57 protein-coding genes (2 of these 57 cut by a window edge) are annotated in these 57,671 nt (G+C 28.6%); 30 read left to right on the forward strand and 27 right to left on the reverse strand.

Annotated elements, in window-relative coordinates:
- The 4 genes from hisC to IQC44_RS03940 form a co-directional block, all read left to right on the forward strand.
- A protein-coding gene (gene hisC, locus IQC44_RS03925; RefSeq protein WP_198304975.1) for a histidinol-phosphate transaminase crosses the window boundary here: on the forward strand, positions 1 to 555 show its 3' portion. It extends 549 nt beyond the left edge of the window; 555 of the gene's 1,104 nt are visible here — the last part of the coding sequence; its start codon lies off the left edge, out of view; it ends in the stop codon at positions 553 to 555.
- An 18-nt stretch (positions 556 to 573) separates the two neighbouring features.
- On the forward strand, positions 574 to 2,379 hold the full coding sequence (dxs, locus tag IQC44_RS03930) for a 1-deoxy-D-xylulose-5-phosphate synthase (RefSeq protein ID WP_198305120.1): 1,806 nt from the start codon (positions 574 to 576) through the stop codon (positions 2,377 to 2,379).
- 161 nt (positions 2,380 to 2,540) lie between these two features.
- Positions 2,541 to 3,563 (forward strand): cytochrome-c peroxidase, encoded by a 1,023-nt coding sequence (locus IQC44_RS03935; protein WP_198304977.1) that lies wholly within the window; start codon positions 2,541 to 2,543, stop codon positions 3,561 to 3,563.
- 94 nt (positions 3,564 to 3,657) lie between these two features.
- The gene (locus IQC44_RS03940) at positions 3,658 to 4,800 is read left to right on the forward strand and encodes an MFS transporter (protein ID WP_228286251.1); all 1,143 of its coding nucleotides are present in this window, start codon (positions 3,658 to 3,660) and stop codon (positions 4,798 to 4,800) included.
- Here IQC44_RS03940 and maf read toward each other — a convergent pair.
- Positions 4,787 to 5,338 carry a septum formation inhibitor Maf gene (gene maf, locus IQC44_RS03945; protein ID WP_198304979.1) on the reverse strand — a complete coding sequence of 184 codons (552 nt, stop codon included), beginning with the start codon at positions 5,336 to 5,338 and terminating at the stop codon, positions 4,787 to 4,789. The genes IQC44_RS03940 and maf overlap by 14 nt on opposite strands.
- Before the next feature lie 72 nt (positions 5,339 to 5,410).
- Here maf and IQC44_RS03950 point away from each other — a divergent pair, with 72 nt between their 5' ends.
- A complete protein-coding gene (locus IQC44_RS03950) occupies positions 5,411 to 6,697 on the forward strand; it encodes a tellurium resistance protein TerC (RefSeq protein ID WP_198304981.1) in 1,287 nt (428 codons plus the stop codon).
- Between the two features lie 18 nt (positions 6,698 to 6,715).
- Here IQC44_RS03950 and IQC44_RS03955 read toward each other — a convergent pair whose 3' ends face one another.
- Together IQC44_RS03955 and IQC44_RS03960 are read right to left on the reverse strand one after the other, a co-directional pair.
- Entirely contained in the window at positions 6,716 to 7,486 is a 771-nt protein-coding gene (locus tag IQC44_RS03955; protein WP_198304983.1) for a C40 family peptidase, read from the reverse strand.
- A 17-nt stretch (positions 7,487 to 7,503) separates the two neighbouring features.
- Positions 7,504 to 8,100, reverse strand: coding sequence for an NlpC/P60 family protein (locus IQC44_RS03960; RefSeq protein ID WP_198304985.1), 597 nt, complete (start codon positions 8,098 to 8,100; stop codon positions 7,504 to 7,506).
- 118 nt (positions 8,101 to 8,218) lie between these two features.
- On the opposite strand from IQC44_RS03960, the gene IQC44_RS03965 reads away from it, so the two are divergent.
- Together IQC44_RS03965 and IQC44_RS03970 are read left to right on the forward strand one after the other, a co-directional pair.
- Entirely contained in the window at positions 8,219 to 8,773 is a 555-nt protein-coding gene (locus IQC44_RS03965) for a hypothetical protein (RefSeq protein ID WP_198304986.1), read from the forward strand.
- Positions 8,774 to 8,782: 9 nt separating this feature from the next.
- Complete coding sequence (locus IQC44_RS03970; RefSeq protein WP_198304988.1) at positions 8,783 to 9,499, forward strand: SIMPL domain-containing protein; 717 nt, start codon at positions 8,783 to 8,785, stop codon at positions 9,497 to 9,499.
- A 34-nt stretch (positions 9,500 to 9,533) separates the two neighbouring features.
- Here the strand turns inward: IQC44_RS03970 and alaS are convergent, their stop codons facing one another.
- The gene (alaS, locus tag IQC44_RS03975; protein ID WP_198304991.1) at positions 9,534 to 12,089 is read right to left on the reverse strand and encodes an alanine--tRNA ligase; all 2,556 of its coding nucleotides are present in this window, start codon (positions 12,087 to 12,089) and stop codon (positions 9,534 to 9,536) included.
- A 189-nt stretch (positions 12,090 to 12,278) separates the two neighbouring features.
- Here alaS and trxA point away from each other — a divergent pair, with 189 nt between their 5' ends.
- From trxA to mnmL, 5 genes are all read left to right on the forward strand, one after another.
- Complete coding sequence (trxA, locus tag IQC44_RS03980; RefSeq protein WP_198304993.1) at positions 12,279 to 12,596, forward strand: thioredoxin; 318 nt, start codon at positions 12,279 to 12,281, stop codon at positions 12,594 to 12,596.
- A 198-nt stretch (positions 12,597 to 12,794) separates the two neighbouring features.
- Positions 12,795 to 13,724: a thioredoxin-disulfide reductase gene (gene trxB / locus IQC44_RS03985; protein ID WP_198304995.1), complete on the forward strand. Its 930-nt coding sequence runs from the start codon at positions 12,795 to 12,797 to the stop codon at positions 13,722 to 13,724.
- A gap of 5 nt (positions 13,725 to 13,729) precedes the next feature.
- The gene (dapB, locus tag IQC44_RS03990) at positions 13,730 to 14,503 is read left to right on the forward strand and encodes a 4-hydroxy-tetrahydrodipicolinate reductase (protein WP_198304997.1); all 774 of its coding nucleotides are present in this window, start codon (positions 13,730 to 13,732) and stop codon (positions 14,501 to 14,503) included.
- Between the two features lies 1 nt (position 14,504).
- The gene (gene purF / locus IQC44_RS03995; protein WP_198304999.1) at positions 14,505 to 15,851 is read left to right on the forward strand and encodes an amidophosphoribosyltransferase; all 1,347 of its coding nucleotides are present in this window, start codon (positions 14,505 to 14,507) and stop codon (positions 15,849 to 15,851) included.
- Positions 15,851 to 16,816, forward strand: coding sequence for a tRNA modification radical SAM protein MnmL/YtqA (mnmL, locus tag IQC44_RS04000; RefSeq protein ID WP_198305000.1), 966 nt, complete (start codon positions 15,851 to 15,853; stop codon positions 16,814 to 16,816). The genes purF and mnmL overlap by 1 nt, the downstream gene beginning before the upstream one ends.
- A 10-nt stretch (positions 16,817 to 16,826) precedes the next feature.
- On the opposite strand, the gene IQC44_RS04005 is transcribed toward mnmL, so the two are convergent.
- Positions 16,827 to 17,723, reverse strand: coding sequence for a LysR family transcriptional regulator (locus tag IQC44_RS04005; RefSeq protein WP_198305001.1), 897 nt, complete (start codon positions 17,721 to 17,723; stop codon positions 16,827 to 16,829).
- A 115-nt stretch (positions 17,724 to 17,838) separates the two neighbouring features.
- Between IQC44_RS04005 and IQC44_RS04010 the strand changes: the two genes are divergently transcribed.
- From IQC44_RS04010 to prfB, 14 genes are all read left to right on the forward strand, one after another.
- Entirely contained in the window at positions 17,839 to 19,893 is a 2,055-nt protein-coding gene (locus tag IQC44_RS04010; RefSeq protein WP_198305002.1) for an ATP-dependent helicase, read from the forward strand.
- 9 nt (positions 19,894 to 19,902) lie between these two features.
- Entirely contained in the window at positions 19,903 to 20,766 is an 864-nt protein-coding gene (gene truB, locus IQC44_RS04015) for a tRNA pseudouridine(55) synthase TruB (protein ID WP_198305003.1), read from the forward strand.
- Entirely contained in the window at positions 20,763 to 21,530 is a 768-nt protein-coding gene (locus IQC44_RS04020) for a 4-(cytidine 5'-diphospho)-2-C-methyl-D-erythritol kinase (protein WP_198305004.1), read from the forward strand. Before truB ends, IQC44_RS04020 begins: the two co-directional genes overlap by 4 nt.
- Positions 21,517 to 21,990, forward strand: a complete 474-nt coding sequence (gene smpB, locus IQC44_RS04025; RefSeq protein WP_198305009.1) for an SsrA-binding protein SmpB — start codon at positions 21,517 to 21,519, stop codon at positions 21,988 to 21,990. The genes IQC44_RS04020 and smpB overlap by 14 nt, the downstream gene beginning before the upstream one ends.
- Positions 21,991 to 22,155: 165 nt before the next feature.
- On the forward strand, positions 22,156 to 23,622 hold the full coding sequence (ccoN, locus tag IQC44_RS04030; RefSeq protein WP_198305011.1) for a cytochrome-c oxidase, cbb3-type subunit I: 1,467 nt from the start codon (positions 22,156 to 22,158) through the stop codon (positions 23,620 to 23,622).
- Between the two features lie 13 nt (positions 23,623 to 23,635).
- Positions 23,636 to 24,301, forward strand: coding sequence for a cytochrome-c oxidase, cbb3-type subunit II (ccoO, locus tag IQC44_RS04035; protein WP_198305013.1), 666 nt, complete (start codon positions 23,636 to 23,638; stop codon positions 24,299 to 24,301).
- 9 nt (positions 24,302 to 24,310) lie between these two features.
- A complete protein-coding gene (locus IQC44_RS04040) occupies positions 24,311 to 24,535 on the forward strand; it encodes a cbb3-type cytochrome oxidase subunit 3 (protein ID WP_198305015.1) in 225 nt (74 codons plus the stop codon).
- A 1-nt stretch (position 24,536) separates the two neighbouring features.
- Positions 24,537 to 25,430, forward strand: a complete 894-nt coding sequence (locus IQC44_RS04045; RefSeq protein WP_198305016.1) for a c-type cytochrome — start codon at positions 24,537 to 24,539, stop codon at positions 25,428 to 25,430.
- Positions 25,430 to 25,672 (forward strand): DUF4006 family protein, encoded by a 243-nt coding sequence (locus IQC44_RS04050; RefSeq protein ID WP_198305017.1) that lies wholly within the window; start codon positions 25,430 to 25,432, stop codon positions 25,670 to 25,672. The genes IQC44_RS04045 and IQC44_RS04050 overlap by 1 nt, the downstream gene beginning before the upstream one ends.
- 103 nt (positions 25,673 to 25,775) lie before the next feature.
- Positions 25,776 to 26,405, forward strand: a complete 630-nt coding sequence (locus IQC44_RS04055; protein ID WP_198305018.1) for a hypothetical protein — start codon at positions 25,776 to 25,778, stop codon at positions 26,403 to 26,405.
- A gap of 1 nt (position 26,406) precedes the next feature.
- On the forward strand, positions 26,407 to 26,967 hold the full coding sequence (locus IQC44_RS04060; protein ID WP_198305019.1) for a hypothetical protein: 561 nt from the start codon (positions 26,407 to 26,409) through the stop codon (positions 26,965 to 26,967).
- Positions 26,921 to 29,308 (forward strand): PD-(D/E)XK nuclease family protein, encoded by a 2,388-nt coding sequence (locus tag IQC44_RS04065; RefSeq protein WP_228286252.1) that lies wholly within the window; start codon positions 26,921 to 26,923, stop codon positions 29,306 to 29,308. Before IQC44_RS04060 ends, IQC44_RS04065 begins: the two co-directional genes overlap by 47 nt.
- A gap of 64 nt (positions 29,309 to 29,372) precedes the next feature.
- Positions 29,373 to 30,008, forward strand: a complete 636-nt coding sequence (locus IQC44_RS04070) for a c-type cytochrome (RefSeq protein WP_198305020.1) — start codon at positions 29,373 to 29,375, stop codon at positions 30,006 to 30,008.
- A gap of 80 nt (positions 30,009 to 30,088) precedes the next feature.
- Positions 30,089 to 31,186, forward strand: coding sequence for a peptide chain release factor 2 (gene prfB / locus IQC44_RS04075; protein WP_198305021.1), 1,098 nt, complete (start codon positions 30,089 to 30,091; stop codon positions 31,184 to 31,186).
- Positions 31,187 to 31,241: 55 nt separating this feature from the next.
- On the opposite strand, the gene efp is transcribed toward prfB, so the two are convergent.
- The 7 genes from efp to pheS form a co-directional block, all read right to left on the reverse strand.
- The gene (efp, locus tag IQC44_RS04080) at positions 31,242 to 31,802 is read right to left on the reverse strand and encodes an elongation factor P (RefSeq protein ID WP_198305023.1); all 561 of its coding nucleotides are present in this window, start codon (positions 31,800 to 31,802) and stop codon (positions 31,242 to 31,244) included.
- A gap of 26 nt (positions 31,803 to 31,828) precedes the next feature.
- Positions 31,829 to 33,415: a phosphoglycerate dehydrogenase gene (gene serA, locus IQC44_RS04085; protein WP_198305025.1), complete on the reverse strand. Its 1,587-nt coding sequence runs from the start codon at positions 33,413 to 33,415 to the stop codon at positions 31,829 to 31,831.
- A 15-nt stretch (positions 33,416 to 33,430) separates the two neighbouring features.
- Positions 33,431 to 35,083 (reverse strand): 30S ribosomal protein S1, encoded by a 1,653-nt coding sequence (locus IQC44_RS04090; protein WP_198305027.1) that lies wholly within the window; start codon positions 35,081 to 35,083, stop codon positions 33,431 to 33,433.
- 67 nt (positions 35,084 to 35,150) lie between these two features.
- Positions 35,151 to 35,987: a 4-hydroxy-3-methylbut-2-enyl diphosphate reductase gene (locus IQC44_RS04095; RefSeq protein WP_198305029.1), complete on the reverse strand. Its 837-nt coding sequence runs from the start codon at positions 35,985 to 35,987 to the stop codon at positions 35,151 to 35,153.
- Between the two features lie 2 nt (positions 35,988 to 35,989).
- Positions 35,990 to 37,273, reverse strand: a complete 1,284-nt coding sequence (gene aroA, locus IQC44_RS04100; RefSeq protein WP_198305032.1) for a 3-phosphoshikimate 1-carboxyvinyltransferase — start codon at positions 37,271 to 37,273, stop codon at positions 35,990 to 35,992.
- Between the two features lie 9 nt (positions 37,274 to 37,282).
- Positions 37,283 to 39,589, reverse strand: coding sequence for a YtpR family tRNA-binding protein (gene ytpR / locus IQC44_RS04105; protein ID WP_198305035.1), 2,307 nt, complete (start codon positions 39,587 to 39,589; stop codon positions 37,283 to 37,285).
- A complete protein-coding gene (pheS, locus tag IQC44_RS04110) occupies positions 39,586 to 40,578 on the reverse strand; it encodes a phenylalanine--tRNA ligase subunit alpha (protein WP_198305037.1) in 993 nt (330 codons plus the stop codon). The genes ytpR and pheS overlap by 4 nt, the downstream gene beginning before the upstream one ends.
- A gap of 120 nt (positions 40,579 to 40,698) precedes the next feature.
- Here pheS and IQC44_RS04115 point away from each other — a divergent pair, with 120 nt between their 5' ends.
- Positions 40,699 to 41,043 (forward strand): HIT domain-containing protein, encoded by a 345-nt coding sequence (locus tag IQC44_RS04115; RefSeq protein ID WP_198305039.1) that lies wholly within the window; start codon positions 40,699 to 40,701, stop codon positions 41,041 to 41,043.
- 32 nt (positions 41,044 to 41,075) lie between these two features.
- Here IQC44_RS04115 and accA read toward each other — a convergent pair whose 3' ends face one another.
- The 7 genes from accA to queC all read right to left on the reverse strand — a co-directional run bounded on the left by accA (position 41,076) and on the right by queC (position 46,520).
- Positions 41,076 to 42,011: an acetyl-CoA carboxylase carboxyl transferase subunit alpha gene (accA, locus tag IQC44_RS04120; protein ID WP_198305040.1), complete on the reverse strand. Its 936-nt coding sequence runs from the start codon at positions 42,009 to 42,011 to the stop codon at positions 41,076 to 41,078.
- Between the two features lie 47 nt (positions 42,012 to 42,058).
- On the reverse strand, positions 42,059 to 43,318 hold the full coding sequence (locus IQC44_RS04125; RefSeq protein ID WP_198305042.1) for a beta-ketoacyl-ACP synthase II: 1,260 nt from the start codon (positions 43,316 to 43,318) through the stop codon (positions 42,059 to 42,061).
- Positions 43,319 to 43,438: 120 nt separating this feature from the next.
- The gene (gene acpP / locus IQC44_RS04130; protein ID WP_024775682.1) at positions 43,439 to 43,669 is read right to left on the reverse strand and encodes an acyl carrier protein; all 231 of its coding nucleotides are present in this window, start codon (positions 43,667 to 43,669) and stop codon (positions 43,439 to 43,441) included.
- Between the two features lie 92 nt (positions 43,670 to 43,761).
- Positions 43,762 to 44,505 (reverse strand): 3-oxoacyl-ACP reductase FabG, encoded by a 744-nt coding sequence (gene fabG, locus IQC44_RS04135; RefSeq protein ID WP_198305044.1) that lies wholly within the window; start codon positions 44,503 to 44,505, stop codon positions 43,762 to 43,764.
- Between the two features lie 47 nt (positions 44,506 to 44,552).
- A complete protein-coding gene (locus IQC44_RS04140) occupies positions 44,553 to 45,317 on the reverse strand; it encodes a 7-carboxy-7-deazaguanine synthase QueE (protein WP_198305046.1) in 765 nt (254 codons plus the stop codon).
- The gene (locus IQC44_RS04145) at positions 45,304 to 45,831 is read right to left on the reverse strand and encodes a 6-carboxytetrahydropterin synthase (RefSeq protein ID WP_198305048.1); all 528 of its coding nucleotides are present in this window, start codon (positions 45,829 to 45,831) and stop codon (positions 45,304 to 45,306) included. The genes IQC44_RS04140 and IQC44_RS04145 overlap by 14 nt, the downstream gene beginning before the upstream one ends.
- Positions 45,831 to 46,520 (reverse strand): 7-cyano-7-deazaguanine synthase QueC, encoded by a 690-nt coding sequence (gene queC, locus IQC44_RS04150; RefSeq protein ID WP_198305051.1) that lies wholly within the window; start codon positions 46,518 to 46,520, stop codon positions 45,831 to 45,833. The genes IQC44_RS04145 and queC overlap by 1 nt, the downstream gene beginning before the upstream one ends.
- Before the next feature lie 98 nt (positions 46,521 to 46,618).
- On the opposite strand from queC, the gene IQC44_RS04155 reads away from it, so the two are divergent.
- Complete coding sequence (locus IQC44_RS04155; RefSeq protein ID WP_198305053.1) at positions 46,619 to 47,023, forward strand: hypothetical protein; 405 nt, start codon at positions 46,619 to 46,621, stop codon at positions 47,021 to 47,023.
- Positions 47,024 to 47,035: 12 nt separating this feature from the next.
- Positions 47,036 to 47,707, forward strand: a complete 672-nt coding sequence (locus IQC44_RS04160; RefSeq protein ID WP_198305054.1) for a 16S rRNA (uracil(1498)-N(3))-methyltransferase — start codon at positions 47,036 to 47,038, stop codon at positions 47,705 to 47,707.
- Between the two features lie 86 nt (positions 47,708 to 47,793).
- On the opposite strand, the gene IQC44_RS04165 is transcribed toward IQC44_RS04160, so the two are convergent.
- The 5 genes from IQC44_RS04165 to argB all read right to left on the reverse strand — a co-directional run bounded on the left by IQC44_RS04165 (position 47,794) and on the right by argB (position 53,133).
- A complete protein-coding gene (locus tag IQC44_RS04165; protein WP_198305055.1) occupies positions 47,794 to 48,822 on the reverse strand; it encodes a c-type cytochrome in 1,029 nt (342 codons plus the stop codon).
- A gap of 3 nt (positions 48,823 to 48,825) precedes the next feature.
- Positions 48,826 to 50,070: a cytochrome b gene (locus IQC44_RS04170; RefSeq protein ID WP_198305056.1), complete on the reverse strand. Its 1,245-nt coding sequence runs from the start codon at positions 50,068 to 50,070 to the stop codon at positions 48,826 to 48,828.
- Positions 50,071 to 50,080: 10 nt separating this feature from the next.
- The gene (locus tag IQC44_RS04175) at positions 50,081 to 50,581 is read right to left on the reverse strand and encodes a Rieske 2Fe-2S domain-containing protein (RefSeq protein ID WP_198305061.1); all 501 of its coding nucleotides are present in this window, start codon (positions 50,579 to 50,581) and stop codon (positions 50,081 to 50,083) included.
- Positions 50,582 to 50,740: 159 nt separating this feature from the next.
- A complete protein-coding gene (thrC, locus tag IQC44_RS04180) occupies positions 50,741 to 52,222 on the reverse strand; it encodes a threonine synthase (protein WP_198305063.1) in 1,482 nt (493 codons plus the stop codon).
- Positions 52,223 to 52,233: 11 nt separating this feature from the next.
- Complete coding sequence (gene argB, locus IQC44_RS04185; RefSeq protein ID WP_198305065.1) at positions 52,234 to 53,133, reverse strand: acetylglutamate kinase; 900 nt, start codon at positions 53,131 to 53,133, stop codon at positions 52,234 to 52,236.
- 77 nt (positions 53,134 to 53,210) lie between these two features.
- Here argB and IQC44_RS04190 point away from each other — a divergent pair, with 77 nt between their 5' ends.
- Positions 53,211 to 55,949: a RecB-like helicase gene (locus IQC44_RS04190; RefSeq protein WP_198305067.1), complete on the forward strand. Its 2,739-nt coding sequence runs from the start codon at positions 53,211 to 53,213 to the stop codon at positions 55,947 to 55,949.
- Here the strand turns inward: IQC44_RS04190 and IQC44_RS04195 are convergent.
- The 3 genes from IQC44_RS04195 to ilvA all read right to left on the reverse strand — a co-directional run.
- Entirely contained in the window at positions 55,946 to 56,509 is a 564-nt protein-coding gene (locus IQC44_RS04195; protein ID WP_198305069.1) for a thiamine phosphate synthase, read from the reverse strand. The two genes, IQC44_RS04190 and IQC44_RS04195, sit on opposite strands and share 4 nt — an antisense overlap.
- Positions 56,510 to 56,574: 65 nt before the next feature.
- Positions 56,575 to 57,261 carry a F0F1 ATP synthase subunit A gene (locus tag IQC44_RS04200; protein ID WP_198305070.1) on the reverse strand — a complete coding sequence of 229 codons (687 nt, stop codon included), beginning with the start codon at positions 57,259 to 57,261 and terminating at the stop codon, positions 56,575 to 56,577.
- 90 nt (positions 57,262 to 57,351) lie between these two features.
- Positions 57,352 to 57,671, reverse strand: the 3' end of a protein-coding gene (ilvA, locus tag IQC44_RS04205) for a threonine ammonia-lyase (RefSeq protein ID WP_198305125.1). It continues 886 nt past the right edge of the window; only the last 320 of its 1,206 coding nucleotides appear in the window; its start codon lies beyond the right edge, outside the window; its stop codon occupies positions 57,352 to 57,354.

The raw sequence follows: 57,671 nt of genomic DNA on the forward strand, positions 1-57,671 counted from the left end.
AATACTTTGGTAGTTGTTGATGGTGCTTACAATGAATTTGCAGGTTTTAAAGATGAAAAGAAAAAAATCTGCCCAAAAGATTTAATCACAAAATTCCCAAATAGTGTATATTTAGGAACTTTCTCAAAAGCTTATTCATTAGGTGGAATGAGAGTTGGTTACGGATTTGGTCAAATAGATATAATCTCAACTTTTTATAAAATAAGAGCTCCTTTTAATATTACAACTTTAAGTTTAGCAGCTGCTATTGAAGCACTAAAAGATGAAGAGTTTGTGAATGAGTGTATATCTAAAAACTTTATTGAGATGAAAAGATATGAAGAGTATGCACAAAATAAAGGCTTTGAATATATTCCATCTTATACAAATTTTATAGCTATTAAATTAGGAAAATATAGTTCAAAAGTTGTATCTCAAAAATTACTAGAGCGAGGTATGATTATACGAGATTTAACAGGATATGGTTTAAATGCTATTAGAATTACAATTGGAACAAATGAGCAAAATACAAAGTTATTTAAACTTTTAGATGAAGTTTTAGCAGAGTTAAACTAGGAGTTTATTATTTTGAATATTGAAGTAAAAGGCAAAAATAAAGAAGAGTTAGAAGATTTAGCATCAAAGATACGAGAGCGAATTATTGATGTAGTTTCAAGAAAAGGTGGACACTTTTCATCAACTTTAGGTGCTGTTGAATTAACTCTTGGAATGCACTATGTTTTTGATATAGAAAATGATCCTTTTATTTTTGATGTTTCTCATCAATGCTATCCACATAAGCTTCTTACTGGTCGTTGGGAAGAGTTTGAAACTATTAGACAATTTGGTGGAATGTGTGGTTTTACAAAACCAAAGGAGCATAAGGCTGATTATTTTGTTGCTGGGCATAGTTCTACTTCTATTTCCCTGGCAACTGGAGCTGCTAAAGCAATTAAGCTAAAAGAGCAAAATAGAGTTCCAGTTGTTATGATTGGAGATGGTTCTATGAGTGCTGGAATGGTTTATGAAGCACTAAATGAACTAGGAGATTTAAAACTTCCTGTTGTGATTATTTTAAATGACAATGAAATGAGTATTGCAAAGCCAATAGGTGCTATTTCGAAATATCTTTCAAAAATACTTGCTGGAAAATTTTATCAAAGTTTTAAAACAAGAGTTGATAAATTTATAAGAAATAATATGCCAGAAGGTACAACTTATCTAGCGAAAAGATTAGAGAGTTCTATTAAACTAATCACTCCTGGAATTTTATTTGAAGAGATGGGAATAGATTATATAGGTCCAATTGATGGGCATGATATAGATGAGATTATAGAGACTTTAACTATTGCAAAAGAGATGAATAAGCCTGTAATTGTACATGCAAGAACAGTAAAAGGCAAAGGCTATAAAATAGCTGAAGGGCAACACGAACATTGGCATGGAGTTGGTCCTTTTAATGTTGAAGATGGAGAATTTACAAAGAAAGCATCAAGTAAAAGTGCAACAGCTATCTATTCTGAAGCTCTTTTAGATTTAGCCTGTAGATATGAAAATGTTGTTGGAGTAACAGCAGCCATGCCAAGTGGAACGGGAATGGATAAATTAATAGATAAATTTCCAGATAGATTTTGGGATGTAGCAATTGCAGAACAACATGCAGTTACATCAATGGCAGCTATGGCAAAAGAGGGCTTTAAACCTTTTGTTACAATATATTCTACATTTCTACAAAGAGGCTTTGACCAAATTATCCACGATGTTTGTATTATGAATTTACCAGTTGTTTTTGCTATGGATAGAGCTGGAATTGTTGGAAATGATGGAGAGACTCATCAAGGAGTTTTTGATATAAGCTTTTTAAGATTTATTCCAAATATGATTTTATTTGCTCCAAGAGATAATGAAACATTAAAAAATGCTATTGATTTTTCATATGGTTTAGAAAGTCCTTGTGCTATTAGGTATCCAAGAGGTTCTTTTAAAGAGTTAGAGTTTAAAGCAACACCTTTTGAGCTTGGTAAAGCAGAGATTTTAAAGCAAGGTTCTAGTAAGAAACTATTTATAGGTTATGGAGCGGGTGTTTCTAGGGCAATTGAAGTTGAAAAACTTCATGAAGAAGATATTGCAATTTTGGATTTGAGATTTATAAAACCAATAGATAAAGAAGTTCTACAAAATTTAGCACAGAAATATGATACTTGGTATGTATTTAGTGATTCTCAAAAGCTAGGTGGTGTTGCTAGTACTATTTTAGAAGCTTTGAATGAATTAAATATAAATAGTGTAAAAATAAACTCTTTTGAATATGATGATATGTTTATTGAGCATGGCGATACAAGTGATGTTGAAAAGTCATTGGAACTACTTCCAAATCAAATACTTTCAAAAATAAAATAAGCCTATACAACTAATTTTCTTTAAAATGTCCTTTAAATAGGATATTTTTTGTCTTGTATTATAAGATAAAATTATAATAAATTTCAATAAAAACTATAAAATTAATTTTCATTTAATAATTATTATCCTATTATTAACTAATTTTAATTAGGAGGAATAATATGAAATTAGCATTATCGCTTTCAATTTTATTAGGTGCAAGTAGTTTATTTGCAAGTCAATCATTAATTACAAAGGCAAAAAATGCGGGATTAGAAGCAATCCCAACAGATAAATCAGCTTTGATGAAATTAATTGATGATCCAAAAGATCCAATAACAGATGCAAAAGTTGAATTAGGGAAAAAACTATATTTTGATCCAAGACTTTCAAGAAGTAACTTAATCTCATGTAATACATGTCATAACCTTGCTCTTGGTGGAGCAGATGGAGTTCCTGCAGCAATTGGTCATGGTTGGACAGCAAATCCATTTCACTTAAACTCTCCAACAGTTTATAACTCAGTATTCTTCAAGGCACAATTTTGGGATGGAAGAAGTCCGCACTTACAAGACCAAGCAGCAGGACCAATCCAAGCAGCTCCAGAAATGGCAGCACCACCAGCACTTATTGTTGAAAGAATTAACTCTATACCAGCTTATGTAGAAGAGTTTAAAACAGCTTATGGTAAAGATGTAAAAGTTGATTTCGATAAAATTACTTCTGCAATTGCAACTTTTGAAAGAGTTTTAGTTACTCCGTCAAAATTTGATAAATTCTTAGAAGGTGATGAAAATGCACTTAATAAAGCTGAAAAAGAAGGTTTAGATTTATTCTTAGGTAAAGGTTGTACAGCCTGTCATACAGGAATTGCTCTTGGTGGAACAATGCAACCATTCCAAATTGCTAACCAATATAAATTTATTAGTGTAGGTGATTTTAAAGGTGATGAGAATGGTATGGTTAAAACTCCATCTTTAAGAAATATTACTGAAACAGCTCCATATTTCCACAATGGTCAATTCTGGGCTTTAAGTGATGCAGTTAAAGAGATGGGTTCTGTTCAATTAGGAATTAATATTTCTGATGATGATGCAAGTAAGATTGTAACATTCTTAGGTGCTTTAAAAGGTGATAAACCAGCATTTACTTATCCACAACTTCCAGAGTCTACAAACAAAACTCCAAAACCATCGTTTGATTAAAACTAAGGCTTTTTGCCTTAGTTTACACTTTTTTAAAACACTTAACTATAAACAAATAACTTTAAGAGTAAAATCTTTTTTCTAAAGGAAGATTTTGAAAAGCAATTTATTAATTATCATATATGGACTTATTGTTACTATGTCGGTTATGTATGCTACACAACCACTTCAGCCACTTTTAGCTAAAGAGTTTGATATTACAATTATTGAAGCCTCACAATTTACAGCTATAATTTTATTCTTTTTAGCAATTGCTCCAATAATTTATGGATACATTTTAGAAAAAGTAGATGCAAAAAAGATGTTAATAAATGCTTCTATGGTTTTACTTATTACAAATATATTTTTAGGTCTATCAAAAACTTATGAATTTTTCTTATTTTTTAGATTTTGTGAAGCTTTGGTAATTCCTGCTATTTTAACCTCTTTGATGAGTATTTTGGCAAATATAGATAAAGAAAATGTAAAATTTAATATGTCTATTTATGTTGCAGGAACTGTATTTGGTGGGCTTGTTGGAAGAGTTTTTTCAGGCTTTATTGCTTCAATTTTCTCTTATGAGTTTGTTTTTTACTCTTTATCTTTTGCTATATTGTTATCTATTATTTTGATTAAAAAACTAAATTTTCAAGGTGAAGCAACAATAATAAAACCAAAATTCTCAGATATTATTTATATCTTAAAAGATAGAAGATTTTTGATAGTTTATTTTGTAATGTTTTGCTTGTTTTTCGTATTTTCTGGAGTTTTAAATGTTTTACCATTTAGAGCAAAAAGCTTATCAGAAGATTTTTCAGAGTTTCAAATTGCACTTTTGTATTTAGGTTATGGTATGGGAATTTTGGTATCTTTAAACTCTAAAAAAATTGTAAACTTCTTTAAAAATGAGATAAATACGATTTTTGCTTCTATAATCTTTTTTATTTTTACCATTTTATCTTTACTTGTGAGTGATATTTTATACCTTTTCTTACTTATATTTTTGGTTTGTATAGGAATGTTTACAACTCATACTGTTAGCACTCAACTTGCAAACTCTATGAAAGCTTCGCAAAAATCTCTAACATCTGGAATGTATCTTACTTTTTACTATCTTGGTGGTGCAAGTGGTTCTATTTTCCCTTCATATATTTATAAAGCTTTTGGTTGGGATATTATGCTTATTTGTTTTGTCTTTTTACTTTTATTTGTCTCTTTTGTAGTATTTATAAATATAAAGCTATTTAGAGCTTCATAAAAGGGATTAGTTTTTCAATACTTAAGCCCATAGCCGTACTTTCAAGCCCCACAACACTTTTTATATATGGCTTACAAAATCCTTCAACCATAATAGCTCCTGCTTTTCCAAAGCACTCACCACTATCTAAGTAGTTTTGCATATCTTTTTTATCAAATTCTTTAAAATCATAAGTTGTAATAGAAATATCTATAAGTTCAATACTTTTACTTTTATAAATCATACAAGAGATAACACTGGTTTGGTTTCCACTTTGAAGTTCCAGCATAGCTTTTGCATCATCGTAATTTTTTGCTTTTCTCAAAAGCTTTCCTTCACAAGTAACCACACTATCAGCAACAAGAAGTGGCATATCAACAACTCCATATTTAGAGTAAAGCTCATCAAATTTCCCTTTGGTAGCTATGTAGCAAAACTCTTTTGGATCTTGTGTTTTTATACTATCTTCATCAAAATCTCCACCATTTTGTATAAAATCAATTTTAAAATCTCTTAATATTTTTGCTCGTGTAGGTGAATTTGAACCTAGTCTTATCAATTTTTTACCTTTTATTTTTCTTTGGATTATACAAAGTTTTACTATAATACATTTTTAAAAAAAAGGTTTATAATGTTGATTTTATCTAGGTTTTCTGGAGTTTTGATTTTTTTAAGTTTTATTTTTGGTGTATATTCTTATTTTTTTGATAGTAGCTTAAAACTTATTTCAATTTTTTGTATTTGGATAGCTTCTTTTTTATTATTTTTTACAATCAAAGCCAAAAAACTAACTTTAATTCTTCTTTCTTTTTCTTTTTTGGCTTTTATTTATAGCTATTTAAATGGTTTTTATATAGATTTTACAAAAGCTTTTAGTATAAATTTAAATCTTTTATTGCTTCTTATAGCTGTAGGATTTTTAAAATTAATAGCAACTCCAAGAAGTGAAAAAAATATTGAACTTCCAAGTGGAAAAGCATCATTTATAAAAACTTATCTAAGTATTCATCTTTTTGGTTCTATCATAAATATCTCATCTTTGCTTTTAGTTGCAGATAAAATGTACAAAAAAACAAAGCTCTCGCCACTACAAATTATTGTTTTGACAAGATCATTTGCAAGTGATGCTTACTGGTCACCATTTTTTGTGGCATTTGCAGCAGCATTAACTTATGCTCCAAATCTAAATACCTTCTCAATACTCTCTTTTGGGCTATTCTTAGCACTTTCTAGTTTTGTTTTGACATATTTTGAAGTTACAAAAAGTAAGTTTGAAATAGAAAGTTTTAGTGGTTACCCTCTCTCTTTGCAAACTTTGTACTTACCACTTCTTTTAGCTTTTTTTGTTTTAATAACTCACTATATATATGAAGATTTACAAATAATTTTACTAATATCATCTTTTGCATTTTTACTTACAGTATTGATTTTACCTATAAAAAAGGGTTTCAAAGATAGTTTTAAAATTCTAAAATTTCATATTATAGATGACTTACCAAAAATGAAGAATGAAATTTCACTTTTTTTAGTAGCTGGACTTTTTGGAATATTTATAGGAAGTGTACTTTTAGGAGTAGATTTTAAATTGCCTTTTGAGATTTTTGATTATAAAGTGGCTTCTATTGTTCTTTTACTATTTATAATTTTGGCTTTTATTGGAATTCACCCAATAATATCTATATCAATCTTTGCAGATTTTTTTAATAATGCAAATCATACTCTTCTTGCTATGACTTTTTTGATGGCTTGGGCAACAACTGTAAGTACTTCTCCAATATCAGGGCTAAATCTTACAATGAGTGCAAGATACTCTTGTAGTGCAAAAGAGATTTTTAAACTAAATATATTTTATGCTATGAAGATGTATTTTGTTTGTGTTGTTTTACTTTTTGTTATGTCGAGGTTTTTGGGAATTTAAATCAAAAAAGGAAGAGTTTTAGTTTATAACTCTTCTTGCAGTCCAGTAAGTATCTTTATAAAACTTTTTATCTAGTTTTGTATATTGAATTCCTTTAACAGAGGCATGTAAAAACTCTCCATTTCCAGTATAAACTCCAACATGCTTATCAACTTTACTTGTTTTGAAGAATACTAAATCTCCTGGTTGAAGCTCAGATTTTTTAATCTCAATTCCTTCATTTACTTGAGTAACTGTAGATCTTGAAAGTGCATAATTGAACTTCTCTTTAAACATTTTTTGTGTAAATGCAGAACAGTCTATTGTTCCATTATTTCCTGTTCCACCCATTTTATATTTTATATGTTTTGTTTCATTATAAAAATCTGTAAATACCTTTTTCTTTTGACCTACATTTGAATAAGCATAACTTGTTAAATTATGATCTGAAATATTTGAATTTGTATTTTTTGATAGACTTGATACAGTAGTTTTATTTGTTTGTTTTACTACTTGTTTTTTATTGTTACTTGTAGATACTATCTTCTTATTTGTTGGAATTTTTGTAGTTTTTACCTGCTTTGTATTATTCTTTACTTTTGCCTTTACCTCTTTTTTAGTCTCTTTTTGTGTTTTGTTCTTTTGGCTTGACTGCTTTTGAGTTGTTTGTTTCTGAGTTATCTGTTTTTGAGTTTTTGAGTTTGTTGTTTTATTAGTTGAATTTGTTTTTGTATTATTTGCATATAAGCTTGTTTGTAAACCTAAAAGCAGTAAAAGTAATGTGGTTATGAATGAAATTCTTTTTATCATTTTTTATCCTAATAATTTTATTTAAAAACTCTTTGAGCTTTCCAGTAGCTTTTTGCAAAATAAGTATTATCTAATTCAGAAATAGTTACACCAATTTTTGTTGAAGCATGCATAAACTTTCCATCTTCAATATATATCCCTACATGGTTTGTTTTTCCAGTTTTAAAGAAAACCAAATCACCCATTTGAAGTTCATTTTTATTAATAGATTTTCCAATTTGAGCTTGTTCACCTGTACTTCTTGGTAGTGTAAGGTTAAATTTCTCTTTTAAAGCTTTTTGCACAAATCCAGAACAATCTATTCCACTTTTTGAAGTTCCACCAAGTTTATATCTTACACCTTCCCAATTAGTGTAAAAATCAAACAAATTATCATTTATTTTCGCTTGCTTAGAAGTGTAGTTAATTTTGCTGTTAAAAACATCAAGCTTTTTTGTTTTATTCACATTTAAATTTTTGTTTACAGGGTAAGTTGCTTTTTCGTGTACAGAAGCCTGTTTTTGGGCATTTTGATACTTAGAAACATCTACTCTTTCTTCACTTGTTTTGTAAGAACAACCTGTGAACAATAGGGTACTAAGTAGTGTAATAAGAAAAATATTACTAGCTTTCATATGGTTTAACTCCCCTTTTTTTTAGTGAAAAAATTTATTTATCTTAGTAAAAAATAGTAAATATGTCAAGTCTAAAAAATTAAATAGTATAATGAACTTTTATTTTACGGGGGTTGAAATGTTGAAAATTTTAAAAATTGTACCAATAATTTTTCTATTAAATTCTTGTATTTCTACAAAAAATACTTTAAATAATAATAATTTTAGTAATTTTGATAAGAAAAATACTTATGATTATTGTTCAAAATTTTCTTATATTGCAAATGTAAATGATGAAAAATATAAGAAACTTTTTATTGAATATATAAATTTAGATTCAAGTTGCAAATGGAATGGATTAGCAAGAGGTTTTTTTGTATCTTTAATTAAAGAAGATTTAAATGCTAAATCATTTGACTTAGTAGAGAGATTTGATTATAAAAATGTTGAAATAAGTACATATATAATAGATAACAAATATTATATTGATATAGTAAATGAATTTGGTGTTTTTGATGATAGATTAATTATAGATTTTAGTGGTATTTATACAGATGAGATTTTATTAAGAAATGGTACTATTAATAAATATAAGAGTTATCCTAGATTGGATTTTAATTACAATAAAAGTTTAGTTAGGTTTAATTTTATAAATAACTATTTTTCAAGAGATAGTGAAAGTTTTAGAGATTAAAGGATATTTATGGAAAAAGGTTCAGCATTATCATCATTGGTTTTAGGTTTTTTTATCTTTTTAGGATTGATTAGCTTAGGATATTTTGTATCAACAGCTTTTTTAAAGACAAAAGATATGGAAAGAACAGTTATTGTAAAAGGTTTATCAGAAAAAGAGGCTTTGGCAAATGTTGTTATTATGCCAATTAAAATAAGTCAAACAGGAAATGACTTTGAAGCTCTAAGCAAGAAAATAAATAGTGATACAGAATTTATTATAGAGTTTTTTAAAGAAAATGGAATAAAAGCAGAAGATATAAATTTAGGTTTAACTTCAGTTGTTGATAAAATGGCAAATGAGTACTCTAATCAAGAGTTTTCAATGAGATATTTGGCCTCAAGAGTTATTAATATATATAGTAGTGAAGTAGAAAAAGTAAGAGCTTTAGGTGGGAAATTATCGGAGCTTTCTCAAAAAGGTATTTTGTTTAAAACTGATGATTATGATACAAAAATTGAGTATATTTATACAAAATTAAATGATATAAAGCCATCTATGATTGAAGAAGCAACAGCAAATGCAAGAGAAGTTGCACAAAAATTTGCTCAAGATTCAAATAGTAAACTTGGAAAAATTAAAAAAGCCACACAAGGACAAGTTGAAATGAATAGTAGAGATAAAAATAGTGAGCATATAAAAACTCTAAGAGTTGTTGTTACAGTTGAATATTATTTGAATGATTAAGAGATAGTTTTATCTATCTCTTAAACTATTATTTTTATAAGTTTGCCTTTGCAAACTCTAAAGCAGCCTTTTTTGCTTCTTCTATTTTACTTATATCTTTTCCACCAGCAGTTGCAAAATCTGGTCTTCCACCACCATTTCCACCAACTATTGAAGCTATATTTTTTATCCAATCTCCAGCTTTTATATTTGTATTTTTACTTCCAGCTACTAATAAAACTTTGTCATCTTTTGCTTGAAGAAGTAAAATTGCCACTTTTTCATTTGCATTTTTACTATCATCAACAATTTTCTTTAAATCTCCATTTTCTACAATACTAACTATTAGTTTAGTATCTCCAATAAGTTCTTCATTTACAGGTGTAGAAGTTTGGCTTTGAGCATTTTTAAGCTCATTTCTAAGCTCTTTTATCTCATTTTTAAGCTTTTTAACACCTGCTAGTAAATCATTTGATTTAATTTCTGCTTGAAGTTCATTTATTTTATTCATTTGGTCTTTTGTATATTTAAATGCACTCGCTCCAACAACAGCTTCTATTCTTCGTATACCTGCACTAACACCAGACTCTTTTACTATATAAAAGCTTCCAATGTCAGCTGTATTTTTTACATGTGTTCCACCACAAAATTCAATAGAAACATCTCCACCAAAGCTAATAACTCTAACAACATCTCCATATTTCTCACCAAACATAGCTATTGCACCTTTTTTCTTTGCAATTTCCAATGGTAATTCTTCTACAACTCCAGCTAAAGCTCTATTTATCATAGAGTTTACTAAATCTTCAACTTCATCTATTTGAGAAGTAGTCATAGCTTTTGGATATGTAAAGTCAAATCTAAGCTTTAAATCATCATTGTAAGATCCAGCTTGTGAAACACTATCTCCTAAAACCATTTTTAAAGCACTTTGAAGTAAGTGAGTTGCACTATGATGTTTTGCAACTTCATATCTATTTATTACAACTGCTTCAACTTTTTGATTTTGTGATAGTTTTATATTTGAAACATCAACTTTTGATAGATTTAGATTATGGAATTTTGAAGTCTCAAGAACCATAATATTATGTCCATCAATTTCTAATGCACCAATATCACCATTTTGTCCACCACTTGTTGCATAAAATGGAGTTTTATCTAGCAGTACCCAACCTTTTTGATTTTCTAAACTATTTACTTCTTTAAAATTATCATCAAGTAAAGCCAAAATTTTTGAAGAGTAAGAGATATTTGTATATCCTACAAACTCATTTTGTCCATATTTTTCAAGTAAAGCTTTGAAATCTCCTTCATTTGAAGTATCTCCACTTCCTTTCCAAGCAGCTTTAGCCATAGCTTTTTGATTATTCATTAGCTCTTCAAACTTTTCTAAATCAACTTTTAAACCTTTGTCTTTTAGCATATCTTCTGTTAAATCAAGTGGAAAACCATAAGTATCATAAAGTTTAAATGCAACTTCACCACTAAAAATAGTTTTTGTATTTTCTAACTCTTCATTAAATAGAGTGATTCCAGCCTCAATAGTTTTAAAAAATCTCTCTTCTTCAAGAGTAAATTGCTCTTTTATGTAGTTTGAATTTTCTTTAAGCTCTACATAATGCTCTCCCATAATACTTACTAAAGTATCAACAAGTTTTGCCATAAAAGGTTTTCTAATACCTAATAAATATCCATGTCTTACAGCTCTTCTTAAAATTCTTCTTAAAACATAAGGACGACCTTCATTTCCAAAAAGTATTCCTTGACTTAGCATAAATGAACAAGCTCTTAAGTGGTCAGCAATTACTCTAAATGAACCAATACTCTCTTTAGTAGCTTTTTTATTTGCAACTTTTTCTAAAGCTTCGATAATTGGCTTAAAGTTTGAAGAGTCAAAGTTATTTAGAACTCCTTCTTTTATCGCAATTACTCTTTCAAGTCCCATTCCCGTGTCAATAGATGGTTTAGGAAGTGGAATAAGTTCACCACTTTTTGTTCTCTCATATTGCATAAAAACAAGATTCCAAATCTCTAAAAATCTATCTCCATCTCCACCCATTTTATCTTCTGGACTTGAAAAATACTCAGAACCTTGATCATAGAAAATTTCACTACAAGGACCACAAGCTCCTGTATCTCCCATTGACCAGAAATTATCTTTATCTCCAAATCTCATAATTCTACTTGGGTCTATATATTTTGTCCAAATATTAAAAGCCTCATCATCGCTGTCATGAACTGTTACCCATAGTTTTTCTATTGGAAGTGCAAGATTTACTGTTATAAACTCCCAAGCATAAGAGATTGCATCTTCTTTAAAGTAATCTCCAAAAGAGAAATTCCCAAGCATCTCAAATAAAGTGTGATGACGCGCTGTGTAACCTACATTCTCAAGGTCATTATGTTTTCCACCAGCTCTTACACATAGTTGGCAAGAAGTAGCTCTTTTATTTTCTGGTGCTGGAATATTTCCTGTAAAAATATCTTTAAACTGTACCATTCCAGCATTTGTAAACATCAAAGTCGGGTCATCAGGAACAAGTGGCATAGATGATACTACTTCATGTCCTTTAGTTTTAAAAAATTCTAAATACTCTTTTCTAATATCCATATAATTCTTTCCATTTTTTATGAAATTTTTCTTATTTTATCAAAAAAAATATTTACTCTTGATTAGTTAAAATTATCTAAAATAAAAGAAGATTTAAGTTTTTTATAGGTAAAATCAAAACACTTTATTAGAAGAGAGTATCTAGTAGAGTTTTTGATTAAAATTTAAAACTAATAATAAGGATAAAAAATGGGTAAATATATAGAATTAACATCGGCTAATTTTGATGAAGTAACAAGCAAAGGTGTATCAATGGTAGATTTCTGGGCTCCTTGGTGTGGGCCTTGTAGAATGATTGCTCCAGTTATTGATGAATTAGCAGGAGATTTTGAAGGAAAAGCAAATATTTGTAAAGTAAATACAGATGAAGAGCAAGATTTAGCTGTAAAATATGGAGTTAGATCAATTCCTACAATTATCTTTGTAAAAGATGGACAAGTTGTAGACCAAATGATTGGTGCTTCTTCAAAACAAGCATTCACGGATAAAATTAACTCTTTACTATAATTGGTAAAGAAAAGAGAAAAAAAGGAAGGTGTTTTTCATCTTCCTTTTTTTAATTAAAGATATTTAAGAGAGATATAAAATATTAAATGATAAAATTTTTCCATTATATCTTTCAGCATAATTTTGCTTTTTGGATATTTTAGTATCATCACAAAAAATATTTGGATGAATTTATATAAAAAAATAAAAGGAGTCAAGATGTTGGATTTAGCTATTATTGGTGGAGGACCAGCTGGTTTAACTGCAGGTTTATATGCTACAAGAGGTGGTTTAAACAATGTTGTAATGTTTGAAATGGGAATGCCAGGTGGTCAAATTACAGGTTCTAGTGAAATAGAAAATTACCCTGGACAAGGTCCTGTTATGACTGGTATGGATTTAATGGCTACATGGCCTGAACAATGCCAAAAATTTGGTCTTAAACATGAAATGGCAGAAGTTTCAAAAATCTCAAAAGTTGGAGAAACTTTTAAAATTACAACAGGTGATAATAGAGAGTTTGAAGCAAAAAGTGTTTTAATGGCAACAGGTTCAGTTCCAAGACGAGCTGGATTTAATGGAGAAAATGAGTTCTTTGGAAGAGGAGTTTCTACTTGTGCTACTTGTGATGGATTCTTTTATAGAGGAAAAGAAGTAGCAGTTATTGGTGGTGGAGATTCAGCTTTAGAAGAGGCTTACTACTTATCAAAAATGTGTAAAAAAGTATATTTAGTACACAGACGTGATACTTATAGAGCAGCTCCTAGTACAATAGAACATATGAAAAATGCTGAAAATATTGAAGAAGTTACAAATGTAAGTGTTGAAGAAGTTTATGGTGATGCAAGTGGAGTTTTAGGGCTTAAAGTAAAATGTAATAAAACAGGTGAAATAAGAGATTTACCAACTCCTGGAGTATTTGTATTTGTTGGAAGAAATGTACTAAATGCACCATTAAAACAAGATGACGGAAGCTTCTTATGTAATCTTAGTGAAAATGGTGAAGTTATCGTTGATTTAAAAATGAGAACAAACATAAAAGGGCTTTATGCAGCTGGAGATATTAGAATTGATGCAGCTAAACAAGTTGTTTGTGCAGCTGGTGATGGAGCTACAGCTGCTGTTGATATAATTGAATATTTAGGATAAATAGAATGATAAAAATAGGTATTTTAGGAAGTACAGGAAGAGTTGGGACTCTTTTAATTGATGATTTAAAAAATGATACAGAAGCAAAATTAGCTTGTGTTCATGTTTTTGATAAAATTGAAAAAGTTTTACCAGAAGATACAGTTGTAACAAATGATATAAAAGTCGTATTTGATGAGAGTGATGTAATTATTGATTTCTCAAGCCCTGTTGCAACTGAAGAGCTTTTAAATGCAGTTATTGAAGGTGGAAAAAGAAAAGCACTTGTAATTGCAACAACTGGATTAAACAAGCACCAGCAAAACCTACTTCTTGAAGCTAGTAAGCTTGTACCTATTTTATATGCTACAAATATGAGTTTAGGAGTTGCAGTTTTAAATAGACTTGTAGCTCTTGCTTCTAAAACATTAAGAGATTTTGATATAGAAATAGTTGAGCAACACCATAGACACAAAGTTGATTCACCTTCAGGAACAGCATTAACTCTTGCTGAACATGCTGTAAGTGCTAGAGATTTAGAGCTTGATAGTGTAAGAGTATCAGGAAGAGATGGGCAAATTGGAGCTAGAACTAAAGATGAAATTGCTGTTATGGCATTAAGAGGTGGTGATATTGTAGGTCGTCATACTGTTGGTTTTTATAACGATGGCGAGTTTTTGGAGTTGAATCATACAGCAACTGCAAGAAATACTTTTTCAAAAGGTGCTATTAGGGTTGCAAAATGGATAGTGAATAAAGATGCAAATCTTTACTCAATTAACGATGCTTTAGGATTATAATATGTGTGCAATAGTTGGAATATATGGAAATGAAAATGCTGCTAGACTAGCTTCAATATCTCTTTTTGCGATGCAACATCGTGGACAAGAAGCAACAGGTATATCATCTTCTTGTAATGGAAAAATATATACAAAAAAAGATAGAGGTTTGGTTTCTGAAGTTTTTAATGATGAAGCTTTAGAGTACTTAAAAGGAAATATGGCAATTGGTCATAATAGATATGCAACTGCTGGAAGTGATTCAGTTTTAGATGCACAACCTGTTTATGCGAAGTATAAACTAGGAGAAATATCTATTGTTCATAATGGAAATCTAATAAATAAAGATGAAGTTAGAAATGATTTGATTGATAAAGGTGCTATTTTCCAAACTGGAATGGATACAGAAAACTTAATTCACTTAATTGCGAAAAACTCAAAAGATCACTTAAGAGATAGAATTATTGAGGCTTTAAATAGAACTATTGGAGCATACTGTTTTATAGTTCAAAGTAGAAGTAAACAGTTTGTAATAAGAGATAGATATGGAATTAGACCTCTGTCTTTAGGAAAATTAAAAAGTGGTGGTTATATAGTTGCTAGTGAAACTTGTGCTTTTGATTTAGTAGGTGCTGAGTTTATAAGAGATGTAAGACCAGGAGAAATGCTTATTTTTAGTGAAGAAGATGATATTGAATCTGTTCAACTTTTTGAACCAGAGTTTAGACCTTGTGCTTTTGAATATGTATATTTTGCAAGACCAGATTCTGTAATAGACGGTAAAAATGTATATACAACAAGAGAAAATATGGGTAAAGCACTAGCTAGAAATGATGCAAATAGTAAAATAAAATATGATATGGTTGTACCAGTTCCTGATAGTGGAGTTCCTGCAGCTTTAGGATATTCAGCTCAAAGTGGAATACCTTTTAAGTATGGAATTATAAGAAATCACTATATTGGAAGAACATTTATTGAACCAACTCAAGAGATGAGAAACTTAAAAGTAAAAATGAAACTAAGTCCTATGAGTTCTATTATTGCTGGGAAAACTCTGCTTGTAATTGATGATTCAATTGTAAGAGGAACAACTTCAAAAAGAATAGTAAAAATGCTAAAAGAAGCAGGTGCAAAAGAGGTTCATTTTAGAGTTGCAAGTCCTGAGATAAAATTCCCTTGTTTTTATGGAATAGATACTCCAACAAGAGAGGAGCTAATATCTACTCAAATGACAAAAGATGAAGTTTGTAAATATATAGAGGCTGATAGTTTAGAGTACCTTTCAATAGAGGACTTAGTAAGCGCAATAGGAGATGATAGACACTATGCACTTGAAAGTTTTGACGGAGACTATTTCGTAAAAGCATAATGAGAAAAAATTTAAAAGAAGTATTGACTATTGGTCGATACTTCAAAAACAAATTCAAAGAAAAAGTTTATAAAGTTCCAATTTCAATATCTGGATTTACTTGCCCAAATATAGATGGTACAAAGGCAAAAGGTGGTTGTTCTTTTTGTGAAAATGACTCTTTTAGCCCAAATTTACAAGAGAAAAAAACAAAATTCAAACTAAACCCAAATATAGAAGAAAATCCTTTTTTAGAAAATCAATTAAAACAGTTAGAGATGCAATTTCTTGCTACGAAAAAGAGGCTAGAAAATAAATTTGGTGCAAAAAAATTTATAGTATATTTTCAATCTTTTACAAATACTTATGCTCCGCTTAGCACTTTAAAAGCTTTATATGAAAAAGCTCTTAGTTTTGAAGGTGTTTTAGGGCTTAGTATAGGGACTAGAACAGATTGTGTAAGTGATGAGATTTTGGATTATTTGCTTGATTTATCAAAACAAAAAGAGATTTGGATAGAGTATGGAATACAAAGCTTTTTTCAAAAAACACTTGATAAAATAAATCGTGCAGATGATGTTGAAAATATGAGATACTGGATAAAAAGAACAAAAGATAAGGGCTTAAATGTTTGTGGGCATTTAATCTATGGTTTACCAGATGAAACTCAAGAGATGATGTTGGAGACTTTTAGACAAACAGTTGATTTAAAAGTTGATAGTATTAAATTTCATCCACTTTATGTGGTAAAACATACACTTCTTACAAATGAGTTTAAAAAAGGTAGATTTACACCTATAAGTGAAGAGTTATATATTGATACAGTTGTAAAATCTATTGTAGCTTTGCCAGAAAATATCTCTGTTCAAAGAGTAACAGCTGGAATAGATGATAATTCACTTTTATCTCCAATGTGGTGTAAAAATAAACATCAACAGATGAAAAATATTAGAGAGGCTTTGGAAGAGAGAGGATTTAATTATTAAGTAGCAAATGCTACTTAATTTTTAAAAGATAATCAACAACATTTTCTACAAAAGCATCGTGTTTTCTATCTTTTCTATATGCAATATATAGTTTTCTTATCATTTTTTGATTACCAATTCTTGATTCATATAAAGCACCAGCTTTTAATAAAGATTCTATTGCATTTCTTGAAACAATAGAAACTGTTGGAGTATCGTTTTTATCAGAGTGTAGAACAGTTTGAACTATTGTTGTAGCACTTGTAACTTCACTTGTTACATTGAAAGTATCACAATCAGGATAATTTGCTTTTTCAAGAGAATCTTTAAATAATAGTCTAGTATTTGATTCAGGATTTCTGCAAACCCATTTATAAGATACTAAATCTTCAGCTTTAGCTTTTGTTGGAAGTTTTTGATTAGAAAATATTACAATTTCATCTTCCATCCACTCTCTATAAATAATATCATCATTTGCAATATAGTTTTCAACTAAAGCAATATCAATTTTTTTATCAAGTAAATCTTCTATTGCTTCGTGTGAAACAGAAACATTTATAGATACATCATTTCTAATATTTTCTTTTAAATTATTTAAAAATCTAGGAAGAATATAATTTCCTATAATAAAACTAGCACCAAATATAAAAGTAGTGCTTTTATTCATAATTTTTAACAGTTCTTTTTCTGCATTACTTACACACTTTTCTATTTTAAGTGCTATTCCATGAAGAATTTGCCCCTCTTTTGTAAGTTTTATACCATTTTTCTTTCTATCAACAATTTGAACATCTAAATAGTCTTCGATAAATTTCATTTGTTGAGTAACAGCTGGTTGTGAAATTCCTAGTTTTGCTGATGCTTTTGAAAAAGACTTCTCTCTTACAACAGTTAAAAAAGTCTCCAATTTAGCAAAATCATTAAGCATTCAATTCTCCATAAATAAATTATCATAATAATAACATTTATTTATATATAGAATAATTAAAGGAAATATCCAATTTATAATTCTTATGGTATAATCTATATTTATTGGAGAAAAAATGTCTGAAAATTTACTATATTCATTAAACGATTCACAAAAAGTTGCCGCTCAACATATAGATGGACCACTTTTGATTTTAGCTGGAGCTGGAAGTGGAAAAACAAAAACTATTACCACAAGATTAGCTTTTTTAATTTCAATTGGAATAGATCCAAAATCTATTTTGACTTTAACTTTTACAAATAAAGCTGCAAACGAGATGAGAGAAAGAGCATATTTTCTTTTAGATTCAGCAGAGTTAAATACACCACCACTTTTATGTACATTTCACAAATTTGGATTACTTTTTTTAAAATTTTATATAAGTGAATTGGACAGAAAAAATAACTTTATTATAATAGATAGTGATGATAAAAGAAGAGTTTTAAAATCTATAAATAAAGATATTCCATCAGCACTATTGGGAAGTGAAATATCAAAATATAAAAACTCAATAATGACTCCAGCAGAAGTAAAAGCACAAGCACAAGGTAAACTTTATACAGAAATTGCAGATATTTATGCTTCTTATGAAGAGCATTTGCTTAAAAATAATCTTGTTGATTTTGATGATTTACTTCTTTTACCATATAAAATTTTAAAAAATAATCAAACTTTAGCAGAACAAATAAGTAGTAAGTACCAATACATAATGGTAGATGAGTATCAAGATACAAATGAGCTTCAATATAGACTTTTAAGACTTCTTTGTAGCTCTCATGATAATCTTTGTGTAGTTGGTGATGATGACCAAAGTATTTATGGCTGGAGAGGTGCAACTATTAAAAATATTTTAAATTTTAATGAACATTTTGAAAAGGCAACAATAGTAAAACTCGAAGAAAATTATCGTTCTACTGATACTATTTTGCTTCATGCAAATGCTTTGATTGAACATAATCGTGATAGATTAGGTAAAAAACTTGTAGGAACAAAAGATAAAGGTAGTTCTATTAAAATTTATGAATCAAGTGATGAAAATGATGAGACAAGAAAGATAGTTGAAGATATAAAAAAACTTATATCAAGTGGTGAAAATGCAAAAGATATAGCAATTTTATTTAGAGTAAATGCTTTATCAAGATCACTTGAAGAAGGTTTTAATAAAGCAGGATTGAATTATAAACTTGTTGGTGGAATGAAATTCTACGAAAGAACAGAGATAAAAGATTTAATAGCATATTTTAGAATTTTGACAAACTTAAGCGATAATTTCTCTATAAAAAGGGTTATAAATAAACCAAAAAGAGGAATAGGAGCAACAACCATAGATAAGCTTGAAGAAAAAGCAAACGAGCTTAATATATCTATTTTTGATTTAATCCAAGACTCAACACCTGATGAATTAAGTGCTGTTGTTGGTAAAAAAAATTCAAGAACATTAAAAGTTTTTGAAGCTTCTATTTTAGACTTAAGAGAGCTTATGTCTGAATCAAGAATGAGATTATTAGATAGTTTTGAAGACACTTTTGATTATAGAGCTTCTTATGATAATCTTCCAGATGGTTTTGAAAGACAAGCCAATATTGATGAGTTTTATGGATATATTAGAGATTATTTTATACAAAATCCTCATTTAGATTTAAAAGATTTTTTAAATGAAATTGCACTTGAAAGTCAAAATGATGAGTATTCAAATGAAGCTGTTTCTATGATGAGTATTCACGCTTCAAAAGGATTAGAGTTTAAACACCTTTTTATAATTGGGCTTGAAGAGGGATTTTTCCCAATCATTGGAGATGGAACAGATTTAGAAGAAGAGAGACGACTAGGATATGTTGCATTTACAAGAGCTATGGATAATTTAACTCTATCTTTTGTTCATTCAAGATTTTATAAAGGGAAAAGAACTCAACTAAATAAAAGTAGATTTTTAGTAGAAAGTGGTTTGGTAAAAGGAAGCTTAGTAATAGAAAAGAGTTCTGGATTTAAAAAAGGTGATATGGTAAGCCATAAGATTTTTGGTCAAGGAAGAGTTGAAAAAGCTGTTAGTGCTGGAAAAGATTATAAGCTTACAATTAATTTTGGTGGGCAAAAAAGAGATATATTATCTTCTTTTGTGGAAAAAAATTAAGGGATATTTTTGCAAAAAAGAGTTTATGAAAAAGGTGAGATAAATAAGCTTTTTGTTGTAAATAAGCCAATGTTTATTAGCTCAAATTTCTATTTAAATAAGATAAAAAGAGCTTATAAAAATAAAAAAGCAGGTTTTAGTGGAACACTTGACCCTTTTGCAAAAGGTTGTTTGATAGTTGCATTTGGGCAATATGCGAAGCTTTTTAAATACTTAGAAAAAACACCAAAGGTTTATAAAGCAGTTGTTTGGCTAGGAGTTGAATCTGAATCTTTTGATATTGAAAGAATTTCTAATATAGGTTTAGAAAAAAGATTTGAAAATATTTTTATAAAAAATGAGATAGAAAAATTAAAAGGAAAAATAGATTATATTCCTCCAAAATTTTCAGCAAAAAGAGTAAATGGATTAAAGGCTTATGAATTAGCTAGAGAGGGCTTAGAATTTGAACTAAAAGCTTCAACAATGGAGGTTTTTGATATAAAGTTTATACATTATAATCACCCTTTTATTACTTTTGAAGCAAAAGTTAGTGAGGGTAGCTATATAAGATCTTTAGCTCAAAAATTTTTAGAAAATATAAATTCAAAAGGAACTTTAAGTTATCTTGAAAGGATTTGTGAGGGAAAATTTCATTTTGATAATCATAAAGAGTTAAATCCTCTTGATTTTATTGATTTACCAAAAAACAGATATAGCGGAACAAAAGAGTGGTTGGAAGTTGGAAGAAGAATAGGCAAAGATTATTTGAGTATAAAAGATAATGGAAAATATATTATAGAAGTTGATTCATTTTTTTCAATCATTGAAATTATTGGTGATGAAGTAAAATATCTTTTAAATAAAGTTCCAAAAATAAAAGAGGGAAAATGATTAAAAAATCATATGCAAAGGTAAATATTTTTTTAAAAATAGTTGGAATAAAAGATAATTATCACCTTTTAGCTTCAAGATTTGTACTTGTAAAAAACCTTTTTGATGAAGTTTCTTTTATCAAAAAAAATGTAGAAAGTTTTACTTTGGAGGGAAATTTTTCTTGCTCTTTAGAGAAAAATACAGTTTATAAAGCTTATAAAGAGTTAGAACAATATGAGAAAGTAAAAGATTTTTTTCAATCTCATATTGTAAAAATTGATAAAAATATTCCAGAGTTCGCAGGACTTGGTGGTGGAAGTTCAAATGCTGCAACCTTTTTAAATATGGTAAATAGTGCTTGTTCTTTGAATTTGAGTAAAGATGAACTAGCAAAAATTGGAGCAAAAATTGGAGCAGATGTTCCTTTTTTTGTATATGAATATGATAGTGCAAATGTTAGTGGAGTTGGAGAAGAGGTTGTTGAGTTTAAAGAAGAGTGCTTAGATATTGAGGTTATTACACCCAAAATTGCTTGTGATACAGGAAAAATTTATAAAACATTCAGAGAAAAATTTTATAAAGAGTTATCTAAAGATAAAGCTAAAGAGCTTTTTGCTACAAATTCAATAGATATTTTAAATAACTTAAAGATAGAAAATGCAAATGATTTGTATCTTCCAGCTTTAAGTTTAAGCGAAAATCTAAAAGATTATGCCAAAGATGGTTGGTTTTTTAGTGGTAGCGGAAGTTCATTTTTTAGGATAAACAATGGCAAAAGTTAAAGAGAAAAAAAATTTGGTTTTTAGAAATAAAAAAGCTTTTCATGATTTCACAATCTTAGATAGTTTAGAAGCTGGAATTATGCTTGAAGGAAGTGAAGTAAAAGCTATAAGAGAAGGAAGAGTAAACTTAAAAGACTCTTTTGTAAGAATTATAAAAGGTGAAGTTTTTTTATTAAATGCTCATATTTCGCATCTTAGCACTACTCATAGTACATATAGACCTGATGAAAGAAGAGCTAGAAAATTACTTTTGCACTCAAAACAAATAGGAAAGATGTATGCAAAAGTTACAAAAGAGGGTATAACTTTAGTGTGTACAAAACTATATTTTAATGATAAAAATATGATAAAAGTGGAAGTAGCAACTGCTCAAGGTAAAAAACTTCACGATAAAAGAGAAGCATTAAAAGAAAAGACTATGAAAAGAGATACTCAAATTATTCTAAAATCTTATAAATAAGATAATTTTTCTCCTGATTTTATTATCAAAAAAATCGATAAAAATAGCATATAGTCGTTAATTAATTGTTAATTTTTTTGTTACTTTTAAGTTTGCCTTTGATATTATTTTGCCTAATGAGTGACATATTTGTGACTTGTATATAAAAACTGTAGGAGGAAATTGATGCAAAACAGTGCACAAATTGAGTATGACTACTCTGTTGCTAAGTGTTTTACATTTACAACAATCTTGTTTGGTATCATTGGTATGACAATTGGTGTTGTACTTGCTTTTCAATTAGCTTTTCCAGAGCTAAACTATTTGGCTGGAGAATATGGTACATTTAGTAGATTAAGACCATTGCACACAAATGGTGTAGCATTTGGATTTACACTAAGTGGAGTTTTTGCTGGATGGTATTATATATCTCAAAGGGTATTAAAAGTTTCATTAAAAGAGTCTCCTTTTTTAATGGTTATTGCTAAATTACACTTTTGGTTATATTTTATAACAATTCTTTTAGCTGTTGTTACACTATTTATGGGATATACAACTTCAAAAGAGTATGCTGAACTTGAGTGGCCATTAGACATTTTAGTTGTTCTTTGGTGGGTTTTATGGGGAATTTCAATTTTTGGAATTATTGGAATTAGAAGAGAAAGAACTATTTATGTTTCTATTTGGTATTTCATTGCTACATTTATAGCAATTGCAATGCTTTATTTATTTAATAATATGGAAGTTCCAACTGCACTTGTAAGTGGATATGGTTCATGGATGCACTCTGTTTCTATGTATTCAGGTACAAATGATGCTATTGTTCAATGGTGGTATGGACACAATGCTGTTGCATTCGTATTTACTACTCCAATTATTGCATTAATTTACTACTTCTTACCAAAAGAATCAGGACAAAATGTTTATTCATATAAATTATCAATCCTAGCTTTCTGGGGATTATTATTTGTATATTTATGGGCTGGTGGACACCACTTAATTTACACAACTGTTCCAGATTGGATGCAAACTATGGGTTCAGTTATGTCTGTTGTTTTAATTTTACCATCATGGGGATCTGCTATTAATATGCTTTTAACTATGAAAGGTGAGTGGAATCAGTTACAATCTAATACATTAATTAAATTTATGGTTTTAGCTTCAACATTCTATATGTTAAGTACTATTGAAGGACCAATTCAAGCTATTAAATCAGTAAATGCTATTGCACACTTTACAGACTGGATTCCAGGACACGTTCATGATGGAGTTTTAGGTTGGGTTGTATTTATGGTTATGGCAGCACTATTCCATATGGTTCCTAGAATGTTCAAAAGAGAGTTATACTCAAAATCATTGATGGAAACTCAATTCTGGTTACAAACAGTTGGAATTGTTTTATACTTTACATCTATGTGGATTGCAGGTATTACTCAAGGTATGATGTGGAGAGCTTATGATGAGTATGGTTCATTAGTTTACTCATTTATTGATACAGTTACAGTGTTACATCCATACTACACAATTAGAGCAGTTGGTGGGTTAATGTATTTAATCGGATTCTTTATGTTTGCTTATAACATCTATAAAACAATTAGATGTGGAAGAGTATTAGATAAAGAACCAGCAAATGCAACTCCAGTAGCAGCTTAAGAAAGGGGAGAAAATGTTTCATTGGTTAGAACAAAGACCGTTTTTCTTTGCGGTAATGGTATTTTTATTTGTTGCATTTGCTGGAGTTATAGAAGCAATTCCTGATTTTGCAAAACAAGCAAGACCAACTGTTGGTACAAAACCTTATAGTGTTTTAGAACTTGCAGGAAGACAAGTGTATATTAAAGATTCATGTAATGCTTGTCACTCTCAGTTAATCAGACCATTTAAAGCTGAAACTGATAGATACGGAATGTACTCATTAAGTGGAGAGTATGCTTATGATAGACCATTTTTATGGGGATCAAAAAGAACTGGACCAGACTTAATGAGAGTTGGAAATTATAGAACTACAGATTGGCATGAAAACCATATGTGGGATCCTAAGGCTGTTGTTCCTGGAAGTGTTATGCCAGCATACAAACACCATTTTACAAATATAGCAGATGTTGAAACAGCATATGCTGAAGCTTATACAGTAAAAACTGTATTCAATACTCCTTATGATCAAGAAGGTATGCCAAAACTTGGAACTTTAGAAGAAGCAAAAGCTGCTCTTTTAGAAGAAGCAAAAGTTATTGCTGCTGATATGAAAAATGAGAAAGTTAAACAAGCTGTTGCAAATGGTCAGGTTCCTGAAATAGTTGCGTTAATTGCATATTTAAATTCTTTAAAATAGAGGTTAATGATGGATTATGAAACATTGATGACATTGCAAGGTTATGCTAAATTCTTTTTGATTTTAGTTGTATTTATTCTTTTCTATTCTTATGCTTATTCTATTTATAAAAGGGATAAAACAGGAGAGAGAGATTTTGAAAAATATTCAAAGCTTGTACATGATGATTCAAGTGTTTCAGAGCCTCTTGAAGAAAGAGATATAAAAAAAGATATAGGTAATAAGGAGAAATAACATGAAATCTATGGTTATAGGTGGAATAATTCTTATCATCGCATTAATGGCAGGAACTTACTTTGTAGCAGGTGATGCTTTTATTAGTGATGATTATATTAATGCTTTAACATTTTTAGGGGCAACGGCAATTATTACAATTACAACGTTCGTAGCATTAAAATATGTTAATCAGATGAAAAATGATACTGCAAGTGGAGAACTTGTAAGTGAAAAATGGGATGGAATTGGTGAGTATAAAAACCCTGTTCCTACTGGTTGGGCTTTTGCTTTTATAGGTGTTATTGTTTGGATGTTTTGGTACTTCACAGTTGGTTATCCAATTAATGGGTTCTCTCAAATTGGTCAATGGAATGAAGAGACAAATGAATATAATTCTAAGTTTGAGCAAAAATGGGTAAATCCTAGTGAAGATACTTTAAAAGCTATGGGACAATCTGTTTTCTTAGTACAATGTGCACCTTGTCATGGTGTTGATGCTGAGGGAATTAATGGTAAAGCTCAAAACTTAACAAAAAGAATTTCTAAAGAACAAGTTGAGTTTACAATTAGAAATGGTTCAAATCACCTTGTAAACTCTTTCCCAGGTGGAATGCCTCCAATGATGCTAACAGAAGATGCTGATATTGATGCAGTTAGTACTTATGTTGCAGGTGGATTTAAAGGTGAACAACCTGCTATGTATGCAACTTGTGCAGCTTGTCATGGAGATAATGGAGAAGGTATGCCATTTGTTGGTCCAAATATTAATTCTTATGATGATGCTTTAGTAATGGCTGTATTAAAAGATGGTAAAAAAGGTTTTATTGGACATATGCCAAGTTTTAATGAGAGATTAAATGAGACTCAAGAAAAAGCTTTAGCTTCATATATTAGAAGCTTAGGAGGAAAATAATGGCTGGAAATACTCAAATGAATGAAAATGAAAGAGGAGTTTTTAAACTACATGGAATAACTGGAATGTTAATAGCTGTTGTACTGCTTTTATCTATTCTTGTAATTTTAGTTTATAATGGTCTTTTAGTTCAACAAAGAGAAGCAACAAATGCTTACCAAATTAATCAGGACTTAAATGCATTAAAAGCAAATAGTCCAGATAACCATAAACATTACCAATTAATTGGTAATGGTAAATAAGGAGTAAAGTATGGAAAGATTAATTACTATTTTACTTTTAATTTCTGCACTAATGACAATCTATTATGCTTTCTTTGATGAAGCAAAAGTATTTGTTGGTTAAATGAGAAGTTATAATTTTTTAAAAGTAGGGGTGATTTTTTCACTTCTACTTTTTTTATATACAAATAGTTTAGCACAAGGTATTATCTTAAAAGATGATGGATTAATTGATGTTAGAGCAAAAGAGAAGATTATAGAAATTGGAAATGAAGTTAAATCTAAACTTGGTGTAAATAGTTATATTTATGCAACTAAGGGTTTTGGTTTGGAATCAAATATTAAAACTAAAGAAAAAATAGAATATATTAAAAAAATTGAAGAAGACATTTTAAAAGGACTAGAAAATCCTTATGTACTACTAACAATTTCATTAGAAGATACACATGTAAACTTATATACAAGTGATAATTTAAAAAATATAATAGATAAAAATGATATTTTAAATGATTATGTTGTGCCACTTTTGGCTTCACAAGATAAAAATACAATGGCATCGAAAATAAGTGCAGCTGTTTTAAATGGATATTCTGCAATTATTGATAAATTATCTGAAGAAAAAAATATAAAAATAGAAAGCAATATTGGAAATCAAGGAAAAGTTGCAAGTACACTATGGAGAGTTTTTGTCTATTTTATATTATTGTCAGCTCTTTTAGCAATTGTATATTCAATACTTAAAAAGAGAAAATAATATGAGAAAAAGAAATTACTGGCCACTATTTTTTATAGCAATTTTTGGTTTTACTGTTTATATGATTATTTGGACAATAGTTCAAGCTAGTAAAGCACCAGTTATTGAAGATAAAAGTTTTATTAAAAAATATCAGTTTGTAGATGAAAACTATAATAATATTATGAATTCTAATGCAAATTTTTTAGAAAAATATAATTTAGAGTTTGATTTAAATGGAAAAGTTTTTCCACTTACAACTGAAGATATTAAATTTGGGCAAAGAGTAATTGAAAAATATTCAAGCCATAAAGACATCTTAAATGTTGGAACAAATAACATTAAATTGTTTGTAATAAATAGAGCTACAAATGAAAAAATGCCTTTAGCTATTGATTTGATTGTTACAAAAAATATGTCAAATGATGGTGAAGTAAGCCTGAAAAATGAGAATTTTTCAAATAATGAAAATATTTATAACACAAAATTTGAAATAACTGATCCTGTAAATTGGATAATTACAGGTAGTTTTAAGATTGAAAATAGCACAGGATATATTTTTATTAAAACAAATGCTAAATAAAAAATCCCTTCTAATTTTCCCTACACAAAGAGCAATAAGAGCTTATTTAGATAGACAAAAAAATCTAAATACTCTTTTGCCTACTTGTCTTACAATTGATGATTTTTTAAAAAAGTCTATATACTTTGAAAATAAAATATATTGTGATGAAGAACAACGAACACTACTTTTACATGAAGCAGTTAAAGATATTGATATAAAAAAGTTAGGAATTAGTAGTAGTTTTACAAAATTTTTGAGTCAAAGTGAGTATATTTATAGATTTTTTTTAGAAATCTCAAGCGAAAATATTGAAATAAATGAGATAAAGACAAAAGATACTTATGAATTTTATGGTGAACATTTATCAATTTTAGATGAAATTCTAAAAAATTATAAAGCACTACTGGATAAGAATCTTTTTGTTGATAGAGTAAATTTAAGAGAGAATTATAAAATAAATAGTGATTTTATAGATAGATTTATTGATATTACAATTTATTTTGAGGGTTATTTTACAAAAACAGAATTTGAGATAATTGAGAAAGTATCAAAGATAAAAGAGCTTAAAATTGAGCTTTTTTCAAATATTTATAATCAAAAATCTATAGAAAGTTTTACTAATTTGGGCTTTGATTTAAAATTAAATTGTAAATATCTTTTGAATATTAGTTCTAAAAATATTTTAAAAGAAGAAGCTTTTGATAATGAAGCAAAAAATATAGAAATAAAAGGTTTTTCTTCGAGGCTAAATCAAATATCTTATATAAAATCTTCGATAGTTTCTTGTGTTGAAAATGGAATAAATCCACAAAATATTGCCGTTGTTTTACCTGATGAAAGTTTTGTAAAAAGTTTAGAAATATTTGATAATGAACAATATTTTAACTTTGCAATGGGAAAAACTATTATCAATAAGAATTTATATCAAAAAGTAAATGCAATATATAGTTTTTTATTGGAAGATGATTTAAAAAATATTGAAAATTTGAAATTTTTAAATATTGAAAAAGAGTTTGTTGAAAAAGATATAAAAGCTTTTTGGAATAGATATTGTACAAAAGATAAATTTATTGAAATAACAAATTATTTTAAAAATAATGAAACAAATAATGAGTTATTAGAAAAATACGAAGAGCTAATATTTAAGCTTCAAACAATACTATTTACCCAAAACTTTGAATTAAAATTAAAAGATGTTTTTAAAATATTTTTACAAAAATTAGCAAAAATAACTTTAGACGATGCACATTCAGGAAAAGTTACAGTTATGGGTTTATTAGAAACAAGATTGATAAATTTTGATGCTGTTATTATTTGTGATTTTAATGATGAATTTGTCCCAAAACTATCATCAAAAGATAAGTTTTTATCAACAAAGATAAAAAATATGGCAAATTTACCTACTAAATTTGATAGAGAAAATCTTCAGAAATACTACTATAAAAGATTACTTGATAACTCAAAAAATCTATTTGTATCGTTTGTAAATTCACAAAATTCACAAATTTCGAGATTTGCAAATGAATTATTTTCTAAAAAGATTGATAGTTCTTCAAACGATAAGAGTTATGAGGGTATTTTATATAATAATAGTTTTTTAAATTATAGTGATGAGATTATTGAAGAAAAAATTGATTTAACAAAAATATCTTGGTCTGCAAGTAGCTTAAAGAAATTTTTAGATTGTAGAAGAAAGTACTATTTAGAAAATATTTTAAAAATTAAAAATCATAAAATATCCTTAGTTCCTGAAAATTTTGAGTTAGGAAGCATAATTCATAAGATTTTAGAAGAGCTAATTAAAAGTGGAAATAAGGATAAAAAGTATTTGGATGAACTGTTTATTAAATATGGTAAAACAAATCCATTTTTAGTTTTAGATTTAGAGGTTTATAGAGAAAAACTGTATGATTTTTTAGATTTTGAGAAAAAAAGAGTAAATGTAAAAAATATCGATTTAGAAAAGAATTTTAATACCTTTTTTAATGGAATAGCTATAAATGGAGTAATTGATAGAGTTGATTTAAATGATAGTATATATGAGTTAATTGATTATAAAACTTCAAAGAATTTAAGTATTGATACAGAAAAAACTTATGAAAAAAGCCATGATTTTCAACTAGAATTTTATTATATAGGTGCAAAAGAACTTTATAAAGCAGATGAGATAAGAGCTTATTATTTTTCACTTTATGATACTTTATTAAAAGAAGAGATAATGCTAGAAAAAAAATTGGAGTTATTAAGTTCTGTTTTTGATGAGTTAAAAGAGTTATCAAAAGAAAAAATATCATTTTCTAAGTGTGAAAATAGAGCAATATGTGAGTTCTGTAACTATAAAATAATCTGTAACAGATAGGAAGTAAGAAGATTATTAATAAATTTTATGATAAAATCTTGTATTTTAAATAAAGGATTTTATCTTGAAAAAAGCGGTTATTTCGTCTATTTTACTTTTAGCAACATCAAGTTTTGCAAATACAACAATGTGTTTTAAAGAGAGCCACTCTTCAATGGCAACTATTGAATCTATTGCCCTTGATGGAGGAGAGTGTGCTGGAAAGTATTCAATAAATGATATGAAAGCAAAGGGTTGGACTGTTGATGATATTAAAATATCACAAACAGCTAGTGGTACAAGCTTTATCTATATATTAAAATCTGCTGACCATCCAAAAATTGCACCTATGGTAGTTGGAGGAGCAGCTGGTTCTTCTATTAGCCAAGAGCAAATGGAAGCAAATATAATGGCTAAACTAGAAGCTAAAAAAGAGGCTGAAGAGAAAGCAAAAGTTGAAGCAGAGATAAAAGAAGCAAAAATTGATGCACAATCTTTGTATGTTAATCAATGTCAAAACTGTCACGGTGCAAAAGGTGAAGTTAGAAAAGGGAATACAAGACTTAAGGATTTAAGTACAGAAGCTATGGAAGAAGCACTAAAAGAGTATAAATTAGGTGTTGGAGAAAAGGCTAGTTCTGTATATGCACCATCACATATCAATTTTTTAAATGATAAGACTATAAAAGGTATCAAAGCCTATTTAGATAGCATTCAATAAATCAAAGAGAGCTAGATGCTCTCTTGATACTTAAAACAACTCTTTTTACATAAAATCTTTCAAAAACCAAAAGGAAAAAAATGGATGCATACGAATATTCAGAATTATTAAAATTATTAAATACAAAATTAAATAATATAAAAGGCATATTAAAACCAGAAGAGCTAAATGCAAGATTAGATGAAATTATAAAGCTCGAAGAAGACCAAAACTTTTGGAGTGATGTTGAAAATGCCAGTAAAATTGGAATAGAGAAGAATAGAATTCTTGGAAAGTTGAATAAGTTTAATAAAGCTTTTGAGTCATTAAGTGGTACAAATGAGCTATATGAGATGGCAAATAGTGAAAAAGATGAGGATACTTTAGAGCTATTATACGAAGAAGCGAGTGATTTAGAAGATTTAATAAAATCAACTGAAATATCTGTAATGCTTTCAAATCCTGATGATTCTTTAAATGCTATTGTTACAATTCATCCAGGGGCTGGTGGAACAGAATCACAAGATTGGGCTTCAATTCTTTATAGAATGTATTTAAGATGGGCTGAGAGAAATGATTTTAAAATAGAGCTACTTGATTATCAAGCTGGAGATGAAGCGGGAATAAAAGACGTATCTTTTATAATTCGTGGAGAAAATGCCTATGGATATATGAAAACAGAAAATGGTATTCATAGATTGGTTAGAATCTCTCCTTTTGATTCTAATGCAAAAAGACATACTTCTTTTACTTCTGTTATGGTAAGTCCTGAAATTGATGATAATATTAATATAGTAATTGAAGATAAAGATATTAGAATTGATACATACCGTGCAAGTGGAGCAGGTGGACAACATGTTAATAAAACAGAAAGTGCTATAAGAATAACACATATTGCAAGTGGAATAGTTGTACAGTGTCAAAATGATAGATCTCAACATAAAAATAAAGATAGTGCATTTAAAATGCTTAAATCAAAACTATATGAGCTAGAACTTGAAAAACAAAGAGCTAGTAAAGATACAGGTGATAAAAGTGAAATAGGGTGGGGACATCAAATTAGATCTTATGTATTGCAACCATATCAACAAGTAAAAGATAGTAGAAGTAATATTGGTTATTCAAATGTTGATGCTATACTTGATGGAGATATTACAAAAATAATGGAAGATGTTCTTATAGCAACTTCTTCAAAATAAGAATAAAAAAACCCAAATCATAAAGATTTGGGTTAAAAAAACTTTTAAAATAAGATTATTTTACTTTCTCTAAATATTCTCCAGTTCTTGTATCAACTCTGATTACATCACCTTCAAGAATATGGAATGGAATTTGAACAACAGCACCACTTTCTAAAGTAGCTGGTTTTCTTCCACCTTGAGAATCTCCCTTAAAGTTTGGTGGAGTTTCTACAATTTTCAGCTCAACAACCATTGGAGGCTCAACTGTAATAGCTTTCCCATTGAAATACATCATATCAACTTGCATTCCATCGATTATCCAATCAAAAGCTTCTCCAACTTGCTCATAAGTTAAACCCTCTTGCTCATAAGTTGTAGTATCCATAAATTGTAAAAGTTCACCATCATCATACAAAAATTGCATCTGTTTTTGAACTAAATTTGGAGTTTCACATTTATCTCCAGCATGGAAAGTTTTTTCAATAGTTTTACCATTTAAAAAAGATTTGATTTTTGCTCTTACAAAAGCTGCACCTTTTCCTGGTTTTACATGTTGATATTCTACAATTTTATAAGGAATTCCTTCAACTTCTATTTTTAAACCTTTTTTTAATTCACTCATTCCAATTGCCATAAATTCTCCTTTTTAAATGTTTCCCATTATATTTCAGCATAAGCAACAGCAAGGCTAGCTTCTAGGCTATCAAGTTCGCTTATTACTTTTGAGTTTGCTTTTTCATCTATTAAAATAACTGCTAATGCAGTTCCTTCTTTCCCTCGACTTAATCTAAAATCAGAGATATTAATACCATTTTCTCCTAAAAGATTTCCAACTTTCCCAACAACACCTGGAATATCTTTGTTTTTCATAATAATCATTTTTCCATCTGGCTCAACATCTATAGCAAAACCATCAAGATTAACAATTCTTTGAACATTTTCATCAAAAACTGTTCCAGAGATAGATTTTACACCTTTTGGAGTTGTAATTTTAATAGTAACTTTGTTTTTATAACCACTACAATTTACAGATGATTTAGTGCTTAAATCAATTCCATTTTCTTTTGCTATAAAGTTTGCATTCACATAATTTACTGTGCTTCCAGAGCTAACACTTAGAACTCCAACACTAGCAAAAGTTTGTAGAGAATCAACATATTCTCCTAGTTCACCTTCAGCATTAACTTCAATTACTCTAATTTCACTTTTACTTATTTGAGCTAATAAAAATGCCATTTTTTGTGTAAGCTCAATATATGGTTTCACAAATGTTGGGATTTTACTCTCATCAATAGGAAGATTTAAAGCATTTGGATATGAAATTCCTCTAGCACTCTCTATTGCATTATTTGCACTTTGAACTGAAATTTCTCTTTGGCTCTCTTTTGTATTTGCACCTAAGTGAGCAGTTACAGTTACATTTGGTAAATCTAAAAGTGGGTGAGAAGTTGCAGGTTCTTTTTTGAATACATCAATTCCAGCCATTGCAATTTTTCCAGATTTTAGGTTTTCTACAAGAGCTTCTTCATTGTATAATCCACCTCTAGCACAATTGATTAAAACAACTCCATCTTTCATCTTTTTAATCTCATCAAAACTTATCATATCGATAGTTTCTTTGTTTTTTGGAGTATGAATTGTAATAATATCACAAGCTAAAATATCATCAAAATTTGTAGTATATTTAATACCTAAATCTGTTGCTTTAGTACTTGGAATATATGGGTCGTATGCAATTACATTCATTTCAAATGCTTTTGCTCTAAGAGCTACTCTATGACCTATGTTACCAAAACCAATAACACCTAATTTTTTTCCATAGAGTTCATTTCCATACCAATCTTCTCTTTTCCAAACTCTATCAATTTTTAATTGATTGTGTGCATAAGGGAATTTTCTCATACAAGAAAGCATATGTGCCATAGTAAGCTCAACTGCAGCAATTGTGTTTGCTGTTGGAACATTCATAGCAATTATTCCTCTTTTGCTACAACCATCTATATCAACATTGTCATAACCAACACCAGCTCTAATAATAGCTTTTAAGTTTGTAGCAGCATTTAAAAACTTCTCATCAACATCAGTTGAAGATCTAGTAATTGCAACATCAGCATCTTTTATAATATCTAATAGTTTAACTTTATCAATATCAGCTGCAAAAACATAATTTATGTCTTCGCAGTTTTGTAAAATATTTAATCCAGCTTCGTGAATATGATCACAAACTACAATTGTATGTTTACTCATTTTAAATATTCCTAATTATTTTATTTGGTCTTTAATAATATCACCAAGAGTCATAGATGAATCATCATTTACAGATTTTAACATCTCTCTTTCTTGTTGTTGCTCTAATCTTTTTATAGATAATCTAACTCTATTTTTCTTAGTATCAATGTTTATAATTACAGCTTTAACTTCATCACCAATTTTAACTTCATCAGCTTTTAAAGGTCCAAAATCTTCTGTTCTTACAAGACCATCTAGGTTGTTTTCAAGTTTAATAAATAATCCAAAATCTTTAATGTCTTTTACATTACCTTTAATAATATCACCTAATTTATAAGCATCTTGGAATTTTTTAGCAGGAGATTCAGCTATCTCTTTAATTGAAAGTGAAATATTCTCTTTTTCTCTATCTATTTTGATAATTTTTACTTCTACTTCATCACCTTTTTTGAATAGGTTTTTACATTTTGCATTTGTTTCCCAAGAAGCTTCTTCATTGTGAAGTAAACCATCAACATTTCCAATACTAACAAAAGCACCAAAATCAGTTAATGTAGCTATTTTACCAGTTATAATATCTCCAACTTTATGCTCATTTACAAATTTTGTAAAAGGTTTTTCTTGAAGATTTTTTAAAGATACTCTTAATCTTTTTTGTTCAATATTTAATTCAATTACTTCAACATTAATTTCATCACCAATATTTAAAATCTCTTTTGGATTTTTAATATTTTTATTCCAAGATAGTTCAGAAATATGTAAAAGACCTTCAATATCATTTCCTAAATCAACAAAAGCACCATATGATTCAAAATTTGAAACAGTTACAGTAATTGTATCACCAACTTCTAACTGATCTTTTATATCTTCCCAAGGATTTGATAAAGCAGCTTTAATTGAAAGGCTTAAGTGTTGTTTTGCTTTGTCATAAGATAAAACTACAACTGAAACTTCATCACCTTCATTGTAGTAGTTTGCAGGATTAACAGGTCCTTTGTAAGAGATTTCATTATAGTTTACTAAACCATCAATTCCACCTAAATCAACAAACATTCCATAAGAAGTGATTTTTTTAATTGTTCCAGTTAGTGGAGATTTATTCTCTAAAATTTCAGCGATTTTGCCATCTTTTTCAGATTTACCCTCTTCAATTAATTTTTTTCTTGAAACTATTATTGAACTTTGGTTTTTATTTACTTTAATAACTTTTGCTTTTACAGTTTTTCCAATAGCACCAATAGTTTTCATATATGATTGAGCTAGTGGCATAAAATATTCACAACCATTTGCATCTTCGATTGTAAATCCACCTCTTTGTTTAATACTTACAATTTTACCTTCAATTGTAACATCTTCAAAATTCTCACCATAAGTTGAAACAAAATTATCGAATTTTGCTTTTTGTAAAACTTTTTTATGTGAAATATTTGGTCTTTCACCTCTATTTCCCATTAGCATAACAGGAATTGTATCACCAACTTTATATTTAACTTCTCCAGAAACAGTAATTTCAGAAATTGGTAATAGACCCTCTATTTTTTGACCAACATCAACTAAAACTCTCTCAGAATTAATCTCAACAATTACACCATCAACAACAGAATTATTCTCTGCTTGCTCGAAAGACTCATTAAGCATTTGCTCAAAATCAAAGTCTTCACCTAAATCTATATCATCCATACTCATTTTATACCTTCTTGTTTACCAGTTTTTTTAAAATTGGACGATTATACAAAAAAGTGGCTTAATTTTCCTAAGTGAAGCTTTTTATTTTAGATAGTACTTTTTGAATAACCCAATCTGGAGTACTTGCACCTGCTGTTATTCCACAAAACTCTTTATTTATAAACCATTTTTCTTCTAATTCTTCTTCATTCTCTATTAGATAAGAATCAGGGCAATTTTCAAGGCAAATTGAGTGAAGTTGTTTTGTGTTTGATGAACTTTTTCCACCAATTACAATCATTACATCAGCCTTTTTTGAAATATCTCTAGCTGCATCTTGATTTTCAAAAGTTGCATCACAAATTGTATTAAATACTCTAACTTCTTTATTTTTTAGAATTAAAGAGTTTACTATTTCTAAATATGTCTCTTTTTTCTTTGTTGTTTGGGCAACACAAGCTATTTTTTTATTTTTAAATTTAATATTATCTAAATCTTTTACACATAAAACAATATGAACATCATCTAAATCATCAGCATAAGAGATAACACCTTTTACTTCTGGATGTTCTTTGTCACCAAAAACAAGAATAGAGTAACCCTCCTTAGACATATTTTTTACGATATTTTGTGGAGTTGTAACAAATGGGCAAGTTGCATTTATAACTTTTTTTGTAGTTTTTCTAAGCTCTTTTAAATCGTTTTTTGGAATACCATGAGTTCTTATAATTACTGTATCATTTGGTTTTACATCGCTTAAACTAGAATATAATCCTACTCTAAAATCTTTTTTTAATCTATTAATTTCATCTTCATTATGAATTAATGGACCCATAGTTGCACTGTTTTCATGTTTTTGAGCAATTTCTATTGCTCTTTTTACACCAAAACAAAAACCATAATTACTTGCTAATTCTATTTTCATTTTTAACCTTGATATAAAGAGTCCAAAATCTCTTTAAAATTTGGAAAAGATGAATTTATACACTCTACATCTTCTATTTTCATACCACAATTTAAACCAGCTATTGCAAAACTCATAGCAATTCTATGATCACCAAATGAGTCAATTGTGGCACTTTTTAACTCTCCACCTCTTATTTCATATCCATCTTCAAACTCTGTAAAATCAACTCCACAAAGAGCTAGATTATCTACAACAGCTTTTATACGGTCACTTTCCTTTACTCTTAACTCTTTTGCATTTTTTACAAGTGATTTTCCATTTGCTAAACTCATAGCAATACTAAGTGCTGGAAGTTCATCTATTAACCAAGAGATATTGTGTTCTACAACAACTCCATTTAGTTCATTTCCAATAACTTCAATATCCCCAATTGGTTCATAAATATTCTCTTTTTCAATAAAATTTACTATTGCTCCCATTTTTTGCAAAATTACATAAGCTTCAATTCGTGTAGGATTTAAAGAGGCATTTTTTATCACAACTCTTGAGCCTTTTGATATAGCAGCTGCAACAGCAAAGAAAAATCCACTAGAAGGATCAGCAGGAACTGTTATATTTAGTGGTTTTAAGTGAGATGTTAGAGGTTTTATATTTATAAATCCTTCATTATCTGTAAAAATATCAGCACCCATTCCATTTAACATTCTTTCAGTATGATCTCTTGTTAATTCACTCTCTTTATATTTACTAATACCATTTGCTCTTAAAGCAGCTAAAATCATAGCTGATTTAACTTGTGCTGAATCCACAGGAGAAATATATGTAAATGGTTGTAAATCTTTTACTCCTCTAATAAATAGTGGTGCTTTATTTCCATCTTCTCTTCCATCTATATTTGCACCAATACTTCTTAAAGGATTGGCAACTCTTTTCATTGGTCTATTATTTAAATATTTGTCGCCTGTTAGTACAAAAGAGCCATCAACACTTGCTAATAAACCACAAAAAAGTCTCATAGCAGTTCCAGAATTTCCACAATCAAGAACATCTTTTGGCTCTCCTAATGTTTCAACAGGTGTAATTTCTACACTGCTTCCATCTCGTTTTATTTTTGCACCTAAAGCTTCAACTATTTTTAGAGTATTTATTGTATCTTCAGCAGTTAAATAATTTTTTATATATGAAGTTTGGTTTGAAAAAAGTGAGAACATCGCACATCTATGAGATATTGACTTATCACTTGCTATATTTTCTATTGTAATATCAAAAGGTTTTGATAATTTTGTAATGCTAAAATTTCCCACTTTTTTCCTTTATCTTAAAGTAATATTTAATTTCTCTTTTAAAATATCTAAAATAGAGTTTATAACTTGATTTATATCTTCGTCCTCTAGTGTTTTTTCATCACTTTGAAGTATAAATCTAAGAGTTAAGCTCTCTAAATCTCCTAATTTTTCATCACTATAAATATCTATTAAATTATACTGTTTAATAAGAGGATTATTAAGTTCATTAATTACTTTTTTAATCTCTTTAAACTCCATATTTTTTGGAGCAATTATGCTTAAATCTTTTCTTGAAGCTTGGAATTTAGAGTAAGAAGAAGCTTTCTTTAAATCATTTTTTATTTTTTCAAAATCAATTTCAGCAATAAATGTATCACTTAAATCAAAATCACTTGCAACACTTGGGTGAAGTTTTGATATAAATCCTACGATTTTTCCATCTATTAAAAGATTTGCACTTTGATAAGGGTGAATAAAACTATTCTCTATATTAGTCATAGTTTCAAGCTCAAACTCTCCAATAGTATTTAATACTTTTTTAGCAAAGCTAAAGAAATCCATATTTTTTGGTTTTCCAGAGTTACTTACATCTTCAAGTTCTGAAGCACCACTAAAAATAAATGCTATTTTTTTACTTTCAACTCTATTTTCATCAAAAATTGTTCCAATCTCAAAGAAACTAGCACTTCTTGCACCAGTTTTAAAGTTATTTGAACAAGCTTCGACAAGATTTAAAAGTATGGTAGTTCTATATGTATTTAACTCTTTTACTATTGGATTTATAAGTTCTAATTCATCTTTTACAGTTTTAAAACCATATTTTATTAATCCCTCTTTTGAAGTGAAAACATAAGTTAAAGTCTCAAAAAAACCATTTTCAATTGCTTTATATCTAAGTTTATTTTTCTTTTGTAAATCAAGAGAAGTTTTATTTACTCTATTTACTTCATCTACTGCTAAAGGTTTAGAAACTATATTGTCAATTCCAATAATTCTAATAACTTCTTCAGTAATATCTGCAATATTTTTTATATCGTGTCTATAGTGTGGAACTTTTAAAGAAAGAGTATCTTCTGTTGGCTCTTTTACTTCAAATCCTAAAGAGATTAAAATTTTTTCTATCTCAGTTTTTTCTATATCTTGCCCAATTATTGCATTTATTTTTTTGATATTTGCATCAATGAACAGTTTTTCTGTATCAACTATGTAATCAATTGAACCTTTATATAAAGTAGCACCCAATTTTGATATAAGAGATGAGAAATAGTCTAAACCAAAATTAATATCTGGCTCACTTCCTCTTGAAGATTTATAGAAAATATCTGATGTTTTTATTTTTTTATCAAAAACAAGTTTTGAAATTAGTTCAGGATTTACATAAGATGCTTCAATTAAAAACTCTTTTTCATCTTCTTCAAAATCATTTTGTAAAACACAAGGTTTACTTAAAGCTTCATTGTTGAAATATACTGTATCAAAGCCATTTTCATCTTTTTTAATATCTAAAATAGATGATTTTGATTTAGCATAAGCATTTAAAATAACCCCGCAAGAGTGAGTTGTATAGTTTAAAATATTTTTTATATCTTTGTTTTCTGAATATTTTTTTATTATAGAAAGTCTTAATTTTTTAACTAAATCTAAATTAAATTGTGAAAAATCAGCTGCCTTAAAAATTAACGAAGAGTCTATATGGCTATTAGAATCGATTTTAAAAGATTGACCAATACTTGATTCATTGTAATTTTCAACTTTCTCAAGCTCACATAAAGGTATTTCATAGAATGCACTTAACTCTCTTGCAATTCCAAGAATGCTAAGGCAATCTCCTCTATTTGGAGTTAAACCAATTTCAATAATATCATCATTTAAAAGAGGATAATCTTTTAACTCTTTTCCTAGAATAAGTTCTCCAATAGAATTATCTAAAACCATAATTCCATCATTTAGTTTTGGAAGCCCAAGTTCTGTAGATGAACAAATCATTCCATTTGATTCAACACCTCTTAATTTTGCCGCTTTAATTTTAAAATCTTCTCCTAAAACTGCTCCAATAGTTGCAACAGCAACAGTTTGACCTGCATCAACATTTGCTGCACCACAAACAATTTGTGTAACTTCACTTCCTAGATCAACTTGACAAACATTTAGTTTATCAGCATCAGGATGTTTCTCTTTGCTTAAAACTTTTCCAACAACTACTTTACTAGCAATATTTTGTCTCTCTAAACTATCAACTTCTAAACCAATTGAGTTTAAAGTTTTGCAAATTTCATCAGTTGAAATGTTTGAAATATTTATAAACTCTTCTAACCATCTTCTTGTAATTATCATTTAAATTGTCCTAATAGTCTTGTATCACTTTCAAAAAGAGATCTTAAATCTCCAATACTATGAATTAACATAGCAAATCTCTCTATTCCTAAACCAAAGGCATAGCCTGATTTATCATTATATCCAACTGCATCAAATACATTTTGATCTACAACTCCGCATCCAAGAACCTCAAGCCATCCTGTTTGTGAACATACACGACATCCACTTCCTTTGCAAAATACACATGAAATATCAACTTCAGCTGATGGCTCTGTAAACGGGAAATATGATGGTCTAAATCTAACCTCTACTTCACCAAACATATGTTGTAAAAATTCAACTAAAACATGCTTTAGATTTGCAAAAGAGATTTTATCAGCTTCATCAACTACAAGTGCTTCTATTTGGTGAAACATTGGAGTGTGAGTAATATCAAAATCTCTTCTAAATACAGTTCCAGGTGCTATCATTCGTATTGGTGCTTTTTGACTTAACATAGTTCTTATTTGCACAGGAGAAGTGTGAGTTCTTAAAAGTGTATAATCTTTATTATAAAATGTATCAGCCATATCTCGTGCTGGATGGTATTCTGGAAGATTTAAAGCTTGGAAGTTGTGAAAATCATCTTCAACAAGTGGTCCTTCCTCTACTGCAAAATTTAAATTTAGAAAATAGTTAATTATTCTATCCATAGTTTCAGCAACTGGATGTCTTGCTCCACAACTAAGTTCATTATTAAACTTTGTTACATCTATTTTTTCAGCTTCAAGCTTTTTGTTAAGTGCTTTTGCTTCTAATTCTATTTTTTTGCTATCAAGAGCTTTTGTTATTTGCTCTTTTTGGAGATTTAAGTTTTCTGCAAATGATTTTTTATTTTCATTTGGTATATCTTTCATTTTTGCAAACTCTAAAGTTAATATACCTTTTTTCCCTAAAGTATCAACTCTTAAGTTTTCTAGCTCTTCAAGAGATTTAGCATTTTGTATTTTTTCAATCCAAAGAGTCACTTTTTTTTCCTATTGATTAATTTATTTTTTTATTATGTTTTATTCTTTAAAGCGACGATTGTATCCAATTTTTTATTAGAGTTTGGTTACAATAAAACAATAATTTTTAAAGGAACAAAGATGTGTATATTTTGCAAAATTATAAACAAAGAGATACCAAGTAAGCCTATTTTGGAAGATGATAATTTTTTGGCTTTTCATGATATAAATCCAACAAGGAAAGTTCATGCTTTGGTTATTCCAAAGGCTCATTATAGCTCTTTTGAAGATACTCCAAGTGAAATTATGAATTCTATGAGTGAATTTATAAAAAAAGTTACTAAAGAGTTAAAAGTAGATAAAACGGGATATAGAATGATTACTAATATTGGAAATGATGGTGGACAAGAAGTTCCTCATTTGCATTTTCATATAATTGGTGGTGAAAAAGTTGGAAGACTTGTAAGAGATAAAGAGGATGCTTAAAGCACCCTTTTTATATGTTTTATAATTTAAAATTATTCAGAAAAAGAACCTAAATTCATAATTTTTTGATATTTTTTCTCTTGTCTTTCTTGTGGAGTTAGTTTACTAAGCTCTTCAAGTGAAGATAAAAAATACTCTTTTAAAGCCATAATTGCATCATCTTTTTTTCTATGAGCTCCAATTAATGGTTCATTAACAACATCATCTACTAAATTTTGTTGCTTTAAATTTTCAGCTGTAATTTTAAGTGCTTGTGCAGCAGTTTCAACTTTTGTTGGATCATTCCATAGAATTGCACTACAGCCTTCAGGAGAAATAACAGCATAAACAGAGTATCTCATCATGGCTAATTTATCAGCAATTGATATTGCTAAAGCTCCACCACTTCCACCTTCACCTATTACAACAGAAACAGTTGGAGTTGTAAGATTTGCAAATTCATAAAGATTTTTTGCAATTGCTTCACTTTGATTTCTCTCTTCTGCTCCAAGTCCTGGATATGCACCTGGAGTATCAACTAACATTAAAATTGGAATTTGGAATTTTTCAGCCATTTGTGCTGCTCTTAAGGCTTTTCTATAACCTTCAGGACTTGGCATTCCAAAGTTTCTTTTTAGTTTTTCTTTAGTTCCACGACCCTTTTGTTCTCCAATAATAAGAGTTCTTTGAGTACCAATGAAACCTAAATAGCAAACTATTGCATGATCATCAACAAAGTGTCTATCTCCATGAATTTCATAAGCATCAGTTAAAAGACCATTTATATAATCAAGTGCATAAGGACGATCTGGATGTCGTGCTAATTGAAGTTTTTGGTAGTCATTTAGATTTTTAAATGTTTTTTCTACTTCTTTATCTAATTTTTTATTTAGAATCTCAACAGCAGGTTCATCAGATCTGGCTTTTGCAGTTGAGATTTCTTCTTCAATTTTTCTTATTTTATCTTCAAATTCTAAGTAAGTTGCCAATATTTTTCCTTAATTTAAAGAGTATTTCTACTCTTTAAGGTTTAGATTTATTTTGTAAATTTTTTAAAAATTACAGAACCGTTTGTTCCACCAAAACCAAAGTTATTGCTCATAACAGTTGTTAATTCAACTTTTCTTGCAACATTTGGAACAACATCTAAATCACATTCAGGATCTTGATTTTCTACATTTATTGTTGGAGGAATTATTCCATCATTTAAAGCTTTAATTGTCATAATTGCTTCAATAGCACCAGCAGCTCCAAGGCAGTGCCCAATTTGTCCTTTTGTACTTGAAACTGGAGGGCAGTTCTCTTTCCCACCAAATAACTCTTTTATCGCTGCTGTTTCATTTTTATCTCCAACAGGAGTTGAAGTTCCATGAGTATTTATATAATCAATTTTTGGATACTCTCCAGTTTGACTTTTTACCATTTCAAATGCAGCTTGCATTGCTCTTAAAGGACCATCCATAACAGGTGAAGTGATATGATTTGCATCACCACTCTCTCCAAATCCAATAATTTCACAATAAATTTTTGCATTTCTAGCTAAGGCACTCTCTAAAGTTTCTACAACTAAAGCACCAGCACCTTCTCCCATTACAAATCCATCTCTGTCAGTATCAAAAGGTCTTGAAGCTTTTTTAGGATCGTCATTTCTTGTTGATAGTGCTTTCATAGCAGCAAAACCACCAACTCCAGCACCACAAATGGCACTTTCTGCACCAACAACTAAAATTCTTTCTGCACCACCTAAAGCAATTGTTTTAACGGCATCATTTAATGCATGAGTTGAAGCAGCACAAGCAGTAACATGTCCTAAAGATGGACCTTTTAAATTGTGTTCAATTGAAATAAATCCACTTAGCATATTTGCTAAAGATGAAGGAATAAAAAATGGAGATATTTTTCTTGAACCTCTTGTATCACAAATTGTAGAATTTTTTTGGATTGTTGCAAGTCCACCAATTCCAGAACCTGAAATTATTCCAAATCTAGGAGCATCTTTTTCATCTACTTTTTTATTTTCAGCTGTTACAAAACCACTATCAATCATAGCCTCTTGAGCTGCTTTTATTCCTAATTGAATAAATCTATCAGCTTTTTTTACCTCTTTTTTGTCCATTACAGTTTCTGGGTCAAAGTTTTTTACTTCACCTGCAATTTGAACTGCAAAATCACTTACATCAAATAGTGTAATAGTATCAATTCCACAAACACCATTTACAGCGGCTTCGAAAGATTCGTTTACACTATGTCCTATAGAATTTATTGTACCTAGACCTGTAATAACAACTCTTTTCATCAATTATGCTCCAATATTTAATTATTATTTATTTAAATTATTCAATTTTTTATTAAAAAAACTCAATAGTAGAAATTTTTAAATGAAAGAGTAAATCTTTCATTTAAGTAAAGCGTAAATTTACGCGTTATTTTCGATGTATGCTATTGCATCAGCAACAGTTAAGATTTTTTCAGCATCTTCATCAGGGATTTCAATGTCGAATTTTTCTTCTAAAGCCATTACAAGTTCAACAACATCTAGTGAATCTGCACCTAAATCTTCAATGAACTTTGAATCTTCTTTAACTTCAGCTGGATCGCAATCTAATTGCTCTACAACAACCGCTTTTACATCATCTAATAATGCCATTTTTAATTCCTTTTATAAAATTGTCCTAAAATTATATCAAAAAAGTTTTAAAAACCCTTTTAATTTTCTAAAATTATAATTTAAAGCTTAATTTAAACGTATAATCCACCATTTACTTTTAAAATTTCACCTGTAATATAGCTTGAATGGTCACTTAGTAAAAATGCCACAGCATCAGCTATTTCACTTGGATTTCCAAATCTTGAAAGAGGAATATTTCTTTCATATTCAGCTTTTACTTCATCTTTTAATAAATTTGTCATATCTGTTTGAATAAATCCAGGAGTTACAGCATTATATCTAATATTTCTACTAGCAGCTTCTTTTGCAAATGATTTTGTCATTGCATTTAATCCACCTTTTGAAGCAGAATAGTTCACTTGACCAGGATTTCCCATCTCACCAACAATAGAAGAGATATTTACAACAGAGCCAAATTTCTTTTTACCCATAACCTTAATAGCTTCTTTACATCCAATAAATGCAGATGTTAAGTTTGCATCAATTACACTTGTAAAATCTTCAACACTCATTCTAAGAGCTAGTTTATCTTTTGTTATTCCTGCATTATTTACTAAATATGATAACTCTCCATCACTATCAACAATAGTTTTAATTGCATTTACAAACTCTTCTTCAATACTTACATCTGCTTTAATTATTGCAGCTGTTCCGCCATTTGCTTCGATTTGTGCTTTTACAACCTCTGCTTCTTCAATTTTACTTCTATAGTTTATCCAAACTTTAAGACCATAACTTGCTAATGTTTTAGCAATTTGGGCTCCAATTCCTTTACTAGCACCCGTTATTAAAACATTTTTTCCAGAAAATTTCATTCTCATCCTTTAAATTTTTATTTTATTGTAGCAATATTTTTATTAGATTAAACGCCTCTTTTATTATTCCATACTCTAATATGTAATCTATCGGAGTATTTAAAACCATATTTTATAGCTAAATTAATAACTTCAAGAGAGTTTTCATCAATTTTTTTGGCACTATCACCAAGTGGCATTAAAAAAACTTCACATTTTGGAATATCTTTTAAAATATCTTGAATTTCAAGAATTGCACTATCTAAAAAATCATCCCCAATTACAAATTTTAAATAAGACTCTTTTGAATTTGAAAGAATATTATTTAAAGTTGTTTTATTTACTCTTTTTTTTAGTTTTTCAAGTGAATTACTTAATTTTACACTCATTGAAAAAAGAATTTGCTTTTGATAATCTTCACTTAATTCAATATTTAATGAAGCATTTGTCTCTATTGTAACTTTATGACCATTTTCTATATAGTGTTTTAAAAGTCTTTGAAACTCAATATTATTCCAATATAAAAGTGGTTCACCACCTGTTATTACAATATCTATTTTGAAGTTATAATTATAAGAGATTAGTAAATTATTAATTTTTGAAACTATATCTAAATATGAGTTATATGAATTCCAAGAATCTCTAAACTCTGTATCAACTGCATAGTATGAGTCACAAGCAAATTTTTTTTTGCCACTTGGAGTTTCATACTCTACATTAAATCCTACACATTTAAAATTACATTTTCCAAATCTAATAAAAATTGATGGTGTTCCAACTAATTTTCCTTCACCTTGAATAGTTGGACCAAAAATCTCATTAACTTCCAGCATGAAAAGTGCTTTTACTTTTTGGAGTCTCTAAAAACTCTATTTTTGATACTTTTACATTTAGTTTATTCATTTTCTCTTGCACGATTTTATGAAGCCAAGCAGATAAATTTTCACTTGTTGGAACAAAATCTACAATAATAAAGCTCTCATATAGTTCTAAAAATTCATCTTTAAAAGCTGAACAATTTACAATTTTGTAGCCCTCTTTAAACTCAATTAAATCTTTTTTATCTATATTTGGAACGAAAGTGCTAAAAAGTGGGTCATTAATATCAATAATAAATTTATGATCAAGAACATCATCTAAAAATTTCTTAAACCAATTTAAGTGTTTAAAATCTGTAACCATTGCATTTTTTAGTTCACTTGATTTTAAATATACTAAAACCTTTCCTTGATGTCCATGAAGATGTCTGCAAACTAAACAAGCATCCAAAGAGAACTCAGAGTTTAAAGCCTGAGTCCAAACCCTATGACCATAACAAAAATCAAACTCTTTTGATATTTCCCACATTAAATTTCCTTTTTATATTTTATTGGATCTATAATATTTGCTATTTTAAATCCATTTAATCTAAGCCTACAAGAGTCACAAACTCCACAGGCTTCATTTTCTTCTTTATAGCAAGACCAAGTAAGATTTATTGCTACATTTAATTTTATAGATTCTTGCACAATTTGTGCTTTGCTTAAGTGTACAAGAGGAGAAATTATTTTTATATTAGTCTCTTCTTTTGTACCTTCATTTATTGCATTTTGCATTTTATCTATAAAAGAATCACTACAATCAGGATAACCTGAACTATCTTCTTCTACAACTCCAATATACATGGCACTTGCACCTTCTTTTTCAGCAATTGCACTAGCAATACTTAAAAAAATCCCATTTCTAAATGGAACATAAGTAATAGGAACAATGCCTTTTTCAACACCAGATGTTGGAACTTCGATTGATGAGTCTGTTAGTGCATTTGCACCAAGTTGTTTGAAAAATGGAATATCAATTTCATATTTCTCTAAAACATTTAACTCATTGCAAATATCTCTAAATGCTTTTAACTCTCTATCTTGTGTTCTTTGTCCATAGTTAAAATGAACAGCAATTAACTCATATCCGCTATTTTTTGCAATGTATGAACTTAGAGTTGAGTCCATTCCACCACTTAAAATAACAACTGCTTTTTTTATTGAACTATTATTCATATACGAAAAAATCCTTGAATTGTTAAAAAATATTAAAAATGTAAACTTATAATTACTTAGATATAATAGCAAAAAAATTTAAAAGAGAGATAAACTATATGGAAATTATGGAAGATGCAATTTGGGCACATATTTATGCAATATATATTTTTTTAGGAATTATGCTGTTTAATTTATACTCAGTTATTACGGAAAAAGATTTCCTAAGTTTAGCAAAAAGATTAAAATTTATGACTCCTGTTTATCACTTATCAAATGCAGTTGTGATTTATACAGGAACAATAGTTGCTTTTTATGCACATATGTTTAGTTTTAAAATTGCATTAATGATTCCTACTTCAATTTTTCTTCTAGTTATTGAGATAAAAAGATATAAAAAACAAAGAGTTATTAAGAGTGATAATATAAAAGCACAAGAGGATTTTTATGCTTATGCAAAAAAGATTTATATAATTGAAATAGCTGTTTTATTGGCTGTATTTACAGTTTCAAAAATATTATAAAAAAGGTTTTTTATGCAATTTATTTTTGAAGAAGATGCAAAAAATGAGTTTTTACAAATCAAAGATGAAAATTATAACTATTTAATAAAAGCTAGAAGAAAAAAAATTGGCGATGAAATAAATATAAGAAATTTAAGTGATGATTTTTTATATAGATATAAAATTGTAAATGTAAGTAAAAAAGATTTAAGTTTAGAACTTATATCAAAAGATGAAAAAAGTGTTGAAGCTAGAAAAACTTTACATCTTATTTGGTGTGTTGTTGATCCAAAAACTATTGAAAAAAATATAGCTTCACTTAATGAACTAGGAGTTGATAAAATAACTTTTGTTTATAGTGAATTTTCGCAAAAGAATTTCAAAATAAATTTAGAAAGATTGGAAAAAATATTAGTTAATTCTTCAAGTCAATGTGGAAGAAGTAGTATTATAAAACTAGAACTTGAAGATAGTTTTAAAAATATTTTAGAAAAGTATAAAGATTTATATATTTTAGATTTTTCAAACTCTTTAATTGATGAAAAAAAAGATAGTATAGCTACTTTACTAATTGGACCTGAAGGTGGATTTTCACAAAATGAAAGAGAGTTATTTAAAGAGTTTAATATTGTAGGATTTAATTCAAATATAATATTAAAATCTGAAACAGCTCTTATAAGTGCAAGTGCAAAAATTTTGATATAAAATTTAGTTTTAAATAAAATTCAAGAAAATAAAAAAGGCTATGAAGATTTCTTCATAGCCTTTTTTAATGAGAAAAGAGGTTCAAATTAATGAACATCTCTCCATCTACTTGCTTTCCATAAGAATGCAAATATTGCGAAAATCACTAAATAAATTAGGAACTTAGGTCCTAGTTCTTCTCTTTGATCTTTTTTAGAATCTCCAACTTCTTCAAGATATTTAATAACTTGAGCTTGAGAATCAGCTGTTAAACCAACTCTTGGCATAGCTGTACCTTCAAGTTGTTTTTGAGGATCATTTATAAATGTTTCTAAATAATCTGCCCCTCTACTTCTGATATATTGTGATAAATCAGGAGGTAATTTACCCATATAAGTTTTTATATCATTATGTGCTGTAAATGATGACATAGAACCACCCTTCATATCAGCATATTTAATATCATGACATCTTTGACAAGCATCAGTAAATATCTCTTTATTTGTCATCTCTTTTGGAGCAATTGATTGTAAATATGCAACCATATCTGCAATTTCTTGTCCTTGCATCCAGTCATAACCTGGCATTGGATGAACTTTTCCATCTACAAATTTATGAGAAGTTTTTGTAGCAAGAGCTGGATTCTTAATAAATGCAACTAAATACTCTTTTGAATATAGTTTTCCAGCACTTCCTAAATCAGGTGGAGTTACACCATAAGCTGCACCTGCACTTGCATTATCCATAATTTTTGGGAAACCTTTTGATTCAATACTGTGACAAGCTGTACAGTTAGTTGTAACTAAAGTTTCTCCATTTGTTATATCACCAGTTGCACTTAATGCATCTTGATTACTTGCCCAAAAATCATTTATTGTTTGATTAAAAGTTGTAACTTCTTCTAAAGTAGCAGTTGCACCTTTAATAGATTTTTCATTATTTGATTTTTTTGCTTCTTCTAAAGCTTTAGTAGCTTTTTCTACATTTTCTTTTGCACTAGTTTTATCTGCTTCTTCAAATTTGAAATTAGCAGGGCTTACATGCGGATGCATTTCAGAGTGAGCATATGGCTCAACTCCCCAGTAAGTAATAAGTGTAAGAGCTACTACTACTGCTAATATTTTTAATTCTCTCATGTCTTATCCTCTTCTTTTTGCATCAATTTTTGAAATAACTGGAAGTAGAACAAATAATAGTATAAATATAACTGCTGCATAGAATCCTACCCAAGCATTTGTACCTGTTGGAGGAAGTTTTCCATATACAGTTAATACAATTAAATCTGCCATTAAAATCCAGAACCAAATAAAGAACAATGGTCTTTTGTGTGCTGGTAAAATTTTTGTATCTCTATCTAACCAAGGTAAAACAAAGAAAATACCATTTGCAAATGCAAATGCAATTAGACCAATATCAAATGCTTTTATACCTGCAATATCAAAGAAGAATCCTCTTAATACTTCATATGACCATAAGAAATACCATTCTGGATAGATATGTGCTGGTGTAACCATTGGATCTGCTGGATCAAAGTTTACTGGATCCATCGCAAAGTTATAGTGGAAGAACACTAAGTAGAAGTAGAAAATTAAGAATATTCCAAGAACAGCTAAATCTTTAGATATAAATATAGGCCAGAAAGGAATAACTTTTGACTCTTTTTTCTTACCACTTAAATATTTCTCAGCTTCAGCATCAAAATCAATTTCTTCAGCATTTTGATTATTTACGTGAGGAATTCTTAATGTATAGAAGTGTAATCCAATTAATCCCATAATAGCGATTGGTAATAAGAATACATGTAACATAAAGAATCTTGTAAGTGTTGCATCAGCAACATTAAAATCTCCTCTAATCCAAACAACTAGTGCATCTCCAATAACAGGAACTCCACCAAATAAGTTTGTAATAACCATTGCAGCCCAGTAAGACATTTGTCCCCAAGGAAGCATATATCCAGAGAATCCAGCAGCGGAAAATGTAACAAATAGTAACATTCCAGAGATCCAAATCATCTCTCTACCTTGCTTATATGAACCATAATAGATACCTGTAAGCATATGAATATAGATAATTAAGAAAACAACAGAAGCTGCAACTCCATGCATATGTCTAAATAACCAACCAAAAGCAACTTCTTGCATAATTGTATAGTTTACAGAGTCAAATGCTAAGGCAACATCAGGTTTGTAGTACATCATTAAAAATAATCCAGAAATTACTAAAATACCGAAAGTTGTAGCTAGTAAAACACCCATTGCCCATAAGAAATTTATATCTTTTGGAATCCAATATTCAGTCATCATAACTTTATTGAAAGTTGTTAGATTTAACCTTTGGTCTAACCACTCACCAACAGAGTTAGCTTTTTCAAATTTTGCCATTGCTTACTCCTTATGCCATCATCGCACTAGCGATTTGTTTATATTCTGGACCTTCATTTCCAAGAACTATAGTATTCCCTTTTACTTCAAAAGGAGGTAAGTCTAATGGTCTTGGTGGTGGACCAAATATTTGTTCTCCACTTGCATTAAACTCTCCACCATGACAGGCACATTTCCACTGATCTTTCTTCCAAGCAGGAATACACCCAAGGTGAGTACAAAGACCAATAGCAACAGTATATCTATCACTTCCTATTACTAAATCTCTTTTAGCATTTTCCATATCAGCAGTTTTCTTTAAAACAAAGATTGGTTTTCCTCTCCATGTAAAAGTTTCTGGTTCACCAGCTTTTAATGTGCTTAAATCAACCTCTGTAAATCCACCAGCTAAAACGCTTGGAAGTGGATCCCATACCTGCTTCATACCATACAAAGATGCGGCTCCTCCAACTGCAGCAACTGCAGCAAATGAGTAGCCAATAAAATCTCGTCTATTTGTATTATTAGACATATTTGGCTTCCTTTTTTTAAAATTAGAATCAGGCTTGATTTTAATATAAAGATTCTTAAGAATTATTGATTTGTATCAAAAATTAAATGAAAGATTAACAGAATGTGTAAAAATAGTTGATTTTTTATGAATTATTTAAATAATTCTTATTAGAAAATCTTATGATTTCCTAATAAATTTAATAATTTCGCTTTCAATATCTGTTTTTTCTATTACAAGATTATGAATAGTTTTTGCAGAAAATAGCTCTTTTATACTTTGTGGCAATTTGGCATTAAATTTACTACTTATCTCTTCTAAAGCCTCTTTATCACTATATTTTTTGCTATCTTGTTTTAGAGCATTTAGTACTGTTGGAGAAAATTTTGTCCACTCAGCCGTTGAATATATAACTGTTTTTAGAGGTTTATCTCTTAACTCATTATAAGCTTTTATACAAGTTGCTGTGTGTGGATCCATTAGGTATCCATTATCTAAAAACTCTTTGATTGTATTGTTACCAAAAGTATCATTACTAAAAGTAGCAGAAAAATACTTTTGTAACTCTTTTGTCTCATCTGCTGTCATGGTAAAGATATTTTTACTATTTAAATCTTCCATTAACTCCTTTGTTCTAGCACTTCCGAATAAGTCATAAATAACTCTTTCAATATTTGAAGATTTAAGAATATCCATAGCAGGAGAACGAGTTAGCTTCAAGCTTTTTTCTCTAATATCATAAACTCCTGTTTTTATCCACTCTGTAAGAATATTATTTTCATTTGAAGCAACTAAAAGCTTTTCAACTGGTAATCCAAATTTTAAAGCATAGTAAGCACCTAAAACATTTCCAAAATTTCCACTTGGAACAACTAGGTAAATTTTTTCACCATTTTTAATTGCATTTTGTCTAAGAAGTTCCAAATATGACCAAAAATGGTAGATAATTTGGAAAATAATTCTTCCAAAGTTTACAGAATTTGCAGCACTTAATTTGATATTCTCTTTTTCAAGTTCAGCTTTAAAGCTACTTGAAGCCAAAAGATTTTTTAGTGCATTTTGTGCATCATCGAAGTTTCCTTTTATTCCTAAAACTTTTAAATTTTTTCCACTATCACAAACCATTTGAAGTCTTTGAACATCGCTAGTTCCACCATCTGGATATAGACAAACAACTTGAATATTTTTTTTATCTCTAAAAGTATTTAAAGCAGCTGGTCCTGTATCTCCGCTAGTTGCTGCAAGGATTAAATAGTTCTCATCTTTCTTTTGTGCAATTGAGCTAAAAATAGAACCAAAAGGTTGAAGTGCCATATCTTTAAAAGCACGAGTTGGTCCATGATACTGCTCATTTACAAATAAATCATCTTTTACTTTTACAACTGGGCTAGGATTTGATTTATCGTCAAAATTATCATATAAATTTAAAGCTTTTTGTATCTCATTATCATCTATATCAATTTCAAAAGCTTTTAAGATATCAAATGCTAACTCTTTGTAAGATTTATCTATATGATTTTCTATAAAATTTTCACCTAAATTTGGCAAAGATTTTGGTACATAAAGTCCACCAAAAGAGCTACTTGGATTTAAAATAGCTTCACTAAAACTTACCTCTTTTGGTTTAATCCCGTCGTTTCCTCTTGTTTCTATAAAACTCATCTAAAATTCTCCTAACTATTAAGTAATTTTTCTATATCAATTCCATTATTTGGATTATCAACTCTTATAAATTGTGTTCCTATTCCATCACTTGTAAAAAGTTCAAGTAATATTGAGTGTTCAACACGACCATCAATAATGTGTGCCTTATTTACACCACTATGAATAGCTTCTATACAAGAATCAACTTTTGGAATCATCCCACCAGCAATTGTGCCATCTTTTTTGAACATCTCAACATTTGCTTTATCTAAAGTTTGGATTAACTCACCACTCTTATTTAAAACCCCAATAGTATCAGTTAAAAAGATAACTTTTTGAGCTTTTAGTGCCATGGCAATTTCACAAGCAGCAACATCTGCATTTATATTATATCCTGGGTGATTTGGCTCATCTCCATTTGCAATAGGTGCAATTACAGGGATAAACCCTTCTTTTATTAAGTTGTGGATTAATTCACCATTTACAGAAGTTATATCTCCTGTGTAACCAAATTTTCCACCATCTTTTGGAACAGCTTTTATAATTCCACTATCTTTTCCAGATATTCCAATAGCTTTTGCACCGTGAAAGTTTAGTAAAGAAGCGATATTTTTATTTATCTCTCCACTTAAAACCATTTCAACAACTCTCATACTCTCTTTACAAGTAACTCTGTAACCATCTACAAAAGATGAAGGAATTTCAAGTTTTGTTAAAAGCTCTGTAATTCTAGCTCCACCACCGTGAACAACAACAGGTTTTATACCTAAAAGTGTAAGTAAAACTATATCTTGAGCAAATTTCTCTTTTAAGTCATCGCTAGTTTGTGCTGAACCACCATATTTTATAACTATTATTTTTCCATAAAATTTTTTGAAATATGGAATAGCATCTATTAGAGTTTGAACTTTTGAATTTGTTTGTGCCATACAAAATCCTTGTAAATTTTAAAGCTTAAATTATAGCTAAAAATGGCTTTTAAAAAGAAATATAGTAAAATCAATTTATGGAAAAATATTTAGCATTAAAAGCCAGTGCAGGAAGTGGAAAAACTTTTGCCCTAACAGTTCGATATATTAGCTTACTTCTTCTTGGTGCAAAACCAAATGAGATTTTAACTCTAACTTTTACAAATAAAGCAGCTTTAGAGATGAGCCAAAGGGTATTTAATACCTTACAAACTTTGGGTGATGATGAAGCATATTTAAGTGAGATTATAAAAGTATCAGGTTTAGATAAAGAGCAGATTTTAGGTAAAAAACCATATTTAATAAAACTTTTTACAAATGATAGTTTGAGTATCTTTACTATTGATAAATTTGTAAATAAGATTTTGAGAGAGTTTAGTGGATATATTGGAATAAGTGATGATTTTAAGATTTTAAATGATGATATTGAAGTTTTAAGTTATAAATTTTTACAAAGTTTAGATGAAACTAGCTTTCGTGAACTTGTTGAATTTTCTTTGTATGAAAGAAAAAAATTTAATTCAATATTTGATTTATTTAAAATCTTAATAGAGAAAAATGAGAAGATAAATCCAATAGAAATAGATGCAAAGCTGCTAAATATTGTAAAAGATGATATTTTACAAAAAGCTTTTAAAATAAAAGAGCATATTTTAAACTGCCCAAATGCAAGTAATAGTGCAATTAAAGCTGTAAGTTTTACAAATTTTGATGAGTTATTTGATAATACTTGGATTGAAAAAGATAGTATTTATGATTATAGTTATTTTAAAAAATGTGCAAATGATGAGATAAATAGTGTTTTTATGGAGCTAAAAAGTGGATTTTTAAACTATTATAAAATAAGAGCAAGTTACAGTCTAAATAAGATTTTTAAACTCTATTTAAATTTTAAAGAGTTTAAAAAAAGCTTTAATATTGAAAAAAACTACTTTGAGTTCAACGATATTTCAAATTTAGTTTTTGAACTTTTAAGTTCAAAAATAAATAGAGATTTCCTATATTTTAGACTTGATAGCACTTATAATCATATTTTAATAGATGAGTTTCAAGATACTTCTATTTTGCAATATAAGATTTTAAAACCTTTGATTGATGAGCTTATAGCTGGAGATGTAGAAAAATTTAAGACTTTTTTCTATGTAGGTGATCCAAAACAGAGCATTTATAGGTTTCGTGGTGGAAAAAGAGAGCTGTTTGATTTTGTTTTAAAAGAAAATCAAACAATAAAGCTTGAAAATCTAAATACGAATTATAGATCTTGTAAAAATATTATAGATTTTGTAAATAACACTTTTTTAAATTTAGCAAATTACGATTATATAAATCAAGAGAGTGTAAGAAATGGTGGTTTTGTAGAAGTTATTGTAGATGAAAATTTGCAAAATGAAGATAAGTTTTTAGGTATTTTAAACAAAATAAAAGAGCTATTAAATAGTGGAATAAATGAAAACGATATTGCTATTTTGTGTTATACAAATAGTGATGTTTTAGAACTTTTTTACTACTTAAAAGAGAGTTTACCAGAGCTTAAAATTAGAACTGATATGAGTTCCAAATTAATAAACCAACAAAATGTAAAAGCTTTGATAAATGCCATAAAATATATCTATTTTAAAGAAAATATATATAAAGAGAATTTCAATGCTTTAATTGGAAAGAATATAAATAGCGAGTTTATTTTTGATATAAATTTAGATGAATTAGGTGTTGAAAAGATTTTATATATTGTTTCAAAATATTTTTCTATTCTTGATGAAAATATTATAAAATTAATAGAGTTATCTTCAAATTATTTAAATATTGTTGATTTTGTTTATGAGATTGATAAACTTGATAGTAGTATTGAAAATAGTGAGAATTTAGGGCTTCAAATACTTACAATTTTTAAATCAAAAGGTTTGGAATTTCACACAACAATTTTACTTGATAGAATAAAAAGAAAAAATCACGATAAAAGCTCTTTGCTTTTTGAGTATGAGAATATAAACCTAAAAAATATTTACTATAAAATTTCTGGTTATGAAAATTTCGATAATAGTTATAAAATAGCTTTAGATAAAGAGAAGAGTTTAAGTCTTGATGATGAAAAAAATGTTCTTTATGTAGCACTAACAAGGGCAAAAAATAATCTAATAATCTTTAAAAAAGAGAAAAATAGTGTTTTTGATATTTTAAATTTAAGCCCTTTTGCTCTTGGAACTTTACTTTTAAGTCAAGGTATAAAAAATATAGAAAAAATTGAGAAAATATCCTATAAAGCTCTTGATTTAGGTAAGCAAGAGATAAAAATCTCAAATCTTGATGATGAAAATCTTGTAAACAAAGAGCTTCTAAAAGCAAAATATTTTGGTCTTGCAACTCACTATACTTTGGAGATGATGAGCAATTTCACAAAAGATGCTTTAAAACATAGTTTAGGGTTATCTAAAACAAAGTATTTTAACTATTTAGATGAGATGGATTTTATAAGAGTAGAAAAAATTGTTAATAATTTAGTAGAAAATTCAGATTTTCAAGCTTTGATAAATAAGAGCCAAATTGTAAGTGAACAAGCACTTATCTATAATCAAGAGTTAAAAATTCTGGATTTGCTTTTATATAAAGATGATAGATTTATAATAGTTGATTATAAAACTACAACAGAGATTCTAGCTTCTCATAAAGTGCAAGTTAGCTACTATAAAAAGGCAATTTGTGAGATTTTTGATACAAAAAATGTAAGTGCTTATTTGATTTATTTAAAAGAAGATAGCATAAAATTTTTGGAAGTTTAGACAAAATATCTAATAGAAGCAAAACCATAAGCTTTTGTATCTTTTAAAAGTTCTATTTGATTTTGAGAGATTATTCCACCAAGAGCTATGATTTTTAAATTTGGAAAATTATTTATAACTTCTTCTAGCTTTTTTATTCCTTTTGCTTCACCTTTGTTTGGAGTATCAAAAATAGGTGAATATGTAGCAAAATCTACACTTTTTTTATATGCTAGTTCTAGTTCAGTTTCATTGTGGCAAGAAATAGCCGTAAAAAGATTTAAACTCTTTGCAAACTCTATTTTATCAAATTGAGTAGAGTTTAGATGAACTCCACAAAAGCCCAGTTTTTCTGCTAATTCTATATTCGAATTTATCAAAATTCTAGGCACTTTAAACTCTTTGCAAATATCTAAAAATATTTTTGCCAACTCTTCAAAATTTTGCGAACTTTTATCTCTAAAACAAGCAACATCAATTTTGTGATTTTTTAAAACTTCTGTTAGTTTATTTCTAAATTTATCTTTATCATTTGTGAAATATTGTGGGTCACTTATTAAATAAGATTTTAAATTTTGCATAATTTTTCCAATAAAAAAAGGGAATAAGTCAAGCTTATTCCCTTTATAGTTTTTTAAGAAACTTCTTAATGATGTTCTTCTTCCATCATGATAGATCCAGCTATGTAAACATAAGTAAGGATACTAAAAATAAATGCTTGTAAGAAACCAAATGCAGTTAATAGGAAAAACCCTGGTAATGGTAAAATCCAAGGAACTAGCATTAATAGAACCATTAAGAACATATCATCTCCTCTAATTGATCCAAATAACCTAAAAGATAGAGAGATAATTCTTGAAATATGAGAGATAATCTCAATTGGGAACATTAAAGGAGCTAAAATTGGCATAGGTCCCATAAAGTGTTTAAAATAGTTGATAAAACCATTTTTCTTAATACCTAAATAGTTATAGTAAACAAATACTATTAAAGCCAAAGATAGAGTAAAGTTGATATTTGAAGTTGGTGCTTCAAATCCTGGAATAACACCTATCATATTACTTATAAAAATAACTAGAGCTAATGAACCAATTAATGGCATATAAATTCTAGCATTTTTTTCTCCCATAGTATCAGCACCCATGCTAATAATACCACCAACAAATGTTTCCATAACATTTTGGCTTCCAGTTGGAACTAGTTGTAATTTTCTAGTAGCCATTCTTGAAATTAAGAATATAATTCCAATTACTAAAACAAAGTGAGATAAAATTATCCACTCTTGTCCATGACCACCAATTGCTCCTAAGAATGTAAACAATCTTCCTTCCATTTTCTTCCTTTTTTCTTTTATACGATTACTAAATTATGCAATGATTATAATATTTGTTTTCTAAAATCTTCATAAATATATAAAATTAATTTAAATTTGTTTAAATCTATACCCGTTTTGTTTCAAATTTTCTCTTATTAACTCTTGATGTTCTTCGCCTTTTGTTTCAAGAGCAATAGTTACATGTGCTTCTCCAAACTCCAGTTTTAAAGAGTTTCTATCAAAATCTATTTGTACAATATTTGCTGAGCAAGAAGTAAAAATCTCTGTTAATCTCATTAAAGCACCTGGTTTATCCATAAGTGTTACAATTAAATTCATTTTTCTGTGAGATTTGATTAAACCTTTTTCAATAATTAGTGAAAGCATTGTAACATCGATATTTCCACCACTTACAACTGCACAAACTT

Source organism: Arcobacter vandammei, from assembly GCF_016106035.1.
GTDB lineage: Bacteria > Campylobacterota > Campylobacteria > Campylobacterales > Arcobacteraceae > Aliarcobacter > Aliarcobacter vandammei.

Excerpts from the sequence above, each read along its gene's own strand:
- IQC44_RS03935 (WP_198304977.1), top strand. The coding sequence starts at position 2,541 with ATGAAATTAGCATTATCGCTTTCAATTTTATTAGGTGCAAGTAGTTTA.
- IQC44_RS03950 (WP_198304981.1), top strand. The coding sequence starts at position 5,411 with ATGTTGATTTTATCTAGGTTTTCTGGAGTTTTGATTTTTTTAAGTTTT.
- IQC44_RS03955 (WP_198304983.1), bottom strand. The coding sequence starts at position 7,486 with ATGATAAAAAGAATTTCATTCATAACCACATTACTTTTACTGCTTTTA.
- IQC44_RS03960 (WP_198304985.1), bottom strand. The coding sequence starts at position 8,100 with ATGAAAGCTAGTAATATTTTTCTTATTACACTACTTAGTACCCTATTG.
- IQC44_RS03965 (WP_198304986.1), top strand. The coding sequence starts at position 8,219 with ATGTTGAAAATTTTAAAAATTGTACCAATAATTTTTCTATTAAATTCT.
- IQC44_RS03970 (WP_198304988.1), top strand. The coding sequence starts at position 8,783 with ATGGAAAAAGGTTCAGCATTATCATCATTGGTTTTAGGTTTTTTTATC.
- alaS (WP_198304991.1), bottom strand. The coding sequence starts at position 12,089 with ATGGATATTAGAAAAGAGTATTTAGAATTTTTTAAAACTAAAGGACAT.
- trxA (WP_198304993.1), top strand. The coding sequence starts at position 12,279 with ATGGGTAAATATATAGAATTAACATCGGCTAATTTTGATGAAGTAACA.
- trxB (WP_198304995.1), top strand. The coding sequence starts at position 12,795 with ATGTTGGATTTAGCTATTATTGGTGGAGGACCAGCTGGTTTAACTGCA.
- dapB (WP_198304997.1), top strand. The coding sequence starts at position 13,730 with ATGATAAAAATAGGTATTTTAGGAAGTACAGGAAGAGTTGGGACTCTT.
- purF (WP_198304999.1), top strand. The coding sequence starts at position 14,505 with ATGTGTGCAATAGTTGGAATATATGGAAATGAAAATGCTGCTAGACTA.
- mnmL (WP_198305000.1), top strand. The coding sequence starts at position 15,851 with ATGAGAAAAAATTTAAAAGAAGTATTGACTATTGGTCGATACTTCAAA.
- IQC44_RS04005 (WP_198305001.1), bottom strand. The coding sequence starts at position 17,723 with ATGCTTAATGATTTTGCTAAATTGGAGACTTTTTTAACTGTTGTAAGA.
- IQC44_RS04010 (WP_198305002.1), top strand. The coding sequence starts at position 17,839 with ATGTCTGAAAATTTACTATATTCATTAAACGATTCACAAAAAGTTGCC.
- IQC44_RS04020 (WP_198305004.1), top strand. The coding sequence starts at position 20,763 with ATGATTAAAAAATCATATGCAAAGGTAAATATTTTTTTAAAAATAGTT.
- smpB (WP_198305009.1), top strand. The coding sequence starts at position 21,517 with ATGGCAAAAGTTAAAGAGAAAAAAAATTTGGTTTTTAGAAATAAAAAA.
- ccoN (WP_198305011.1), top strand. The coding sequence starts at position 22,156 with ATGCAAAACAGTGCACAAATTGAGTATGACTACTCTGTTGCTAAGTGT.
- ccoO (WP_198305013.1), top strand. The coding sequence starts at position 23,636 with ATGTTTCATTGGTTAGAACAAAGACCGTTTTTCTTTGCGGTAATGGTA.
- IQC44_RS04040 (WP_198305015.1), top strand. The coding sequence starts at position 24,311 with ATGGATTATGAAACATTGATGACATTGCAAGGTTATGCTAAATTCTTT.
- IQC44_RS04045 (WP_198305016.1), top strand. The coding sequence starts at position 24,537 with ATGAAATCTATGGTTATAGGTGGAATAATTCTTATCATCGCATTAATG.
- IQC44_RS04050 (WP_198305017.1), top strand. The coding sequence starts at position 25,430 with ATGGCTGGAAATACTCAAATGAATGAAAATGAAAGAGGAGTTTTTAAA.
- IQC44_RS04055 (WP_198305018.1), top strand. The coding sequence starts at position 25,776 with ATGAGAAGTTATAATTTTTTAAAAGTAGGGGTGATTTTTTCACTTCTA.
- IQC44_RS04060 (WP_198305019.1), top strand. The coding sequence starts at position 26,407 with ATGAGAAAAAGAAATTACTGGCCACTATTTTTTATAGCAATTTTTGGT.
- prfB (WP_198305021.1), top strand. The coding sequence starts at position 30,089 with ATGGATGCATACGAATATTCAGAATTATTAAAATTATTAAATACAAAA.
- efp (WP_198305023.1), bottom strand. The coding sequence starts at position 31,802 with ATGGCAATTGGAATGAGTGAATTAAAAAAAGGTTTAAAAATAGAAGTT.
- serA (WP_198305025.1), bottom strand. The coding sequence starts at position 33,415 with ATGAGTAAACATACAATTGTAGTTTGTGATCATATTCACGAAGCTGGA.
- IQC44_RS04090 (WP_198305027.1), bottom strand. The coding sequence starts at position 35,083 with ATGAGTATGGATGATATAGATTTAGGTGAAGACTTTGATTTTGAGCAA.
- IQC44_RS04095 (WP_198305029.1), bottom strand. The coding sequence starts at position 35,987 with ATGAAAATAGAATTAGCAAGTAATTATGGTTTTTGTTTTGGTGTAAAA.
- ytpR (WP_198305035.1), bottom strand. The coding sequence starts at position 39,589 with ATGATAATTACAAGAAGATGGTTAGAAGAGTTTATAAATATTTCAAAC.
- IQC44_RS04115 (WP_198305039.1), top strand. The coding sequence starts at position 40,699 with ATGTGTATATTTTGCAAAATTATAAACAAAGAGATACCAAGTAAGCCT.
- IQC44_RS04125 (WP_198305042.1), bottom strand. The coding sequence starts at position 43,318 with ATGAAAAGAGTTGTTATTACAGGTCTAGGTACAATAAATTCTATAGGA.
- acpP (WP_024775682.1), bottom strand. The coding sequence starts at position 43,669 with ATGGCATTATTAGATGATGTAAAAGCGGTTGTTGTAGAGCAATTAGAT.
- fabG (WP_198305044.1), bottom strand. The coding sequence starts at position 44,505 with ATGAAATTTTCTGGAAAAAATGTTTTAATAACGGGTGCTAGTAAAGGA.
- IQC44_RS04140 (WP_198305046.1), bottom strand. The coding sequence starts at position 45,317 with ATGCTGGAAGTTAATGAGATTTTTGGTCCAACTATTCAAGGTGAAGGA.
- IQC44_RS04145 (WP_198305048.1), bottom strand. The coding sequence starts at position 45,831 with ATGTGGGAAATATCAAAAGAGTTTGATTTTTGTTATGGTCATAGGGTT.
- queC (WP_198305051.1), bottom strand. The coding sequence starts at position 46,520 with ATGAATAATAGTTCAATAAAAAAAGCAGTTGTTATTTTAAGTGGTGGA.
- IQC44_RS04155 (WP_198305053.1), top strand. The coding sequence starts at position 46,619 with ATGGAAATTATGGAAGATGCAATTTGGGCACATATTTATGCAATATAT.
- IQC44_RS04160 (WP_198305054.1), top strand. The coding sequence starts at position 47,036 with ATGCAATTTATTTTTGAAGAAGATGCAAAAAATGAGTTTTTACAAATC.
- IQC44_RS04165 (WP_198305055.1), bottom strand. The coding sequence starts at position 48,822 with ATGAGAGAATTAAAAATATTAGCAGTAGTAGTAGCTCTTACACTTATT.
- IQC44_RS04170 (WP_198305056.1), bottom strand. The coding sequence starts at position 50,070 with ATGGCAAAATTTGAAAAAGCTAACTCTGTTGGTGAGTGGTTAGACCAA.
- IQC44_RS04175 (WP_198305061.1), bottom strand. The coding sequence starts at position 50,581 with ATGTCTAATAATACAAATAGACGAGATTTTATTGGCTACTCATTTGCT.
- thrC (WP_198305063.1), bottom strand. The coding sequence starts at position 52,222 with ATGAGTTTTATAGAAACAAGAGGAAACGACGGGATTAAACCAAAAGAG.
- argB (WP_198305065.1), bottom strand. The coding sequence starts at position 53,133 with ATGGCACAAACAAATTCAAAAGTTCAAACTCTAATAGATGCTATTCCA.
- IQC44_RS04190 (WP_198305067.1), top strand. The coding sequence starts at position 53,211 with ATGGAAAAATATTTAGCATTAAAAGCCAGTGCAGGAAGTGGAAAAACT.
- IQC44_RS04195 (WP_198305069.1), bottom strand. The coding sequence starts at position 56,509 with ATGCAAAATTTAAAATCTTATTTAATAAGTGACCCACAATATTTCACA.
- IQC44_RS04200 (WP_198305070.1), bottom strand. The coding sequence starts at position 57,261 with ATGGAAGGAAGATTGTTTACATTCTTAGGAGCAATTGGTGGTCATGGA.